At 68.3% G+C, this 57,671-nt stretch carries 47 protein-coding genes and 2 tRNA genes (2 of these 49 cut by a window edge); 18 read left to right on the top strand and 31 right to left on the bottom strand.

Annotated features, from left to right (window positions below):
• A protein-coding gene (locus ACIOEW_RS14905; protein WP_401964117.1) for a rhomboid family intramembrane serine protease crosses the window boundary here: on the bottom strand, positions 1-157 show its beginning. 743 nt of this gene lie to the left of the window's left edge; only the first 157 of its 900 coding nucleotides appear in the window; its start codon is at positions 155-157; its stop codon lies beyond the left edge, outside the window.
• Between the two features lie 155 nt (positions 158-312).
• On the bottom strand, positions 313-840 hold the full coding sequence (locus tag ACIOEW_RS14900; RefSeq protein ID WP_362539951.1) for a peptidylprolyl isomerase: 528 nt from the start codon (positions 838-840) through the stop codon (positions 313-315).
• A gap of 372 nt (positions 841-1,212) precedes the next feature.
• Here ACIOEW_RS14900 and ACIOEW_RS14895 point away from each other — a divergent pair, with 372 nt between their 5' ends.
• Positions 1,213-1,938: a DUF5324 family protein gene (locus ACIOEW_RS14895; RefSeq protein WP_362539954.1), complete on the top strand. Its 726-nt coding sequence runs from the start codon at positions 1,213-1,215 to the stop codon at positions 1,936-1,938.
• Between the two features lie 90 nt (positions 1,939-2,028).
• Here the strand turns inward: ACIOEW_RS14895 and ACIOEW_RS14890 are convergent, their stop codons facing one another.
• Together ACIOEW_RS14890 and ACIOEW_RS14885 are read right to left on the bottom strand one after the other, a co-directional pair.
• Entirely contained in the window at positions 2,029-2,391 is a 363-nt protein-coding gene (locus tag ACIOEW_RS14890) for a hypothetical protein (RefSeq protein WP_362539956.1), read from the bottom strand.
• A gap of 116 nt (positions 2,392-2,507) precedes the next feature.
• Positions 2,508-2,684, bottom strand: a complete 177-nt coding sequence (locus tag ACIOEW_RS14885; protein WP_401964116.1) for a hypothetical protein — start codon at positions 2,682-2,684, stop codon at positions 2,508-2,510.
• A gap of 212 nt (positions 2,685-2,896) precedes the next feature.
• Between ACIOEW_RS14885 and ACIOEW_RS14880 the strand changes: the two genes are divergently transcribed.
• Together ACIOEW_RS14880 and ACIOEW_RS14875 are read left to right on the top strand one after the other, a co-directional pair.
• A complete protein-coding gene (locus ACIOEW_RS14880) occupies positions 2,897-6,334 on the top strand; it encodes a hypothetical protein (RefSeq protein ID WP_401964115.1) in 3,438 nt (1,145 codons plus the stop codon).
• A gap of 107 nt (positions 6,335-6,441) precedes the next feature.
• On the top strand, positions 6,442-8,316 hold the full coding sequence (locus ACIOEW_RS14875) for an RNA-binding domain-containing protein (RefSeq protein WP_401964114.1): 1,875 nt from the start codon (positions 6,442-6,444) through the stop codon (positions 8,314-8,316).
• A gap of 128 nt (positions 8,317-8,444) precedes the next feature.
• Here the strand turns inward: ACIOEW_RS14875 and ACIOEW_RS14870 are convergent.
• Positions 8,445-8,517, bottom strand: a tRNA-Ala gene (locus ACIOEW_RS14870).
• Positions 8,518-8,686: 169 nt separating this feature from the next.
• Here ACIOEW_RS14870 and ACIOEW_RS14865 point away from each other — a divergent pair.
• Positions 8,687-9,235 (top strand): DNA-binding protein, encoded by a 549-nt coding sequence (locus ACIOEW_RS14865; RefSeq protein ID WP_362539967.1) that lies wholly within the window; start codon positions 8,687-8,689, stop codon positions 9,233-9,235.
• A 62-nt stretch (positions 9,236-9,297) separates the two neighbouring features.
• A complete protein-coding gene (locus ACIOEW_RS14860; protein ID WP_401964112.1) occupies positions 9,298-10,656 on the top strand; it encodes a serine/threonine-protein kinase in 1,359 nt (452 codons plus the stop codon).
• A 37-nt stretch (positions 10,657-10,693) separates the two neighbouring features.
• Here the strand turns inward: ACIOEW_RS14860 and ACIOEW_RS14855 are convergent, their stop codons facing one another.
• From ACIOEW_RS14855 to ACIOEW_RS14845, 3 genes are all read right to left on the bottom strand, one after another.
• Positions 10,694-12,025: a hypothetical protein gene (locus ACIOEW_RS14855; protein WP_401964110.1), complete on the bottom strand. Its 1,332-nt coding sequence runs from the start codon at positions 12,023-12,025 to the stop codon at positions 10,694-10,696.
• The gene (locus ACIOEW_RS14850; protein WP_401964449.1) at positions 12,025-13,893 is read right to left on the bottom strand and encodes a VWA domain-containing protein; all 1,869 of its coding nucleotides are present in this window, start codon (positions 13,891-13,893) and stop codon (positions 12,025-12,027) included. Before ACIOEW_RS14850 ends, ACIOEW_RS14855 begins: the two co-directional genes overlap by 1 nt.
• 231 nt (positions 13,894-14,124) lie before the next feature.
• Positions 14,125-14,259 carry a DLW-39 family protein gene (locus tag ACIOEW_RS14845; RefSeq protein ID WP_003958712.1) on the bottom strand — a complete coding sequence of 45 codons (135 nt, stop codon included), beginning with the start codon at positions 14,257-14,259 and terminating at the stop codon, positions 14,125-14,127.
• Between the two features lie 340 nt (positions 14,260-14,599).
• On the opposite strand from ACIOEW_RS14845, the gene ACIOEW_RS14840 reads away from it, so the two are divergent.
• Positions 14,600-14,971 (top strand): DUF6344 domain-containing protein, encoded by a 372-nt coding sequence (locus ACIOEW_RS14840; RefSeq protein WP_362539976.1) that lies wholly within the window; start codon positions 14,600-14,602, stop codon positions 14,969-14,971.
• Between the two features lie 130 nt (positions 14,972-15,101).
• Here the strand turns inward: ACIOEW_RS14840 and ACIOEW_RS14835 are convergent, their stop codons facing one another.
• The 10 genes from ACIOEW_RS14835 to dnaA all read right to left on the bottom strand — a co-directional run bounded on the left by ACIOEW_RS14835 (position 15,102) and on the right by dnaA (position 28,357).
• A complete protein-coding gene (locus ACIOEW_RS14835; RefSeq protein WP_401964108.1) occupies positions 15,102-15,314 on the bottom strand; it encodes a hypothetical protein in 213 nt (70 codons plus the stop codon).
• A gap of 78 nt (positions 15,315-15,392) precedes the next feature.
• Positions 15,393-15,466, bottom strand: a tRNA-Ile gene (locus tag ACIOEW_RS14830).
• Between the two features lie 77 nt (positions 15,467-15,543).
• Complete coding sequence (locus tag ACIOEW_RS14825; RefSeq protein WP_362539982.1) at positions 15,544-16,152, bottom strand: DUF3566 domain-containing protein; 609 nt, start codon at positions 16,150-16,152, stop codon at positions 15,544-15,546.
• Positions 16,153-16,245: 93 nt separating this feature from the next.
• The gene (gene gyrA / locus ACIOEW_RS14820; RefSeq protein ID WP_401964106.1) at positions 16,246-18,915 is read right to left on the bottom strand and encodes a DNA gyrase subunit A; all 2,670 of its coding nucleotides are present in this window, start codon (positions 18,913-18,915) and stop codon (positions 16,246-16,248) included.
• A 67-nt stretch (positions 18,916-18,982) separates the two neighbouring features.
• The gene (gyrB, locus tag ACIOEW_RS14815; RefSeq protein ID WP_362539987.1) at positions 18,983-21,088 is read right to left on the bottom strand and encodes a DNA topoisomerase (ATP-hydrolyzing) subunit B; all 2,106 of its coding nucleotides are present in this window, start codon (positions 21,086-21,088) and stop codon (positions 18,983-18,985) included.
• A gap of 404 nt (positions 21,089-21,492) precedes the next feature.
• Positions 21,493-22,062, bottom strand: a complete 570-nt coding sequence (locus ACIOEW_RS14810; RefSeq protein WP_401964103.1) for a DUF721 domain-containing protein — start codon at positions 22,060-22,062, stop codon at positions 21,493-21,495.
• Positions 22,059-23,189: a DNA replication/repair protein RecF gene (recF, locus tag ACIOEW_RS14805; protein ID WP_350988397.1), complete on the bottom strand. Its 1,131-nt coding sequence runs from the start codon at positions 23,187-23,189 to the stop codon at positions 22,059-22,061. Before recF ends, ACIOEW_RS14810 begins: the two co-directional genes overlap by 4 nt.
• Before the next feature lie 127 nt (positions 23,190-23,316).
• A complete protein-coding gene (gene gnd, locus ACIOEW_RS14800; protein ID WP_362539993.1) occupies positions 23,317-24,195 on the bottom strand; it encodes a phosphogluconate dehydrogenase (NAD(+)-dependent, decarboxylating) in 879 nt (292 codons plus the stop codon).
• Positions 24,196-24,341: 146 nt separating this feature from the next.
• Complete coding sequence (dnaN, locus tag ACIOEW_RS14795) at positions 24,342-25,472, bottom strand: DNA polymerase III subunit beta (protein ID WP_148022051.1); 1,131 nt, start codon at positions 25,470-25,472, stop codon at positions 24,342-24,344.
• Positions 25,473-26,557: 1,085 nt separating this feature from the next.
• Entirely contained in the window at positions 26,558-28,357 is a 1,800-nt protein-coding gene (gene dnaA, locus ACIOEW_RS14790) for a chromosomal replication initiator protein DnaA (protein ID WP_362539996.1), read from the bottom strand.
• A 380-nt stretch (positions 28,358-28,737) separates the two neighbouring features.
• Between dnaA and rpmH the strand changes: the two genes are divergently transcribed.
• The 9 genes from rpmH to ACIOEW_RS14745 all read left to right on the top strand — a co-directional run bounded on the left by rpmH (position 28,738) and on the right by ACIOEW_RS14745 (position 35,568).
• Positions 28,738-28,875, top strand: coding sequence for a 50S ribosomal protein L34 (gene rpmH / locus ACIOEW_RS14785; protein ID WP_362539999.1), 138 nt, complete (start codon positions 28,738-28,740; stop codon positions 28,873-28,875).
• Between the two features lie 21 nt (positions 28,876-28,896).
• Positions 28,897-29,268 carry a ribonuclease P protein component gene (gene rnpA / locus ACIOEW_RS14780; RefSeq protein WP_362540002.1) on the top strand — a complete coding sequence of 124 codons (372 nt, stop codon included), beginning with the start codon at positions 28,897-28,899 and terminating at the stop codon, positions 29,266-29,268.
• A complete protein-coding gene (yidD, locus tag ACIOEW_RS14775; protein ID WP_362540005.1) occupies positions 29,265-29,624 on the top strand; it encodes a membrane protein insertion efficiency factor YidD in 360 nt (119 codons plus the stop codon). Before rnpA ends, yidD begins: the two co-directional genes overlap by 4 nt.
• Positions 29,625-29,627: 3 nt before the next feature.
• Positions 29,628-30,896, top strand: coding sequence for a membrane protein insertase YidC (gene yidC, locus ACIOEW_RS14770; protein WP_362540008.1), 1,269 nt, complete (start codon positions 29,628-29,630; stop codon positions 30,894-30,896).
• 14 nt (positions 30,897-30,910) lie between these two features.
• Positions 30,911-31,420 carry a R3H domain-containing nucleic acid-binding protein gene (locus ACIOEW_RS14765; protein ID WP_362540011.1) on the top strand — a complete coding sequence of 170 codons (510 nt, stop codon included), beginning with the start codon at positions 30,911-30,913 and terminating at the stop codon, positions 31,418-31,420.
• Positions 31,421-31,502: 82 nt separating this feature from the next.
• Entirely contained in the window at positions 31,503-32,243 is a 741-nt protein-coding gene (gene rsmG / locus ACIOEW_RS14760; RefSeq protein ID WP_401964448.1) for a 16S rRNA (guanine(527)-N(7))-methyltransferase RsmG, read from the top strand.
• Positions 32,244-32,535: 292 nt separating this feature from the next.
• The gene (locus tag ACIOEW_RS14755; RefSeq protein ID WP_362540585.1) at positions 32,536-33,612 is read left to right on the top strand and encodes a ParA family protein; all 1,077 of its coding nucleotides are present in this window, start codon (positions 32,536-32,538) and stop codon (positions 33,610-33,612) included.
• Positions 33,609-34,721 carry a ParB/RepB/Spo0J family partition protein gene (locus ACIOEW_RS14750; RefSeq protein ID WP_362540014.1) on the top strand — a complete coding sequence of 371 codons (1,113 nt, stop codon included), beginning with the start codon at positions 33,609-33,611 and terminating at the stop codon, positions 34,719-34,721. Before ACIOEW_RS14755 ends, ACIOEW_RS14750 begins: the two co-directional genes overlap by 4 nt.
• Positions 34,722-34,950: 229 nt before the next feature.
• On the top strand, positions 34,951-35,568 hold the full coding sequence (locus ACIOEW_RS14745) for a GNAT family N-acetyltransferase (protein WP_401964100.1): 618 nt from the start codon (positions 34,951-34,953) through the stop codon (positions 35,566-35,568).
• 114 nt (positions 35,569-35,682) lie between these two features.
• On the opposite strand, the gene trxA is transcribed toward ACIOEW_RS14745, so the two are convergent.
• From trxA to ACIOEW_RS14710, 7 genes are all read right to left on the bottom strand, one after another.
• Positions 35,683-36,012, bottom strand: a complete 330-nt coding sequence (gene trxA, locus ACIOEW_RS14740) for a thioredoxin (RefSeq protein WP_219569130.1) — start codon at positions 36,010-36,012, stop codon at positions 35,683-35,685.
• Positions 36,013-36,054: 42 nt separating this feature from the next.
• Positions 36,055-37,017: a thioredoxin-disulfide reductase gene (trxB, locus tag ACIOEW_RS14735; protein WP_401964098.1), complete on the bottom strand. Its 963-nt coding sequence runs from the start codon at positions 37,015-37,017 to the stop codon at positions 36,055-36,057.
• A gap of 133 nt (positions 37,018-37,150) precedes the next feature.
• On the bottom strand, positions 37,151-38,101 hold the full coding sequence (locus ACIOEW_RS14730; RefSeq protein WP_401964096.1) for an anti-sigma factor family protein: 951 nt from the start codon (positions 38,099-38,101) through the stop codon (positions 37,151-37,153).
• Complete coding sequence (sigM, locus tag ACIOEW_RS14725) at positions 38,098-38,802, bottom strand: RNA polymerase sigma factor SigM (protein WP_401964094.1); 705 nt, start codon at positions 38,800-38,802, stop codon at positions 38,098-38,100. Before sigM ends, ACIOEW_RS14730 begins: the two co-directional genes overlap by 4 nt.
• Positions 38,803-38,827: 25 nt before the next feature.
• The gene (locus ACIOEW_RS14720; RefSeq protein WP_362540029.1) at positions 38,828-40,519 is read right to left on the bottom strand and encodes a serine/threonine protein kinase; all 1,692 of its coding nucleotides are present in this window, start codon (positions 40,517-40,519) and stop codon (positions 38,828-38,830) included.
• 128 nt (positions 40,520-40,647) lie between these two features.
• Positions 40,648-42,813 (bottom strand): murein biosynthesis integral membrane protein MurJ, encoded by a 2,166-nt coding sequence (gene murJ / locus ACIOEW_RS14715; protein ID WP_362540032.1) that lies wholly within the window; start codon positions 42,811-42,813, stop codon positions 40,648-40,650.
• 49 nt (positions 42,814-42,862) lie between these two features.
• On the bottom strand, positions 42,863-45,160 hold the full coding sequence (locus ACIOEW_RS14710) for a DUF6049 family protein (protein WP_401964447.1): 2,298 nt from the start codon (positions 45,158-45,160) through the stop codon (positions 42,863-42,865).
• A gap of 180 nt (positions 45,161-45,340) precedes the next feature.
• On the opposite strand from ACIOEW_RS14710, the gene ACIOEW_RS14705 reads away from it, so the two are divergent.
• Positions 45,341-46,783, top strand: coding sequence for a CCA tRNA nucleotidyltransferase (locus tag ACIOEW_RS14705; protein ID WP_401964091.1), 1,443 nt, complete (start codon positions 45,341-45,343; stop codon positions 46,781-46,783).
• 105 nt (positions 46,784-46,888) lie between these two features.
• Here the strand turns inward: ACIOEW_RS14705 and ACIOEW_RS14700 are convergent, their stop codons facing one another.
• The 3 genes from ACIOEW_RS14700 to ACIOEW_RS14690 form a co-directional block, all read right to left on the bottom strand.
• Positions 46,889-48,148, bottom strand: coding sequence for an MFS transporter (locus tag ACIOEW_RS14700; RefSeq protein ID WP_401964089.1), 1,260 nt, complete (start codon positions 48,146-48,148; stop codon positions 46,889-46,891).
• Positions 48,149-48,271: 123 nt separating this feature from the next.
• Complete coding sequence (locus ACIOEW_RS14695; protein WP_362540044.1) at positions 48,272-49,354, bottom strand: inositol-3-phosphate synthase; 1,083 nt, start codon at positions 49,352-49,354, stop codon at positions 48,272-48,274.
• Positions 49,355-49,416: 62 nt separating this feature from the next.
• Positions 49,417-50,121 carry a PadR family transcriptional regulator gene (locus ACIOEW_RS14690; RefSeq protein ID WP_362540047.1) on the bottom strand — a complete coding sequence of 235 codons (705 nt, stop codon included), beginning with the start codon at positions 50,119-50,121 and terminating at the stop codon, positions 49,417-49,419.
• A 401-nt stretch (positions 50,122-50,522) separates the two neighbouring features.
• Between ACIOEW_RS14690 and ACIOEW_RS14685 the strand changes: the two genes are divergently transcribed.
• Positions 50,523-53,258: a transglycosylase domain-containing protein gene (locus ACIOEW_RS14685; protein ID WP_401964087.1), complete on the top strand. Its 2,736-nt coding sequence runs from the start codon at positions 50,523-50,525 to the stop codon at positions 53,256-53,258.
• A gap of 131 nt (positions 53,259-53,389) precedes the next feature.
• Entirely contained in the window at positions 53,390-54,886 is a 1,497-nt protein-coding gene (locus tag ACIOEW_RS14680; protein ID WP_401964085.1) for a glycosyltransferase family 87 protein, read from the top strand.
• A gap of 19 nt (positions 54,887-54,905) precedes the next feature.
• Here ACIOEW_RS14680 and ACIOEW_RS14675 read toward each other — a convergent pair whose 3' ends face one another.
• The 3 genes from ACIOEW_RS14675 to ACIOEW_RS14665 all read right to left on the bottom strand — a co-directional run.
• Complete coding sequence (locus ACIOEW_RS14675) at positions 54,906-55,937, bottom strand: alanine racemase (RefSeq protein WP_136330867.1); 1,032 nt, start codon at positions 55,935-55,937, stop codon at positions 54,906-54,908.
• Between the two features lie 133 nt (positions 55,938-56,070).
• Entirely contained in the window at positions 56,071-57,189 is a 1,119-nt protein-coding gene (locus ACIOEW_RS14670) for a peptidoglycan bridge formation glycyltransferase FemA/FemB family protein (protein WP_350988355.1), read from the bottom strand.
• Positions 57,190-57,377: 188 nt separating this feature from the next.
• On the bottom strand, positions 57,378-57,671 hold the 3' portion of the coding sequence (locus tag ACIOEW_RS14665; protein ID WP_362540058.1) for a hypothetical protein. 27 nt of this gene lie beyond the right edge of the window; only the last 294 of its 321 coding nucleotides appear in the window; its start codon lies off the right edge, out of view; it ends in the stop codon at positions 57,378-57,380.

Genomic DNA, 57,671 nt, shown 5'->3' with positions numbered 1-57,671 from the left:
GGAAGCCGACCGAGGCGCTGACCATGCAGTCGGGGCAGATCGGGCGGTCGCAGCGAGTACAGCGGATCGCCGTCCCGCGGTCCGGGTGCCGGTAGCAGCTGACCGGACCGTCGACCGGCGGGGTCGGGTCCTGGCCGCCCGGCGGCTGCTGGTCCATCGGTCCCATCACTCCCGGTCCCCTCGGTCCTCGTGTCGTGGCAGAGCACGCACGGCACCGCCCTGCGCGTCCGCTCTCATATCAAGTACGGACGGACAGGGCGGTTGGTTCCCGACGGAAGGACCGGAGGGTGACCGGACGGTGACGTCAGGCGATCAGCGCTTCTCGACGACGACCGACTCGATGACCACGTCCTGCACCGGACGGTCGGTGCGGTCATTGGTCTGGGCGGCCGCGATGGCGTCCACCACCTTCTGGCTCGCCGGGTCCACCACCTCGCCGAAGATGGTGTGCTTGCCGGTCAGCCAGGCGGTCGGCGACACCGTCACGAAGAACTGCGAGCCATTGGTGCCCGGGCCCGCGTTGGCCATCGCCAGCAGGTACGGCTTGGTGAAGGCGAGGTCGGGGTGGAACTCGTCACCGAACTCGTACCCGGGGCCACCGGTTCCGTTGCCCAGGGGGTCGCCACCCTGGATCATGAAACCGCTGATGACCCGGTGGAAGACGGTGCCGTCGTAGAGCCGGTCCTTGGACTTGGCCCCGGTCGCGGGGTGGGTCCACTCGCGCTCACCGGTGGCGAGCTCGACGAAGTTCTTGACCGTCTTGGGCGCGTGGTTCGGCAGAAGCCGGATCTCGATGTCGCCCTGATTGGTCTTCAAGGTGGCGTAAAGCTGCTCGGCCACGATCTGCCTTCCGTAAGTCTGCTCTGACGTCACCCGATCCTTGCACGGACCACCCCGCCCGGCGCCCGGCCCGGCTGCGCCACACACACCCCTTGCACCATTGCGCCCCCTTCCGGGCCGGCCGCCTGCCGCTTCCCGGGCCGGCCGCCGGATGCGGAGCAGGAAGACATACGGCCAAGTGCGTGACGAACCGACGCGTGGCGGGCCGAACCGTGGCATTGTCGTCGGCAGGCTCCCCTTGCACCTGCTTGCCCCGGGGCATCCCTGATGACCCGGATGCCCGCTCCGCGTGCCGCACAGGTCCCCTGCAGGCATGATCTCGAACTGGGTGGATAGGCGGAGTACCTACCCGCCACCAAGGAGGAGGATCCCGTGACCCGCATCGACAGCGTGCGCGCCGCAACCGACTCGGCGAGGGACAGCGTGCAGCACGCCGCGGTAGTGGTGGCGCCCTACGCCGACTCGGCCAAGGAGCAGGCCGTTCACTATGCGCACGAGGCCCGCACACTGCTCGCGCCGAAGGTGTCGAAGGCAGCTCAGCAGGCCCGTGTCCAGTACGACGCACACCTCGCACCACGTCTCGAACTCGCCCTCGCACACGTGCCCCCCAAGGTCGACGAGGCCGCGCAGCGCGCCGCGCTGCGCACCCGCCAGGCCGCCCGGAGCGCCGCGGACTACACCGTCCCCCGCTTCGAGCACGCCCTCGCCACCGCGCAGCCCGTGGCCGAGGAGGCCACGGCCCGCAGCGCCGCCGCACTGGCTGCTCTGCGCGGGCAGGTCACCGCTAAGGAGATCAGGAAGCTGGCCCGGAAGCACGAACGGCGGGCCAAGTGCGGCCGTGCGTTCAAGGGGCTGGCCGTGGCCGGACTCCTTGCGGGCGGCGCCTATGCCGTCTGGCGGTGGTGGGACAAGCAGGCCAACCCCGACTGGCTGGTCGAGCCCCCCGCCCCCACCGAGGTCGACGACCGTGACCCGCTGACCTCGGTCGACGGCAGCGGCCAGACGATCCTGGACCCGGAGGTACGGGCCAAGCAGTCCGATGCGGAGGCGGAGGGACTGGACGCCCCGGACGGGCAGGACCCGGACGACCGCCTCTGACCAGCCGGTGATTTCCCTTTCCACAGCCGGACAGCACGCGGGACGGGCGCCGGAAGACCTCAGGGTCTTCCGGCGCCCGTCCCGCGTGGACTAAGCGCGGCGGCTGTCCCGGGACCCTCGCAGCTGGACAGCGCCGACGACGGCGTACAGCACGACCACCACTCCGAGTACCAGGTAGAGCCAGTCAAAGGCCTCGCCCTTGAAGAGTGCGGCCCATGCCCCGTAGCCCCCGACGGATCCGGCAACCACCAGCAACACCGATGCGACGGTGCGCAACACCCGCGCAGCCCCGGGCCGCCGGTCCTTGAGCAGCTCGGCTCCCGCACCGAGCGCGACCACTGCGGCGAAGACGTGGTGCGGCTCCGGACGCCCCGACACGACCACGTCCACCAGGTTGATCAGGGCTCCGACCGAGCCGACGACCAGGGCGCCCTGCGACATGCGACGGCTCATCGATCTCCCCGTTGACAGTCGGACCTCCTTGGCGATGACCTTCATTGTCGCAGGTCAGCCACGGGTGAGTGGGTCCGGCCGGGCGGGGCCGTGAGCGACGGGAACCGGCCCGGGCCCTAGCGCCGAGCCCACCGTTCCAGCAGTGCCAGGAGCGCCGGTGCGGCCGCTCCCGCCACCCCGAGCAGGACCCGGCGGCGGGCCTCCTGCCACAGCGACCGAGGCCGGCCCTCTTCTCCGTCCTCCGCCGGGCCCGGCACGCAGTCGGGTTCGGGCTTCTCGTGGCTACGGAACATGGGGAACCTCTCGGGTCTGACGGGCGGATGGCCGCCGTGCCGGAGCATCGGCCCGGTACGGCACCCACACCCTGGTTCCGCGTACCGCCGCATCCGGCGGAACCCGGGTGTACCGGGCAGCCGGCGAACTACTCTGCTGGTCGACGCCACCACGGGACATCGCCCGAAGCGCCCGTTACGGGTGGCCCGGGCAAGGGGGAAGGCGCGCACGCATGGGTTCGGCCGAAGGACGCGTGTGGGAGTTGCTGAGCAGACTGCGTCAGCGTGCGGAGGCCCACCGGAAGGCTCAGGGGCTGTCGTCCAGTCAGAGCACGGTGGAGACGGCGCTCAAGGCGTCATCTGCTCCTCCCGGCGCTCGGGGCTTCTCCAGGAAGCGGATCAGCGACTGGGCGCCGCGGGACGCGGCCGCGTTCAAGCTGCCCCAGTCGGGCAGCGACGACAAGGTCTTGGCCCTGGCAGCCCTGTGGGCCGACTGGGCACAGGAGCCTCCGCCGGGACGCGAGCTGCGGAACCTGCTGGAGAAGGCCCGCGACGAGCAGGCGCGAGAGCGCCGCATGCCCTCGGGGGAACAGCCGGAGGAAGAGGAATCCGTATCGGACCTGACAGCTGAGCAACTGGAAGTGCACGCGGCTCCCTTGCCCACGGCGCGGCACCGGATACTGCCCGCCCTGTCTCCGTACCTGAGCCGTGCCCTGGACAGAGAGGTACGCACCCGGATCAGGGAGGCCCTCTCCGGCGGGTCTTCAGCCCTCCTGGTACTGACCGGGGAGTCTTCGACCGGAAAGACGCGCGCCCTCTACGAGGCGGTGCGTGAAGTAGCCCCCAGGCAGCCGCTGCTACGGCCCGCAACCGCGCAGGACCTGCTGTCACTGCTCGCCGATGGGGCGGTACGTCCCGGAACCGTGCTGTGGTTGAACGAGTTCCAGCGGATCCTTCACGACAGCGAGGGCGAGCGGGCCGCCGCCCAACTGCGGCTGTTCCTGGACCGGCACCGGGGAGTGGCGGCCGTCGCCACCCTGTGGCAGAACCCGTACTGGCAGGAGCTGACTGCGCAAGGAAGGCCCCGGGACCCTCATCCCCATGCACGGGCCCTGCTCATCGGCGCCCATGCGCACCGGATCCGGGTGCCGGGCGAGCTGTCTCCCGAGGAGCGGGACCAGTGGCGCAAGCTTGCCGAACACCACGAGGACGATCGCCTGAAATACGCCGAGCGGGCCGGCGCGCAGGACGGGCGCATCGTGCAGCATCTCAGCGGCGGCCCGGAACTGCTCGACGCCTATCTGAGCGGTCCGGACGACCACTTCACGCGCCACGAGCACGCGTTGATCACCGCGGCACTCGACGCCCATCGGTTCGGCCATACCGCCCCGCTGCCCGCGGCTCTCCTGGCGCAGGCCGCCGACGGCACGCTCGCCCCGCACCACCGGGCGGCGCGCGAGGAGTGGGCGGCGCCCCTCCTTGACGCGCTGACCCGTGGTGAACGAGGCGATGGGACCCGTACCGACATCCGCTGCACTCTGACGCCGCTGAGGGCCCGACGGGACGCCGCCGGAAGCTCACCCGTGTACGAACCCACTGACTACTTGTGCCAGCACATCCCCGGCGTCCGCGTCGACCAGGCCGGTTCGGCTGCGCTGTGGGAAGCCCTCTGCTGTCACACCACGGACATCGCGGCCCTCGAAGGGCTTCAGAAATCCGCCTGGGAGCGCGGGCTCTTCCGGTACGCCCTCGACCTGGACCGCAAGGCGGCCCTCGCGGGCAGCGACCATGCCCTGATCCGGATCGTCGAACGCACCGCGACGCACCCGGCCGCCGGCACGTTCGCCCGCTGGGCAGTGGAACAGGTCGACCTGTCCGATCAGCATAAAGTGAACCGGCTCTTCGCAGCGTTGGGTGCGGCAGGAGCCCAAGGATCCATCGACGCGCTCGCCCACCGGCTGGTCGATCAGACCGACCCGATGGATGCGTGGGATGCCGGGTCCTTGGCCGCACGCCTGTCGGACCGGGGAGCCTCTTCCGAGATCGTCCACGCACTGGTGGACGCGCTGGTGCTCCAAGCCGATCAGCTCGCCCCTCGTGCGCTCGCCTTCGCCCTGCCCCAGATCGGGAGGGTCGCGACGGACGGTGCCTTCCGGTCGCTGGCGCAGCGCGCTGCCGACGGTCTCTGCCTCGCACCGGATGACATGGGGGCGGTCGCCTCCCTGATCCGGGCTCTGAGCGCGGCCGGTGCCTCCGAGCTCCTGGAGTCCTTCGCGAGCCGAGCAGTCACCGCGGCCGCGAACCTGGACCCCGACGAGCTGCCCTTCCTGATGGAGGAGTTGTGGCAGGCAGGGGCCGAGACGGCCGTACGGTCGCTGGTGTCCCTCACACCCGAGTCCCGGATCGGGCTGACTGATGTCTCCCTCACGCTGAGCCTGCTGCACGTCCTGCGCGCGGCCGGGGCCGACGACGCCGTCCAGAAGCTGTTGAACCGCGGCCCGGCCCGGCAGGTCGGGCTCGTGGACCCGGATGATGTCTTCAGCGAGAGTGGCGTCTGCGATTTGCTCGGCTTCCTCCAGGAGGTGGGCGCCATGAGCGAATTCGCCGTTCTGGCCGATCGCGCCTCGGCCGAGATCAGCCTGGATGACCCGGGAGTCATCACCACGATCCTGGAACTACTGCACTCGGCCGGCCATGAGCAAGCCCTGTCGAAGCTGCTTCAGCGGGACCTGCCCGCTCATGTCTGGTACGAGGATCCGCAGGAGGTCCAACCCCTGCTCACGGCTCTGCGGAGCATCGGAGCCACCGACGTGTTCGAGGCCATGGCGGAGAAGCTCGTCGACGACGTCGACTGGCACGTATCCGAGTTTCTGCAAGGGGTCGTCGAAGTCCTGGTGGCAGTCGGCGCCGAGCGCGCCATCGACGTGTTCGTGGCACGCGCCAAGGCGGAAGCGGGCACGGGACACGGACTGCTCTCGGTGCTCGCCCTGTCCGAGGGAGGCGCCCCGGAGGCCGCGCAGGAGCTGGCCGAGCACAGCGTCGCTCAGTCCACCGGCACGGACTTGGGCGATGTCAGTCTCCTCGCGTGGTACTGCCACACCGCTGATGCGCCGGCCGCCGTAGCGAAGCTGCTCGACCGAGGCCTCGTGGATCAAGCCGATATCGCCTTCGCCATGGAACCCGACGCACATGCGACGCTCCTGGAGATCATGAGTGCCGTGGGGGCGGACGATACTGCTCGCTCCTTCGCCGAGCGTGCCGCCGACGGCATCGGCCTCGACCACACCATGGGTGTCGCTTCCCTGCTGACGGCCCTGAACGCCGCAGGGCTGTCCGGCCCGCGCGACATCCTCGTCGAGCGCGCTACGGGTGCGAGTCTCAGCCACCCGAACAGTGTGACCCGGCTCCTCGAAGCGCTCATGGAAGCCGGAGCGGACGAGGCGGTACAGGAGCTTCTGGACCGGGACCCCGCCTCGCAGGTCGACCTCAACTGGGGCACCGCCGCCTGCGGTGAACCCCTCCTGGCGGCCCTTCGGAAGGCCGGTTCCCGCAAGACCGAGGACCTCGCCCGCCGGGCCCGGGCAGCAGCCTGTCTCCCCGTGGAATCACTCCTGCCGTACGGCCTGGACACCCACGGCCGCCCCGCCGTCCCATGGTCCTGGAGTCGGTAGGGCTCCGCCCGCGGTGATCCACCGCACCGCCTCGGCGTGCGGTGGATCACCGCGGGCGGACTCCGGAAAACCATTGCCTCGTGGCGGCGCGCCAGGATACTGATCCGATGGCGGCAACTGATCTTCACGAAGCCCGCTCAGCTCTGCGCGCCGGTCACCCTGCCGCTCTCCTGGGCCTGCGCGAGTCCTCCTGGCTGGACGCCAAGCGCGAGCCCTACAAGCTCAGGGATCCCAAGCACGTCGAAGAGCTGGCCAAGGACGTCGCGGCGTTCGCGAACACGTCCGTCGGCGGGCTGATCGTGCTCGGGATCAGTACACGCGTGGAAGACGGAGCGGAGATCCTCGAACGGCTGGTCCCCTTCGACCGTTCCTCGGTGAACACGAAGCAGTACAGCGACCTCATACGCGAACGCATCACGCCCGCTCCGCGAGGGGTCACCGTCGCGTGGAGCGACTGCGATGACGGCTCGTCCGTCCTCTTCATCGACGTACCGGAGCAGCCACCGGCCAACTTTCCCTACGTCGTAGCAGCCCCGGTGGGCAAGCCGGGCAAGGTCAACCCCTCCACGATCGCGGTGCCGATCCGCGAGTCCGACAGCACCCACTGGCTGCCGAGGGAGGAGATTCACCGTCTCCTGCACACCGGTTGGACAGCGGCGGGGATGCCCGGCCTCGATAGCCTGACGCAACTGGTGCAGGAGGCGGTCTCCAGCACGCACGAAAGGCCCTCCGCACCGCTTCCCCGGATCGGTCAGGGGATGGGCGGCGGCACAGCGGACTTCCAGGCCGCGTACGCCGCCTTGAGGCGCACGAACCCCGTGGGCGCGGCCATGTCCGAGGTGTTCTGGGACAACGAGGGACGCGGCGCCTTCCAGCACTTGGCCCCCGCGTCGCCTTCCCATCCTGCCTGGGTGCTGTGCAGTGTCCCCTCCCGACGGGCGATGGCCATCCCGCAGCCGGTCTGGGACGCGCTCATGGCCGCCGGAGGAGGCACAACCGCCACCATCGGGTACCCCGACACCGGGACCGATCGGGATCTCGGACCAGTTGTCATCGACAAGGACGTCAAATCGGTCGACGTGGCGGCAGGAAAGTGGGGGCCCGGACGTCTGGTGCGACGTGGCACACGCACGTGGGTATGGGAGCCGAAACCGGGCATCGGCTTCGGGATCACCCGTGGAGCCAGGAATTGGACGGGGGAGGTTCGGCCTCCGCAGCTCCGGATCCGGGCGCTCGTCACGCTCCCGCTCGCGAACGCTTCCGAGCTGGAGATCACGGCAAAGGCGCGCCGTGGTCTCGTGAACTCCAACTCGCTCGACGTCTTCACGAACACGGTGGCCCAACTGAACGAGCACCGAGGACGGTCGGGCACCACCTCGTGGTCACGCAGTGCTTCGAGGTGGGAAGCGGGACCGCACCGGAACGCGTTGGACTCGGCGAGCTACTCCAGCACCGTTCCGTTCGTCCGCGGCTCCGACGCGACCGCAGAGGCCATGGTGGCCCTGCCGCACTCGCTCGATTCAGCGGTGGTGACGTGTGTCGATCTGCGGGTGGACGGCGTGGACGGGTGGCATCGGACGAGGACTCCTCCGCCCTTCGGCCGGTACTCCGAGGAGGAACTTTCGGGCACCCGTCTCGCTCTGGAAGAGGTCGTCGCGATCCTCTTCGTCGCCTGGACGATCGCGGCGGAGGCGCTGCCGGCCCTGGCCGGGGTGAACCTGGACAGACCACAGTGGACGGGTCCCCCCACGGTCGAGTTGAGGCTCAGTGCGGAACGCCCTTGCAACGAAGCGGAACCGGATCTCAAAGAGCTGATCGACTTCTCCCGGTTCGGACCGACCGACCGGAAGGCCCTGCCCGGGATGGCGGTGACGGTGACCGCGCCACCGCGCATGGATGAAGAGGCGCGTCTGCTCCTCGTCAGGCAGGCACTGGTGCGTATGGGACAGGCCTTCGGCTTCGTCGAGGCCGAGGACCTGTGAGTGGCCGGCTGCTGTGGATCTGGGCTGCTCTCCCTGCCGCAGGAAAAGCGGGCATCGGGCATGGGGAATCGGGGCAAAAAAAGCAACCCCCTAACCACGTTTCCGCAGGTCAGGGGGTTCTGTACGTGTGGAGCCTAGGAGATTCGAACTCCTGACATCTGCCTTGCAAAGGCAGCGCTCTACCAACTGAGCTAAGGCCCCGAACAGCAAACAGCACCCGACATCACGCGTCGTGGCCACCGCCGGAGACCAGAGTACCGGGTGACCCCCTGAAACCTCCAAAAGGATAGGGACTCCCGGTTGGCAACCACGCTCCGTAAGATGCTCGGCGAGGTTCGCAGCAGCGAAGCCGCAGCGAAGGGGAGACGCCATGGATGCAGCGCAGCAAGAGGCAACGGCCAGAGCCAGGGATCTTCAGCGCAGCTGGTACGGAGAGCCGCTCGGCGCGCTCTTCCGGCGGCTGATAGATGATCTCGGCCTGAACCAGGCCCGGCTCGCCGCGGTCCTCGGGCTGTCCGCCCCCATGCTCTCCCAGCTCATGAGCGGCCAGCGGGCGAAGATCGGCAATCCCGCAGTCGTCCAGCGCGTCCAGGCGCTCCAGGAACTGTCCAGTCAGGTGGCGGACGGCAGCGTCAGCGCGGGAGAGGCGACCGACCGCATGGAAGAGATCAAGAAGTCCCAGGGAGGTTCCGTGCTCACCGCCACCGGCCAGACCACGACGACTGGCGGCGCCCCCACCGTGCGACGCGTCGTCCGCGAGATCCAGTCGCTGCTGCGCTCCGTCGCAGCCGCCGGTGACATCATCGATGCCGCCGACTCCCTCGCCCCGACCCACCCCGAACTGGCAGAGTTCCTCAGGGTGTACGGCGCAGGGCGCACCGCGGACGCGGTGGCGCACTACGAGGGACACCAGAACTAGACCGGGCGCAGGCACAGAGACACGCACGGGCCGAGACAGGAACGGGGAGCGGGCGCAGCGCAATGGGTGAGGTCTTCGCTGGTCGGTACGAACTGATCGATCCGATCGGACGTGGTGGGGTCGGTGCTGTCTGGCGTGCCTGGGACCACCGGCGCCGCCGGTATGTGGCCGCCAAGGTCCTCCAGCAGAGCGACGCGCACACGCTGTTGCGCTTCGTGCGCGAGCAGGCGCTGCGGATCGAGCATCCGCACGTGCTCGCCCCGGCGAGCTGGGCGGCGGACGACGACAAGGTCCTGTTCACCATGGACCTGGTCAGCGGCGGTTCGCTGGCCCATGTCATCGGCGACTACGGCCCGTTGCCCCCGAGGTTCGTCTGCACGCTGCTCGACCAGCTGCTGTCCGGGCTGTCGACGGTGCACGCCGAGGGGGTCGTGCACCGGGACATCAAGCCCGCCAACATCCTGATGGAGGCCACCGGCACAGGCCGGCCGCATCTGCGGCTGTCCGACTTCGGTATCTCCATGCGCAAGGGCGAGCCCCGCCTCACGGAGACGAACTACGTGGTGGGGACGCCGGGTTACTTCGCACCCGAGCAGATGCTGGGCGCGGAGCCGGACTTCTCCGCGGACCTCTTCGCGGTCGGCCTCGTCGCCCTGTATCTGCTCCAGGGCAAGAAGCCCGACTCCCAGGCGCTCGTCGAGCACTTCGCCTCGTACGGGACGCCCAGCGCCCCGCAGGGCATCCCCGAGCCGCTCTGGCAGGTCCTCGCGGGGCTGCTGCAGCCGGACCCGCAGGCCCGGTTCCGTACCGCCACGGGTGCGCGCAAGGCCCTGACGGCCGCCGTCGAGATGCTGCCGGAGCCCGGGATCGGCGAGGAGCCGGTGGAGGTCTTCGACCAGATCGGCCCACTGCCCGCGGGATTCGGCCCCACCGGTCCCGTACAGGCCGAGCAGCCGCAGGCTCCCCAGGCCCCGCAGGCCCAGGCCCAGGCCCAGGCCCAGCCGATCGGACAGCCGGCAACAGGACAGCAGGCCACCGGACAGCAGGCCTACGCACAGCCCCCGGCCGCGATGTCGGAGACGGGCAGCTTCCACCTGCCTCCGCCCCCGCAGCACCCCGCCCCCGCGCCCCAGGCCGCTCATCCCCTGACTCCGCACCCAGCGGCTCCCTTCCCCGCCGCCATCCCGGATCCCTCGCAGGCCCCCACCTCCGCGGTGCAGCACGAACAGGCGCTCACCCGCGCCTACACCGCCCAGCACCCGCAGCCCCCGGTGGCGGCCCACGCGCCCTCGCCCACGCCGCACGCGGCTGCGCACGCCCCGCAAACGCGTCCGGGACCGTCCCCGAAGGTGGCGGTCCCGGTGCTGCTGGTGGCGCTGATCTGCTTCGCCGTGGGCATCTGGGCGCTGACCCAGGCCTGAGCGGGAGGGGCGGGCCCGGTCAGGGCCCGTCGGCCGGCTACCAGGCCTGCGGCGGCCCTCCGTACGGGGGCTGACCGCCGGCGGCGGCCGCGCGGCGCCGCGCGATCAGCATCCACGCGCCCAGCGCGAGGACCAGCACGGCGCCCGCGCCGATACCGGCCGCTCCGACCAGCCTCATGGTGTTGCTCTTGCTCTCGGCGGCCTGCGGGCCGCTCTGGCCGCTCTTGGCCAGGTCCTTGTCGTTCTCCGTGACCGCGAAGATCCCGGCGTCGCCCGCGTACGGCGTCTCTACGGCCTTTCCGTCGACCTTGACGGACAGCGTCAGCGGGAACGGCTTGGTGCCGTAGTCCTTGGCGACCGCGGGGCTCAGCGAGACGGACAGGTAGTACCAGCCCGCGAAGCGCATGGCGCTGACGCTGCTGCTCGAATCGAACCTGTTGCGGTACGCGACCGGCGGCACCGGATCGAGGGAGACGGAGGCCGGCTTGCCCGAGTACGACATGGGCGAGGCATCGTCGACATGGCCGTGGGCCGGGTTGTCCAGGGACATCGCGAGTGCGTTGCCGATGAACTCGTCGGAAGCGGGGTTGTTGCCGAGGCCGGCCGTCGCGAAGATCTGCTGCCCCCAGTCCACCGGAACCCGGTAGAAGAGGGTCTGCCCCGGCTTGATCTCGTCCTTCCACTCGCCGGTCTCCAGGCTCGTGGCGTCGTAGTAACTGCTGCCGCCGTGCCTGCGGTTGTCGGCGGCGGGCGTGGGTGGTGCGGGCGACGCGGACGGCCAGTTCTCCGGCGCCTCGGTCGGCATCGCAGCGCCCTCACCGAGTTGCGGCTCCGCCGCGTACCGCAGTTCCAGCTCCCAGTCCTCCGGCCCCGAGGTGGCCTTGCTCTCCCGCTCGACCAGGACGTTGTACGTACCGGGGCCCTGACAACTGCTGCTGTCCTTCTCCACGACCCGGTAGGCGTACGCGGTGATCGGACGGGGGAACTCCGCGGACTCGAAGAGGGCGTCCTCGGAGCTGCACTGCAGATCCGAGCTGTCCCTGATGCTGACCGTGATGCCGTCCCCGTAGGCCACCTTGCCGCCGCCCTCGGGCACGACGACGGCCGAGACGTACGCGTTCGTCGTCGCGTCCAGGTTCAGTCGGTAGTAGAGCTTCTGGCCGACCTTGATCGAACTCTTGTAGACCGAACCGGCCTTGAGCTCCGTCGCATCGGTGTTCACCTCCGCGCCGCTCACCGCCTTCGCCTCCGGGTCGAAGGTGTACGAGGCGGCCTCACCGTCCGCGTACGCCTGTCCCGGCAGCGCCGCCACCGCGCACATCGCCGCGGCCGCGGCCAGCGTCACCCGGCCTCTGCTGCGCTGCCTCATCACGCGCTTCCCCTCGTCGTCCGTGCGGCTGCCCCGCGGCGGCTGCGTACATATACGAACACGGCGACCAGCGCGGCCATGACGGCCGCCCCGGCAGCAGCCGCGATGCCGGTCCATCCTGCCCCTCCCGCACCACTGCTGTCTGCGGACGCGATCGAATCGCCCTTCTTGTCCGCATCCTGTGCGGCCTCACCGCCGGACTTCTTCGCCGCCACGGGGGCGCCGTGTTCCGGACCGGTCCGCTCGTCGCCGAGCACCGACACCCTCAGCACCAGACCGATCTGCGGATTCTCCGCGATCTCGGCGGCCTGCGCGCCCAGCGTCACCGAGATGTAGAAGCCGCCCCCTGCGTGCACCGGCTGGACGTCGGTCCGGTTCTCGTAGCGGTTGGTCCAGGCGACCGGGACCCCACCCATCGCCACTGCCGAAGGACGGCCGCTGTACATCGCGCTCGGGTTGAACTCGCCTCCCCCGGTGAGCGGGTGACGCGCCGGAGTGTAGAGCTGGGTCGCGCCGTAGGAGAGCGTTCCGGTGGTGCCGTCCACCGTGGGCTCGTTCGCGAACTCCACGTCGTAGCGCACCTGCTGGCACCAGCCCGCCGGAACCTTGTACCAGAGCGTCTGGGACGGCAGGATCCGGTCGCGCCACACTCCCTGTCCGATCGTCTCGGCGTCGTTGAACCCGGTGCCGCCGCGCACGTCACGGGGGTCACCCGTCGGCAGCGTGGCCTCCTTGCCGCCCGGGCCGTACTCCGTCTGCGACTGGGCGGGCGTCACACCCTTCGCCAGCGGCGCCTCGACCCCGTACACCAGCTCAAGGGGCCAACGCGCGTCGTCGGAAGCCTTCTTGCTCTCCCGCTCCACCACCAGCCGGTACGAGCCCGCCCTGTCGCAGGTGCGGGTGCCCTCCTTCGAGCGGATGCGCGCGACCGCCGAAGTCAACGGAACCGCACCCTCCTTCTGCAGGAAGCGCGCGGTGTCCGTCCCGCAGGAGCTGTGCTCGTCGTACTCGATCCTGGTGCTCAGCGCGTCGAACGTGTCCACGGCCGCCCCGGGTTGCGGCACCGCCGTCGCCGCGAGGTCCACCGTGGACACGGCGTCCAGATCCACCGCGTAGTACCGCTTCTCACCCGGCCCGATGGTGTCCAGATACTGCCCGGGTACGAGCGCGGGTGCCCTGTCGGCGGTGGCCGCGCCCGCCACCCGCTTGCCGCGCAGGCGGTAGCCGTCGGCGGAGAGCTGGGCGGCGCGCTGGAGCTGACGGGCCAGCGCCTTGGCGTCCGGTGCGTCGTAGTAGCGGCCGTTGCCCGCGTCCGCGATGCACTCCAGCTGCTTGCGGGCCGCGCCCTTGACCTGGAAGCCGACCGTGTCGATCCGCAGCCCGACACCCTCCTTGCCGAGCTGCTCGGCGACCTCGCAGGGCTGCGGCGTACCGCAGTTGTCCTCGCCGTCGGAGATCAGCAGGATCGTGCGCGTACCGATGGCACCGCCCGCGGGTTCCGGCAGGTCCTGCGCCGCCTTCCGGAGCGACAGGCCGATGGGGGTGTCGCCCCTGGGGCGCACGGCCTCGACGGCCTGTTTCATCGCGGCCCGGTCGAGCTTCTGCACCGGGCGTACGAGCCGGGTGTCCGTGCAGCCCTGCGGCTGGTCGGCGCCGTACACACGCAGACCGGTGGGATAGCCGTCGGGAAGGCCGTCCACGACCGTGCCCACGGCCGTGCGGGCACTCTCCATCCTGGTCCGCCCCGTGCCGTCGTCGTCCCCCATGGAGCCGGACGAGTCGAGCACCATGACCAGGCTGCCGCTCCCGTCGGACCGGACCTCGGCAGGTGCGTCAACCGCGCCGGGCGGGTCCGCCAGGGCCGGCATCGCGCCTGCCACCAGGGCGAACAGCGCCCCGCCGATCAATGTGCCCGCCCTTACGGTGCGGTGCTGGTTGCGTGCCTTCACCCGTGCCCCCTCGACCGAAACCCCGGCTTCTTTGCTCAAGCAACCTATTGATTTGCTTGAGGGAACTCAAGGGCACAGGCGTCACGGTCCCGCAACAGCACGAAGCCCCGGCCGCATCTGCGACCGGGGCCCGCGACAGGCTGTTCTGTCTCACACACCCGAACCTGCGGGCACGGAGTCAGTCGCCTCCGTCCACAGATCCTGCTCGGCGCGATCCGCCTGGATCTGGCGGTACACGAGGAGCCCGCCGATGGCGGCCAGTGCGACCAGGAGAAGCTTCTTCACCGCGCGACCTCGTCTTTCCTTGGCATTGGGGAGTTCTGCTGCCCGACTATACACATCGGCCGATATCGACCGGTGACCTCCCCGCAACCCAACTGGCGCCTGCGGAAGAGCGATCGTCGGAAGATTGTGCATCGCCGGCCGCCGGGTACGGACGGCCACCGGAAGACCGCCCGGACCCGAGCCGAACCCGGCCCGGACACCGCCCTCCGGAGCCGGTTGCACCATACGAGTGGTGTTCATCTGAAGAACCGCATATCGGTGGCGTCGATCCACGAAATCGCGAGCCGGATCCACATCATCGGAAAGGTAAGCAAACCGGACCACCTGAAAGTGAGGGGCCATGAGCACCTTCAAGGCCAAGAGCATCTGGACCGCCTTCATCACCGCGTTCTTCGCACTCCTCGCGTCGCTGGGCCTCGCAAGCTCCACCGCCGCGGCCACGGAAGCCACGGTCACGGAGCCGGCGAGCACGAGCCACGAGCACAGGGCCGCGACCACGGCAACTCCGACCGCCCCGTCGGTGCGATGGACCCTTCCGCGTGACCGGGCGCTGCCCCCCACGATGAAGCAGCGCATCCGCGCCGAGGCGCACGGCTCCTCACCCGCCACCCGGCAGCTGTCCGCAGACACGAAGGACACCACGAACACCACCGGCACCGCCCGCGCCTCGCACGGTGCCCCGGCGGGGGACGCTTCCCTCCTCCCGCCCTGAGAGCGGCGCACCTGACACTGCGAGGCCCCTGGCCCGGGATTCCCCGGCAGGGGCCTTCTTCATGCCCCCACACCTGCGTGCCGAGCCCCGGTGAGCCCGTACATCAGCAGCACCTCGTCGACGAGCCGGTTCATGCAGAGACTGCCGGTGTCCGCTCACCGAGGGTCTCCAGGGCGACGCGCACCGGGCCCGGGTCCGTCGCGGCGGACGAGCGCGACGGGACGCCCTCCCCGCGCGTCAGCCCGTCGATTCCGTACGACTCGATTCCGTACGACGGGCTGACAGTCCCCACCGTCGCCACACTCCCGGCAGACCTGCCCGGCAGACGGCTCGTCACGGTCATGCCGGCTCCTGCCGGAGGGCGCAACGCACGGCATACGACGAAGGCCCCCACCGTGAACGGTGAGGGCCTTCGTACAAGTGGGGCTAACAGGATTTGAACCTGTGGCCTCATCCTTATCAGGGATGCGCTCTAACCAACTGAGCTATAGCCCCGCCGCGCTTTTGTGTCGCGCTGACGTGAAGAAGATTAGCGCACGTCGGGGCCAGTCCCAAAATCGATACCCGCGTCGCTACTCGTCCTCGGCCAGCGTGAGCTCGACGCCGCCCACGAAGCCGGCCGACAGGTTGTAGATGAAGGCACCCAGCGTCGCCAGGGCCGTCGCCAGAACCACGTCGATCACCGCGATGACCGAGGTGAAGATCAGCACCCGCGGCAGGGACAGGAACGACTGCAGATCGAAGCCGTTGCCCTCGTTGGAGCCGGTCGCCTCGCTGATGGTGCCGCCGACGGTCTCGAAGACGCCCATCGCGTCCATGACCATCCACAGCACCGCCGAAGCGACCACCGTGCAGATGCCGAGCGCGATGGACAGCAGGAAGCTGACCTTCATCACCGACCACGGATCGGCCTTGGCCACGCGCAGACGCGCCTTACGGGTACGCGGAGTGGTCCGCGCCCCCGTCCGCGGCCTGCGGGTCGCCTGAGCCGTGCCTGCGCCCGGCACGGCCCCCTGCCGCCCCCCGTGGGACCGGCCACCCTGGGTCCCGCCCGGGGGCGAGGGGTAGGCCTGCGGAGGGTGGTACGGGCCGGCCTGGCCCGGTGCGGGTTCCCGCTCACCGGGCAACGGCCCGGTCGCGTAACCCTCGTACTGGGGCTGAGGGCCCCGGGTATCCGTCACAGTGCCCCCTTGGGAGTCCGTGGCAGGGCCACGGGCGCCGTTTCCGCCGGCTTCGGAAGCGGCCGAACCGGCGCCCGTGGCTCCACTCACGCTTTACTCCTCGTGCTCCCCGGTCGAGGACGTGTTGCCCTCGACTGTGCCGTCGACCGTGCTCTCGGCAGCTGCGTCGGCCGTGGTGGCCTCAGCTGTCACTGCCTCGGCCGTCTCGCCTTCGGCGTCAGCGTCGACGGGACCGTCGACTTCTTCGGCCTCGCGACCTGCCTCGGCGTTGCGCGCGATACCGACGACGGCGTCTCGCTTGCCCAGATTGATCAGTTGGACGCCCATGGTGTCACGGCCCGTCTCCCTGACTTCATTGACTCGCGTACGAATCACACCACCGCCGAGCGTGATGGCGAGAATCTCGTCCGTCTCCTCGACCACCAGCGCGCCGACCAGCGAGCCCCGGTCCTCCACGATCTTGGCGGCCTTGATGCCCAGGCCACCGCGACCCTGGACGCGGTACTCGTCGACGGGGGTCCGCTTCGCGTACCCGCCGTCAGTGGCAGTGAACACGAAAGTACCGGGCCTGACGACATTCATCGAGAGCAGTTCGTCTCCCTCGCGGAAACTCATGCCCTTCACACCCGAAGTGGCGCGGCCCATCGGGCGCAGCGCGTCGTCCGTCGCAGTGAACCTGATCGACTGGGCCTTCCTGCTGATGAGCAGCAGATCGTCCTCGGAGGACACCAGCTCCGCACCGATCAGCTCGTCGTCGGATCCGTCGGCCGTCTCGCGCAGGTTGATGGCGATGACGCCGCCCGATCGCGGCGAGTCGTAGTCCTTCAGCGCGGTCTTCTTCACCAGACCGCCCTTCGTGGCCAGGATCAGATACGGCGCGGCGTCGTAGTCGCGGATCGCCAGGATCTGCGCGATCTGCTCGTCCGGCTGGAAGGCCAGCAGGTTCGCCACGTGCTGACCGCGGGCGTCACGGCCGGCGTCCGGGAGCTCGTACGCCTTCGCCCGGTAGACCCGGCCCTTGTTGGTGAAGAACAGCAGCCAGTGGTGCGTCGTCGACACGAAGAAGTGGTCGACGATGTCGTCTTCCCTGAGCTTCGTGCCGCGCACACCCTTGCCGCCGCGCTTCTGCGAGCGGTAGTCGTCCGTCTTCGTGCGCTTCACATAACCGCTGCGGGAGATCGTGACGACGATGTCCTCCTCGGCGATCAGGTCCTCGATGGACATGTCACCGTCGAAGGGCACGAGCTTGGAGCGCCGGTCGTCGCCGAACTTGTCGACGATCGCCGCCAGCTCCTCGCTGACGATCTGCCGCTGCCGCTCGGGCGAGGCGAGAATCGCGTTGTACTCGTTGATCTTCGCCTGGAGCTCGTCGTGCTCGGCGGTGATCTTCTGGTGCTCCAGCGCGGCCAGCCGGCGCAGCTGCATCTCCAGGATCGCGTTCGCCTGGATCTCGTCGATCTCCAGCAGGCCCATCAGGCCCTCACGCGCGATCTCCACGGTGTTGCTGCGCCGGATGAGGGCGATGACCTCGTCGATGGCGTCCAGGGCCTTGAGCAGGCCGCGCAGGATGTGCGCGCGCTCCTCGGCCTTGCGCAGCCGGAACTTCGTGCGCCGGACGATGACCTCGATCTGGTGCGTCACCCAGTGGCGGATGAACGCGTCGATCGACAGGGTGCGCGGCACCCCGTCCACCAGCGCCAGCATGTTGGCGCCGAAGTTGGTCTGCAGATCGGTGTGCTTGTACAGGTTGTTCAGTACGACCTTGGCGACCGCGTCCCGCTTCAGCACGACGACCAGGCGCTGGCCCGTCCGCGACGAGGTCTCGTCGCGGACGTCCGCGATGCCGCCGACCTTGCCGTCCTTCACCAGGTCGGCGATCTTCTGCGCGAGGTTGTCGGGGTTGGTCTGGTACGGAAGCTCCGTCACGACCAGGCACTGGCGGTTCTGGATCTCCTCGACCGCCACGACCGCGCGCATCGTGATCGAGCCACGGCCCGTGCGGTACGCCTCCTCGATGCCCTTGCGGCCCACGACGAGCGCACCCGTCGGGAAGTCCGGACCCTTGATCCGCTCGAGGAGAGCGTCGAGCAGCTCCTCCGGCGAGGCCTCCGGGTGCTCCAGGTACCACTGGGCGCCGGACGCCACCTCGCGCAGGTTGTGCGGCGGGATGTTGGTGGCCATGCCGACCGCGATGCCCGCCGAACCGTTGATCAGCAGGTTCGGGAAGCGCGCCGGCAGAACCACCGGCTCCTGGTTGCGGCCGTCGTAGTTGTCCTTGAAGTCGACGGTCTCCTCGTCGATGTCCCGGACCATCTCCATGGACAGCGGCATCATCTTGCACTCGGTGTACCGCATGGCGGCGGCCGGGTCGTTGCCCGGGGAACCGAAGTTGCCGTTGGAGTCCACGAGCGGCATGCGCATCGACCAGTGCTGCGCCAGGCGCACCAGGGCGTCGTAGATCGAGGAGTCGCCGTGCGGGTGGTACGTACCCATGACGTCACCGACGACGCGGGCGCACTTGTAGAAGCCCTTCTCGGGCCGGTAGCCGCCGTCGTACATCGCGTACAGCACCCGGCGGTGGACGGGCTTGAGGCCGTCCCGCACGTCGGGCAGGGCACGCGACACGATGACGGACATCGCGTAGTCGAGGTAGGAGCGCTGCATCTCCGTCTCGAGCCCGACGGGCTCGACACGCATGCCCACACCCTCGACGGGCGGGACCTCTTCGGGCGTCACGGGGGCAGGGGTGTTCTCGTCGGCCATTGCTGGTCAAAGTCCTTTCGCGCTGCGGCTTGGAGGGTCGCCGGACCCTCCTCCTTGTACGGCCGACTCAGATGTCGAGGAAGCGGACGTCCTTGGCGTTGCGCTGGATGAACGAGCGCCGTGCCTCGACGTCCTCACCCATCAGCACCGAGAACAGGTCGTCGGCCTGCGCCGCGTCGTCGAGCGTGACCTGGCCGAGCACACGGTGGTCGACGTCCATCGTGGTGACACGCAGCTCCTCGGCGTTCATCTCGCCGAGGCCCTTGAAGCGCTGGATCGAGTCTTCCTTGATCCGCTTGCCGTTCTCCTTGCCGAGCGCCACCAGGGCGTCGCGCTCGCGGTCCGAGTACGCGTACTCGAAGTCGTCCCGGCCCCACTTGATCTTGTAGAGCGGCGGGCGCGACAGGTAGATATGCCCGTGCTCGACCAGCGGTCGCATGAAGCGGAAGAGGAAGGTGAGCAGCAGGGTGTTGATGTGCTGACCGTCGACGTCGGCGTCCGCCATCAGAATGATCTTGTGATAGCGGAGTTTCTCGATGTCGAAGTCCTCGTGGACCCCGGTACCGAAGGCCGAGATCAGTGCCTGGACCTCGGTGTTCTGCAGGATCTTGTCGATCCGGGCCTTCTCGACGTTCAGGATCTTGCCGCGGATCGGCAGGATGGCCTGGTACATCGGGTTACGGCCGGACTTCGCCGAACCACCGGCGGAGTCACCCTCGACGATGAAGATCTCGCACTTCGTCGGGTCGTTGGACTGGCAGTCGCTCAGCTTGCCCGGCAGCGAGGCGCTCTCCAGGAGGCCCTTGCGACGGGTCAGGTCACGCGCCTTGCGGGCCGCCACACGGGCGGTCGAGGCGGCGATGCCCTTGCGGATGATGTCGGCGGCCTCGTTGGGGTTCCGGTCGAACCAGTCCGTCAGCTGCTCGTGAACGACCTTCTGCACGAAGGTCTTGGCCTCCGTGTTGCCCAGCTTGGTCTTCGTCTGGCCCTCGAACTGCGGCTCGCCGAGCTTCACCGAGATGATCGCCGTCAGACCCTCGCGGACGTCCTCACCGGTGAGGTTGTCGTCCTTCTCGCGCAGCAGCTTCTTGTCGCGCGCGTACCGGTTGACCAGCGAGGTCAGCGCCGCACGGAAGCCCTCCTCGTGCGTACCGCCCTCGTGCGTGTGGATCGCGTTGGCGAAGGAGTAGACCCCCTCGCTGTACTGCGTGTTCCACTGCATGGCGATCTCGGCCGAGAGGAGACGGTCCTTGTCCTCGGCCTCGATGTCGATCACCGACTGGTGGATGACGTCGCCCTTGCGGGAGTTCAGGTACTTCACGAAGTCGACGATGCCGTTTTCGTAGTGGTACGTGACCGTCCGGGCCGGCTCGTCCTCGGGAACGTCGACCGCCTCGGCGCTGTCCGCGCCGGCCGTCGCCTTCGCCGACTCCCGCTCGTCGGTGAGCGTGAGGGTGAGGCCCTTGTTGAGGAAGGCCATCTCCTGGAAGCGCCGCGAGAGCGTCTCGAAGGAGTACTCGGTCGTCTCGAAGATGTCCCCGTCGGCCCAGAAGGTGACCGACGTGCCCGTCTCGTCAGTGGCCTCGTTCTGGGCCAGCGGGGCGGTCGGGACGCCGAACTTGTAGTCCTGGGTCCAGCGGTAGCCGTCCGTCTTGACCTCGACAGCCACCCGGGTGGACAGGGCGTTGACGACGGACACGCCGACGCCGTGCAGACCGCCGGAGACGGCGTAGCCGCCGCCGCCGAACTTTCCGCCCGCGTGCAGGACGGTGAGCACGACCTCGACGGCCGGCTTGCCTTCGGACGGCACGATGCCGACCGGGATACCGCGGCCGTTGTCGATCACACGCACCCCGCCGTCGGCGAGGATCGTGACGTCGATGGTGTCCGCGTGCCCGGCCATGGCCTCGTCGACCGAGTTGTCGACAACCTCTTGCACGAGGTGGTGGAGACCGCGCTCACCGGTCGAGCCGATGTACATGCCAGGCCGCTTGCGGACCGCGTCCAGACCCTCGAGCACGGTGATCGCGCTGGCGTCGTACGAGGCTTTCACCTCACCCGAAGCCTTCACCTCGGCCGTGGCGGGAGCAGCGCTGCTCTCACCGGGGGTGGACGGAATGTTCTCGTTGGGGTTGCCGGAATCGGCCACGAAGCGCCCTTTCTGGCACAGCACAGGCCGTTCTCCGGGCAGGCGGGAGCGGCTGCGTCGTTCGGCTTGTATCAGACGAATCCCGCAAGGACGCGGGATTGTCCACCAGTCTACCGGTAGCGCCGACCCGAATGGGGGTTTGCCGGTACCTGAGTCCGCATGTGCCGCCCTGAATGAGCGCCTGACGACTCCCCATATTCGGGAAGGGGCCTCAAGAGGCTCACACGGGCATTGAGCGCTTCGGCCTGTCAGCCTCCCGCTACGGTGAGGGACGCCTGCTCCCCGCCGCACGGTTTCAACCACCGCGCACCCCCTCAACAGGGGTATCGAGGTCATCGGCGACAAAGAGGGCACATCACGCCTCGGGCCTCTCGCGGCCGGCACCGTGATCGCGGTCGTTCAGGAGAAAAAGACCAGGTCAGGAAGGGTTATCCGTAGGTGTCGCCCGGGCCTGTGCTGCCCGGCGCGCGCAGCGGACCGTATCGGCGCGCGGGCCCTCCCGGCCCCAGGACCTTGATCAGCCTCACGGTGCCGTGCCCCAGATCCGCGTTGAGCCGGGCCACGAGCTGTGGTGCCAGCAGCCTCAGCTGGGTCGCCCACGCCGTGGAGTCGCACTGCACCGTCAGCACCCGCTCATCGGGGTCCTCGTCGTAACGCAACGGCACACAGTGATTGGCGAGATCGTCACCCACGATCTGCGGCCAACGGCCCATCACGCCGCCCACCGCGGCCGGCGTCTCCCAGCCGCGCTCGGTGATCAGTCGATTGATCGCGGCCCCCAGCGGCAGCGGATCCCGGCCGTCCGCCCGCGCGCCGGAACGCAGCCCGCCGCCCCGCCGGGCCTGCTTCTTCTGCTGCGCGGCCGCACCGCGCGCCCGCGCCTGCTCCTTCGCCGCGCGCAGGGCCACCCGCGCCAGGTCCACGCCCGAGGGCTCCGGCTGCTTCACCGGGTCCCCGGCCGCCCCGGCCGGGTCCTTGCCGCCCCCGTCGCCGCTCACAGCCGCTCCACCTCGCCGGCGGACACCGCGTACCGCGTCCCCGCGAGCACCCCGGGGACGTCGTCGTCCACCGCGGCCGTCACCAGCACCTGCTCACCGGGGGCCACCAGCTCGGCCAGCCGCTCCCGGCGACGGGCGTCCAGCTCGGCGAAGACGTCGTCCAGCACCAGCACCGGTTCGTTGCCCTCGGAGCGCAGCAGGTCGTACGAGGCCAGCCGCAGGGCCAGCGCGTACGACCAGGACTCCCCGTGGCTCGCGTACCCCTTGGCCGGCATCCCGCGTAGACCCAGGACCAGGTCGTCGCGGTGCGGGCCGACCAGCGTCACGCCCCGCTCGATCTCCTGCTTGCGCACCTCGGCGAGGGCCGCGATCAACTGCGCGTACAGCTCGTCGCGCGTGCGCGCGGGCTCCACCTCGGCGCCCACCGAGCTCCGGTACTCCAGCGTCACCGGACCGCCGCCCGGCGCCACGTCCGCGTAGGCCTTGTCGGCCAGGGGCTGAAGCGTCGCGATCAGGTCCAGCCGCTGCGCCAGCAGTTCGGCACCCACCCGGCCCAGATGCTGGTCCCACACGTCGAGCGTCGACAGGTCCATGGAGCGCCCGCCGTGCCTGCGTGCCATCGCCGCGGACTTCAGCAGCGTGTTGCGCTGTTTCAGCACCCGTTCGTAGTCGGAGCGCACCCCGGCCATCCGCGGTGAACGTGCCGTGACCAGCTCGTCGAGGAACCGCCGGCGCTCGCCGGGGTCGCCCTTGACCAGCGCCAGATCCTCCGGCGCGAACAGCACTGTGCGCACTATCCCCAGCACGTCACGGGGCCTGACCTGCGAGGACCTATTGATCCGGGCGCGGTTGGCCTTGCCCGGATTCAGCTCCAGCTCGACCAGCTGGGACCGCTCGCCCTGGGTGACGGCCGCCCTGATGACGGCCCTGTCGGCGCCCATGCGCACCAGGGGCGCGTCGGAGGAGACGCGGTGGCTGCCGAGCGTCGCGAGATAGCCGACGGCCTCGACGAGGTTGGTCTTGCCCTGGCCGTTGGCCCCCACGAACGCGGTGACGCCCGGGTCGAGAGGCACCTCGACCCGGGCGTACGAGCGGAAGTCGGCCAGCGACAGATGCGTGACATGCATGGTGTACGCCGACCTTCCCGGCTTCCTGCTCCGTGCTCCGTAGTGCGGGACGGACCGCCCGGTCCGGCCCGCACCTCGTTGCGGCTGCTGCTTGAGCTCGGCCGCTACTTCTTGTCGTTCTCGACCGCTACTTCTTGTTCTCGACCGCGTGGCCGCCGAACTGGTTGCGCAGCGCGGCGATCATCTTCATCTGCGGGGAGTCGTCCTGGCGCGAGGCGAAGCGCGCGAAGAGCGACGCGGTGATCGCGGGCAGCGGCACGGCGTTGTCGATCGCGGCCTCCACCGTCCAGCGGCCCTCGCCGGAGTCGGCGGCGAAGCCACGGAGCTGGTCCAGGTGCTCGTCGTCGTCCAGCGCGTTGACCGCCAGGTCGAGCAGCCAGGAACGGATGACCGTGCCCTCCTGCCAGGAGCGGAAGACCTCGCGCACGTCGGTGACGGAGTCGACCTTCTCCAGGAGCTCCCAGCCCTCGGCGTAGGCCTGCATCATGGCGTACTCGATGCCGTTGTGAACCATCTTCGCGAAGTGGCCGGCGCCGACCTTGCCCGCGTGGACGGAACCGAACTCACCCTCGGGCTTCAGGGCGTCGAAGACCGGCTGGACCTTCGCGACGTGCCCGGCGTCGCCGCCGTACATCAGCGCGTAGCCGTTCTCCAGGCCCCAGACGCCGCCGGAGACTCCGCAGTCGACGAAGCCGATGCCCTTGATGCCCAGCTCGACCGCGTGCTTCTCGTCGTCGGTCCAGCGGGAGTTCCCGCCGTCCACGACGATGTCGCCGGGCGAGAGCAGCTCGGCCAGCTCGTCGATCGTGGACTGGGTCGCGGCACCGGCCGGGACCATCACCCACACGACGCGGGGGCCCTTGAGCTTGCCCACAAGCTCTTCGAGGCTGTGGACATCGGCGACGTCCGGGTTGCGGTCGTAACCGATGACGGTGTGGCCGGCGCGGCGGATGCGCTCGCGCATGTTGCCGCCCATCTTGCCGAGACCGACGAGACCGAGCTCCATCAGAGATTCCTTAAGCGTTGTGCCGATTCGTACCCAGGACCGAGCCTACGCCCGGCAGGGGACAGGACGCCGGGCATGCTCGGCGCTGAACGTGCCCGTCGGGTCCTGCCGCGATTCCTTGAGCGTCGGCAGGACCGGTGACCGGATCAGCCGGAGAGGCGGACCGGCATGATCAGGTACTTGTACGCATCGTCCGCCTCGGCGTCCACGGCGGGCCGGCCGCTGAGCAGCGCGGGCTTGGTGGACGTCGTGAAGGAGAGCTGGGCGACCGGGGAGTCGATGGCGCTCAGGCCGTCGAGCAGGAAGGTCGGGTTGAAGGCGATCGAGATGTCGTCGCCCTCCAGCACGGAGTCGACGCGCTCCACAGCCTGTGCGTCGTCGCTGGAACCCGCTTCCAGGATCAGGACGCCCTGCTCGAAGCTGAGCCGCACCGGGGTGTTCCGCTCGGCCACCAGGGCCACTCGCTTGACGGCCTCGACGAAGGGGGCCGTCTCGATGACCGCGACCGAGTTGAACTCGGTGGGGAAGAGCGTGCGGTACTTCGGCAGATCGCCTTCGAGCAGTCGGGTGGTCGTACGCCGCCCCGCGCCCTCGAAACCGATGAGGCCCTCACCGGCACCGGAGCCCGACAGCGCGAGCGTCACCGTGTCGCCACTGGTCAGCGCCTTGGCGGTGTCCAGCAGCGTCTTGGCGGGCACCAGCGCGACAGCGGAGGCGTCGGCGTTCTCCGGCTTCCAGAGGAACTCGCGGACCGCGAAGCGGTAACGGTCGGTGGAGGCGAGGGTGACGGTGTCGCCCTCGATCTCGATGCGCACACCGGTGAGCACGGGCAGCGTGTCGTCGCGGCCCGCCGCGATGGCTACCTGGGCGGCCGCCGAGGCGAAGACCTCGCCGGGCACGGTGCCGGTCGCGGTCGGCATCTGCGGGAGTGCCGGGTACTCCTCCACAGGAAGGGTGTGGAGTGTGAATCGCGAGGAGCCGCAGGCCACGGTCGCCCGTACACCGTCTGTGGAAATCTCCACCGGCCGGTTGGGCAGGGCACGGCAGATGTCGGCGAGCAGCCGGCCGGAGACGAGCACCGTGCCGTCCTCCTCGATCTCGGCGTCCACCGAGACCCGGGCCGAGACCTCGTAGTCGAAGCTCGAGAAGCTGAGGGCTCCGTCCTCAGCCTTCAGCAGAAGGCCCGCAAGAACGGGCGCCGGCGGACGGGCCGGGAGGCTACGGGCCACCCAGGCCACAGCCTCCGCGAGTACATCGCGCTCCACCCGGATCTTCACCGGAACCGCCTCCTGCTGTTGCTCGCTCGCCCTGCTGGCCTTCGTCGTCTGGTCGGGTCGCTCCACCGATGCCGGGGGGAGGACGCCGGGGACCAGTCTGACGTACGGCACCGACACTCGGTGCTGCTCGGGGTCAAGTCGCGACGAGAGGTTCGGGGAGCTCCGGCGCCGAGTTGTGCACAGGCCCCACTTCGAAGCGGATTCCGGGCTAACTATAGGTGGCAGTAGTAGTAGGGCCTGTGGAAACGGTGGATAACGTCGTTTTCGCAGGTCAGACCCACTTTTTTGTCCACCGACCCTGTGGGTGGCACCGGTGGACAACCTGGTGTTTCTGTGGACACCGGAAAGTTCTGCACAACCCGTGCACAGGGCAGGGGGGTTTCTCCCCAGGGCTGTCCCCAGCTTTACCCGCGTTCCCCACAGCCCAACCGACCCTCTTGGTGTGACGCCTTTCACTCGGGGCGGTGAAAGCGGGTGTTGCGTTGCCGAACAGTGGACAGCGGTGTGGAGAAGTCTGCCCTTCCTGGGGAAAACAGCCGCCGGCCTGTGGGCCACCGGTGGACAACTCCGGAGGGGTCCTGTGGACGAAAAACTTGTCCACAGGCTGTGGATCATTGTTGACCACAAATCCCCAGGCCCCTGAGCTGGCCTGATGGAGTATCGGCTGTCGTGCCTGTGGAAGCAGTATGGACAACTTTTGAATCCCCAGGCTGTGGAGGGAAAATTCTCCCCAGATCTGTGGAGAACGGCCGTTACTCGGCAGGTATTCGAACAGCGCGGACGGGCGGAAGGCCGCTCGCGAGCCCTCTCGAGCCCGCCGAGGCCCCCTGAGGGACGGTCACGGACCGCCGATCGGGCCACTCGTGGAGCGTTCTGCGTGCCGCTCACGGCAGTTCTCGGCGACGCACGGCCGGCCCTGAGCACCTCCTGAACCGCATCTTGAACCGGTTCCTGAGCTGCCTCCTGAGCCGCCTTCCAGCCGCCTCGCGGAACGCGGAAGGGCGCTCCGCAGACTCTTCGGGAGTCCGTGGAGCGCCCTCTCGGTGGTGCCCTGCCGTGTGCCGGCGACGGTGCGGGAGGGTCCGTCAGCCGTTCTTGATGCGGTTGGTGAGCTCGGTGACCTGGTTGTAGATGGAGCGCCGCTCCGCCATCAGAGCGCGGATCTTGCGGTCGGCGTGCATCACCGTCGTATGGTCCCGGCCGCCGAACTGCGCACCGATCTTGGGCAGCGACAGGTCCGTCAGCTCGCGGCACAGATACATGGCGATCTGGCGCGCAGTCACCAGCACCCGGCTGCGCGAGGATCCGCAGAGATCCTCCACCGTGAGACCGAAGTAGTCGGCGGTCGCCGCCATGATGGCCGTCGCCGTGATCTCCGGAGCGGAGTCCTCGCCGCCCGGGATCAGATCCTTCAGCACGATCTCGGTCAGCCCGAGGTCCACCGGCTGACGGTTGAGGCTGGCGAAGGCCGTCACCCGGATGAGAGCGCCCTCCAGCTCACGGATGTTGCGGGAGATACGGGAGGCGATGAACTCCAGGACCTCCGGCGGAGCGTTGAGCTGCTCCTGCACTGCCTTCTTGCGCAGGATCGCGATGCGCGTCTCCAGCTCCGGAGGCTGCACATCGGTGGTCAGGCCCCACTCGAAACGATTCCGCAGCCGGTCCTCCAGGGTCACCAGCTGCTTGGGCGGGCGGTCCGAGGACAGCACGATCTGCTTGTTGGCGTTGTGGAGCGTATTGAAGGTGTGGAAGAACTCCTCCTGCGTCGACTCCTTGCTCGCCAGGAACTGGATGTCGTCGACCAGGAGGATGTCGACATCGCGGTAGCGCTTGCGGAAGGTGTCGCCCTTGCCGTCGCGGATCGAGTTGATGAACTCGTTGGTGAACTCCTCGGAGCTCACGTACCGCACCCGGGTACCCGGGTAGAGGCTCCGGGCGTAATGCCCGATGGCATGCAGCAGGTGGGTCTTGCCGAGCCCTGACTCCCCGTAGATGAAGAGGGGGTTGTACGCCTTCGCGGGCGCTTCGGCGACGGCGACGGCCGCGGCGTGCGCGAACCGGTTCGACGCCCCGATGACGAAGGTGTCGAAGAGGTACTTCGGGTTCAGCCGGGCGTGGGGTTCACCGGGGCCGGGCGCCGGAGAGGGCTGGGCGCCCATCGGGCCGGTGCCACCGCCGGGCCGGCCGGTCCCGCCGCCCTGCCGGTGCTGAGGCTCCTGCATGTCGTGGCGCTCGGAGCGCTGGGACTCGTACCCCTGGCGCTCGGGCGGCTGCGGACGGTAGTCGTGCTGCGGCTGCTGGGGGCGTCCGCCCCCGTACGGCTCGCGCCACTGATCGGCCGACGGATCGCGGTCCTGGAATCCGCCGAGCCGCGGCTGCTGCCAGGAGAGGTCCTCCTGGGTGCGCGGCCAGGCGCCGGGCTCGGGGCGCTGCTGCTGGTAGTCGGGGTACGCGGGCCGGGCCGTCGGCATGCCGTCGTCCGAGGGCCGGTGGCCGTAACCGTCGTAGGCGTCGTTGTGCTGGCGCTCGTCGTGCTGAGGCCCCTGGTACCGGTGCTGCTGCGGCTGCTGGGACTGGTGCATCGGGGGCGCCGGCGAGTTCGGCGGCTCGCCGACGGAGTCGTCGACCGTGATCGCGATCCGGATCGGCCGGCCGCACTCCCGGCTCAGCGTCTCGCTGATGAGCGGGGCGAGCCTGCCCTCCAGGACGCGCTTGCCCCATTCATTGGGGACGGCGAGCAGTGCCGTGTCGGCGACCAGGGCGAGCGGCTGGCAGCGCTCGATCCACTGCTTGTCCTTCGGCTCGATGCCCTGCTGGCCCTCCCCGAGGAGTTGCTCCAGCACGCGTGGCCACACTGCGGCAAGATCGGCAGGTACATCAGCCACAAGGCACGCTCTCTCGCTGGTCCCACGAATGTGTGTTTCTCGGGACGTATGGGTCGGGATGGGTGAGGACCGGCAGGCGGGAAGAAAAAGAACCGGGGTTCAGCCACGGTAGGCGGGCCGACCCGTGCGGTTCAAGTCGTTGTCCACAGGCTGTGCACAATGGGGGGCCCGACAGGGTCGGTTTGACCGGATGGCGTAGCCGCGCGTACCGTGACCAGGTCGAGTTGTCGATGGCTGCTGCCGCCTGCCTCCGATGGGCAAAGATCACGATCTGTGATTGTGAAGCGGTGCAACTAGGGCGTTTACGCGAGTCTCTCGTGGGCGCACGGTGACAGCCAGGCGATGTCCCGCCAACACACGATCATTACTGGAGCCCCCGAGTGAGCAAGCGCACCTTCCAGCCGAACAACCGCCGCCGCGCGAAGACCCACGGCTTCCGTCTGCGTATGCGGACCCGTGCCGGCCGCGCGATTCTCGCGACCCGCCGTGGCAAGGGCCGCGCCAGCCTGTCCGCCTGATCGCGTACAGGTCGTCATGACGTGCTGCCTACCGAGAATCGGCTGAGGCGGCGCGAGGACTTCGCGACCGCGGTACGACGAGGACGCAGGGCCGGTCGCCCTCTACTCGTCGTCCATCTACGCAGCGGTTCAACGGACCCGCACGTGACTGGGGAGACTGCTCCCCCGCCGCGTGCGGGTTTCGTTGTCAGCAAAGCAGTGGGTGGCGCGGTCGTCCGCACAGCGGTGAAGCGAAGGCTTCGCCATCTGGTCCGCGAACGGCTTGCCCTGCTGCCCCCCGGTAGCCTGGTTGTCGTACGTGCGTTGCCCGGTTCGGGTGACGCCGACCATGAACAGCTGGCCCGAGACCTGGATGCCGCCTTGCAGCGGCTGCTGGGAGGGGGCGCGCGATGAAGTACCCGCTGCTGGCTCTCATCAAGCTGTACCAGTGGACGATCAGCCCACTTCTCGGGCCTGTCTGCCGTTACTACCCGTCGTGTTCCCACTATGGATATACGGCGATCGACCGGCACGGAGCGATCAAGGGAACGGCGCTGACAGCCTGGCGCATCCTGCGATGCAATCCGTGGTCACCCGGCGGCGTGGATCACGTTCCACCACGCAAACGTCCGCGTTGGCACGAACTGCTGCGTAGTGCCGTGCGCGGCAGCAAGGGCGGGGACTCCGCCGCTGACGTGCCTCCCGGGAGGTCGGCCACCGATCTCCCGAGCTCGGCCGCAGAGACTTCGCCCAATGCTCAAGGAGCCTGATTAGTGGACACGATTGCCAGTCTGTTCAGCTTCATCACGTGGCCTGTTTCCTGGGTCATCGTCCAGTTCCACAAGCTGTACGGGGCCATCTTCGGCCCTGACACGGGATGGGCCTGGGGTCTGTCCATCGTGTCCCTCGTGGTGCTCATCCGTATCTGTCTGATCCCGCTGTTCGTCAAGCAGATCAAGTCGACGCGGAACATGCAGGTGCTCCAGCCGAAGATGAAGGCGATCCAGGAGCGCTACAAGAGCGACAAGCAGCGTCAGTCCGAAGAGATGATGAAGCTGTACAAGGAGACGGGTACCAACCCGCTCTCCTCGTGCCTTCCCATCCTGGCGCAGTCTCCGTTCTTCTTCGCCCTGTACCACGTGCTCTCGGCCATCGCGTCGAACAAGAAGATCGGGGTCATCGACCAGTCGCTGCTGGACAGCGCTCGTCAGGCACACATCTTCGGTGCTCCGCTGGCTGCCAAGTTCATGGACAGCGCCGAGAAGGTCCAGGCGCTCGGTGCCTCGCTCGTGGATGTCCGGGTCGTCACCGCGGTCATGATCGTGATGATGTCGGCCTCGCAGTTCTTCACGCAGCGCCAGCTGATGACGAAGAACGTCGACCTCACGGTCAAGACGCCGTACATGCAGCAGCAGAAGATGCTCATGTACATCTTCCCGCTGATCTTCGCCGTCATGGGTATCAACTTCCCCGTCGGTGTCCTCGTCTACTGGCTGACCACGAACGTCTGGACCATGGGTCAGCAGATGTACGTGATCAACCAGAACCCGACCCCGGGCAGCAAGGCGCAGGAGCAGTACCTCGGCCGTCTCCTGAAGAGCGTCACCGCACACGGTGAGGTGCGGGGCCGGACCCGGCGCAACACGGTCAAGCGGATCTTCGCCAAGGGGCCGGACCGCAACGACATCGAGCGGAAGTTCGTCACGGGACTGGCCAAGCTCGGCCTGGCCCCGCAGGAGGACGGCACGGTGGCCAAGAGCGATACTGCCGTGGCCGAGGCCGAGGGCGGAGCCGCACAGCGGCGCCAGCAGCCCAAGCGCCAGACGAAGGCGAAGCGCCAGACCACAGCCGGCCACCCGACCGGGACCAAGGACACCGACTCCAGCGAGTCCGAGTCCGAGCCCAAGACCTCCCTGCAGAAGAGCGCACCGCAGGACGACAAGTCCAAGCCGGCGGGCAAGCCCGCGTCCGGCTCCTCACGCCAAGCCAAGTCCGGACAGCGCAAGGGCCCGCAGCGGCCCAAGCACCCGTCCAAGAAGTAAGAAGGAGTCCATCCGTGACGGAAGGCACCACCTCCACGGCCGCTGAGGGCAGCGACACCTTGACCCGTCTCGAGCAGGAAGGGGAGATCGCAGCGGACTACCTCGAGGGCCTGCTCGACATCGCCGACCTGGACGGCGACATCGACATGGACGTCGAGGCGGACCGGGCCGCGGTCTCGATCATCAGCGATTCGGCACGTGAACTGCAGAAGCTCGTGGGTCGCGACGGCGAGGTGCTGGAGGCACTTCAGGAGCTGACGCGGCTGGCCGTGCACCGGGAGACCGGCGACCGGAGCCGTCTGATGCTGGACATCGGCGGTTTCCGGGCCAAGAAGCGCACGGAGCTTGCCGAGCTGGGTGCCAAGGCCGCGGACGAGGTCAAGAGCACTGGTGAGCCGGTGAAGCTGGACCCGATGACGCCGTTCGAGCGCAAGGTTGTGCACGATGCGGTCGCGGCCGCGGGTCTGCGCAGCGAATCGGAGGGCGAGGAGCCGCAGCGCTTCGTCGTCGTCCTTCCGGCCTGACCGGACCCTCTCCTGTCGGCCCCGTCTGTTCGCAGACGGGGCCGATCTTTGTCAGCCTGATAGTCAGCCACCCATGGTGCGGATGCGGTATGGAAGGACGGTTCCCGTGACGGAGGAAGTAGCGCTTCCCCAGGCGCCCGACGAGGCCCGGGAGGTGTTCGGAGAGTGCTATCCCGAGGCCGTCCGGTACGCAGAACTGCTGGCCGATGCGGGGGTCAAGCGAGGGCTGATCGGTCCGCGTGAGGTCCCGCGTCTGTGGGAGAGGCATCTGCTGAACTGTGCGGTGCTCTCCGAGGTCGTTCCCGAGGGCGTCACGGTCTGCGACGTGGGTTCGGGTGCCGGCCTTCCGGGCATTCCGCTGGCACTGGTGCGCCCGGATCTGAAGATCACCCTGCTTGAGCCGTTGCTGCGGCGGACGAACTTTCTCCAGGAGGTTGTCGAGCTTCTGGGACTGGAACACGTGACGGTCGTCCGTGGCCGGGCCGAGGAGGTCTTGGGCACGCTCCAGCCGGTGCATGTGGTCACGGCTCGGGCGGTGGCTCCGCTCGATCGCCTGGCGGGCTGGGGAGTGCCCCTGCTCCGCCCGTACGGGGAGATGCTGGCTCTGAAGGGCGATACCGCCGAGGAGGAGATCAACGGCGCGCGAGCGGCCCTCAGTAAGCTCGGGGTCGTGGAGACCGAGGTGCTCCACGTGGGCGAAGGCGTCGTCGATCCGATGTCCACCGTGGTGCGCGTGGTGGTGGGCGAGAGTCCGGGTGGTGTGAGGTTCGCCGCAAAGCGAGCCAAGGCCGCGAGGGTAAGTCGCACACGTCGTCGTCGCTGAGTAGCGTGATTACGCTGAGCATCTGACTGTTACCTACCGTTTGATCCCGATCTCGGTCATGTGTCAGTCAAAGAGCTGTGCGTACCCCGCGCGGAGTGTCGTGCCCCTGTAGCTACGCTGCAGGGGCATCGTGTTTCACGTGAAACGTCGCTCTCTGCTGCATGGAATCATCGGCCGCGGTCGTGCGGCTGCCGCCCCTCGCCATCGCAGGCCCGTTAGGGCTACGGAGTTGTCCACAGAAGTGGATTCATCCACAGAAGAGCGGGCCTCGCTGGTTCACGACCCCGAAACCATGGCAGGCTCTGCTCATTGCGAGCCTGAAGTCGAGGAGAGTGAATCCTTGCGGTCCGACGCCAACATCGCGGGACCGATGACCGATCCGGTCCCCGGTCCCCGAACCGAATCGGCGGGGGACGGTGTTTCACGTGAAACACCGCCGCCGATGGATGACACACCCATCGGTCGTGCGGCCCAGCTGGCGGTGGAGGCCCTTGGCCGTGCCGGCGAGGGTCTGCCGCGGCCTGACCAGACGCGGGTCATGGTGGTGGCCAACCAGAAGGGCGGGGTGGGTAAGACCACCTCGACGGTCAACCTTGCCGCGTCACTTGCACTGCATGGTGCACGTGTTCTGGTGGTCGACCTTGACCCGCAGGGGAACGCCTCTACGGCCCTGGGTATCGACCACCATGCCGAAGTCCCCTCGATCTATGACGTCCTGGTGGAGAGCAAACCGCTCTCCGACGTGGTTCAGCCCGTTCCGGATGTCGAAGGTCTCTTCTGCGCCCCGGCCACCATCGATCTCGCCGGTGCGGAGATCGAGCTGGTGTCGCTGGTGGCGCGGGAGAGTCGACTGCAGCGGGCGATCCAGGCGTACGAGCAGCCGCTCGATTACATCCTGATCGACTGCCCGCCCTCGCTCGGCCTGCTGACGGTCAACGCCTTGGTGGCCGGCGCGGAGGTGCTGATCCCCATTCAGTGCGAGTACTACGCGCTGGAAGGACTGGGACAGTTGCTGCGCAACGTCGACCTGGTGCGGGGGCATCTCAACCCCGATCTCCATGTGTCGACGATCCTCCTCACCATGTACGACGGCAGGACCAGGCTCGCGTCGCAGGTGGCGGAGGAGGTGCGCAGTCACTTCGGCAAGGAGGTGCTGCGGACCAGCATTCCTCGTTCGGTGCGCATCTCCGAGGCGCCGAGCTACGGGCAGACCGTACTGACCTACGACCCCGGTTCGAGCGGGTCCCTGTCCTACCTCGAAGCAGCCCGTGAGATCGCGCTGCGCGGGGCCGGGATCCAGTACGAGGCCCAGCACGCCCACACGGGCAGTCGGAACAGCCAGCAGAATTCTTCGGAGGGGATCCAGTGAGCGAGCGTCGTAGAGGTTTGGGGCGAGGGCTCGGTGCCCTGATCCCCGCCGCTCCGCAGGAAAAGCAGATGCCGCCCGCCGGGATGGGTACGTCCTCGCCCGGGACCAGGCCGGTACTGACGTCCGAGCGGGGCGTGGCCGTCGCGAAGGTGACCTCGGGTGGCCCTGTGGTGCCGGAGCCGAGCGCACCTGTCTCGGTGTCGGACGGGACCGGCGGTCCGGCAGAGGTGGCCGGGGCTTACTTCGCCGAGCTGCCCATCGATTCGATCACGCCGAACCCTCGTCAGCCTCGTGAGGAGTTCGACGAGGACGCACTTGCCGAGCTGGTCACCTCCATCAAGGAGGTCGGTCTTCTCCAGCCCGTCGTTGCGCGGAAGACGGGGCCCGGGCGCTTTGAGCTCATCATGGGTGAGCGGCGTTGGAGGGCCTGTCGTAAGGCCGGTCTGACGCAGATCCCAGCGATCGTCCGGGCGACGGACGACGAGAAACTGCTCCTGGACGCGCTCCTGGAAAACCTTCACCGGGCTCAGCTGAACCCCTTGGAGGAGGCGGCTGCGTACGACCAGCTGCTCAAGGACTTCAAGTGCACCCATGACCAGCTGGCCGACCGGATCGGGCGTTCGCGGCCGCAGGTGTCCAACACCTTGCGCCTGCTGCGGCTGTCGCCGAAGGTTCAGCGCAGGGTCGCGGCCGGGGTCCTGTCGGCGGGACATGCGCGGGCACTGCTCTCGGTGAACGATTCCGATGAGCAGGACAAGCTGGCCCATCGCATTGTGGCCGAGGGGCTTTCGGTGCGTGCGGTCGAGGAGATCGTGACGCTCATGAGCTCCCGGCCCACGAGCGCCGCAAAGTCCAAGGGGCCCCGGGCCGGCGGCCGGCTGTCGCCGGCGCTTACCGACCTGGCGTCCAGGCTGTCCGACCGGTTCGAGACCAGGGTGAAGGTCGACCTTGGGCAGAAGAAGGGAAAGATCGTCGTCGAGTTCGCGTCGATGGAGGATCTGGACCGCATTCTCGGCAGTCTCGCGCCGGGTGAGGGCCGCGTTCTGGACCGTGCTCCTTCGGAGGAAGCGGCTCCCTCTGAGGAGACGACTGAGGGCGACAAGGGCTGACATTCGGAGTGGTGAGTGGCGGGCTGTCTTCCGGTGGGTGACGGGGGACAGCCCGCCTTTTGCTTTCCACGGATGGCGTCCCGCCCTTTGCCTTCTCACGGTGTCGACTTGATCCCCTGGTCGATACGATGCGTTCTGGTAGAGCACATCCAAATTGATCCACCTCCGTGATCGGAGTGCACCGGCCGTCGCGTGATGCGGCGGGTGAGGGAAATGAGGAACGACCTTCATGGGGCGTCGGCTCGTACCGCTCACGCTGGACAACCTGTCTGATCTCCCCCAGCGCTGCCGCTCGTGTGTGTTCTGGGAACTCGATGCGGTGCGTGGTGATGCCGCGGTCAAGGACGGTAGGGCCGAGCAGGAGAAGGAAGCCTGGATCTCCGCTGTTCTGCTGGAGTGGGGATCCTGTGGCCGTGTGGTCTATGTAGACGACGTGCCGGTCGGCTTCGTGCTCTACGCCCCGCCCGCCTACGTCCCGAGAGCGACGGCGTTTCCGACGAGTCCTGTCTCCCCCGATGCGGTTCAGCTGATGACTGCTCTGATCCTTCCGGGTTACCAGGGGCAAGGACTGGGCCGGGCGATGGTGCAGACGGTTGCCAAGGACCTGCTTCGTCGAGGATTCAAGGCGATCGAAGCCTTTGGGGACGCCTGGTGGAAGGAACCCGCTTGCCTGCTGCCGGCGGATCACTTGCTGGCGGTGGGATTCAAGACTGTCCGGCCCCATCCCGTGCACCCGAGGCTGAGGCTGGAGCTGCGCACGACGCTTTCGTGGAAGGAAGACGTCGAGATGGCACTGGACCGATTGCTGGGGGCCGTACAGAAGGAACCAGCGCTGCGGCCGCTGTGAGCGGTGCGTGGCCAGAAACGCGAAACGGGCCCATCCCTCAAGGGATGGGCCCGTTTCGCATTTCACTTCTCACGTTTCATGTTTCACGTGAAACAGCGGGACTGCCGTCCTGCCTTATTCGGTGATGAAGCCTTCGAGGTCACGGAGGATCGCGGCCTTCGGCTTGGCCCCGACGATGGTCTTGGCGACCTCGCCACCCTGATAGACGTTCAGCGTCGGGATGGACATGACGCCGTACTTCGCAGCGGTGGCCGGGTTCTCGTCGATGTTGAGCTTGACGATCTCGATCTCGCCGTGCTCGGCCGCGATGGCCTCCAGAGAGGGGGCGATCTGACGGCACGGGCCGCACCAGGCAGCCCAGAAGTCCACCAGCACGGGCTTGTCGCTCTTCAGGACGACCTCGTCGAACGAGTCGTCGGTTACGTTCTTCAGGGCGCCGGCCACGGCGGCCTCCTTAACTTCGCGGGGTGTGGGTTGAGGCGTGGATCAGACGGTGGCTGCAGCGGCCTTCTCGTCGTCGGCGAGCGCGGCCAGGAAGCGCTCGGCGTCGAGGGCGGCGGAGCATCCGGTGCCGGCAGCGGTGATGGCCTGCCGGTAGGTGTGGTCGACGACGTCGCCGGCACCGAAGACACCGGTGAGGTTGGTGCGCGTCGAAGGGGCGGCGACCTTGAGGTAGCCCTCGTCGTCGAGGTCGAGCTGGCCCTTGAAGAGCTCGGTGCGCGGGTCGTGGCCCACGGCGATGAACAGGCCGGTCACGGGGAGCTCGGACGTCTCACCGGTCTTGGTGTTCCGCAGGGTCAGACCGGAGAGCTTCTGCTCGCCGTGCACACCGGCGACCTCGCTGTCCCATGCGAACTTGATCTTCGGGTCGGCGAACGCGCGGTCCTGCATGGCCTTGGAGGCGCGCAGGGAGTCGCGGCGATGGACGATGGTGACCGACTTGGCGAAACGGGAGAGGAACGTGGCCTCTTCCATCGCGGTGTCGCCGCCGCCGATCACGGCGATGTCCTGGTCCTTGAAGAAGAACCCGTCGCAGGTCGCACACCAGGAGACGCCACGTCCGGAGAGGGCGTCCTCGTTGGGCAGGCCGAGCTTGCGGTGCTGCGAGCCGGTGGTGACGATGACCGCCTTGGCGCGGTGAACCGTGCCGGCGGTGTCGGTGACGGTCTTGATGTCACCGGTGAGGTCCACGGAGACCACGTCGTCCGGAACGAGCTCGGCACCGAAGCGCTCGGCCTGGGCGCGCATGTTGTCCATGAGCTCGGGGCCCATGATCCCGTCCTGGAAACCGGGGAAGTTCTCCACGTCAGTGGTGTTCATCAACGCGCCACCGGCGGTGACGGCGCCCTCGAACACCAGCGGCTTCAGCGAGGCGCGCGCGGTGTACAGGGCGGCTGTGTAGCCCGCCGGGCCGGAGCCGATGATGATCACATTACGCACGTCGCTCACGGGTTTCTTCCTCGTCTCTGCAGACTGCCTACTGTCCACGCCTACTGGGGTCGGTTCAACGACTCTCACCCCACCCAACGGATCCTACGGGGGATGCATTCCCGACGTGCCGGGGCGGCATCGGGCGGGATTCTCAGGGGCGCGCGTAGGCGTGCGTCAGTAGGAGCTTCCCCTTGGCCGCGGGCTCGGCACCGACACAGGCCGCGTCGACGACGTAGGCCTGGACCTTGCTGGTGTCCGACGGATGGGGCAGGACGACGAGGTAGGCGGCGGTGCCTTCGTAGGTGCCTCGCTGCAGGGCAAGGGCGGGGGTGTTCCGCCCGATGCCCCGCTCGATACAGGACGGGACGGCCACGGTGGGGGCGCGGAGCGGGTTCTCGGGTGACGCGGATTGAGGAGACGCGGAATCCGCAGAGGACTGCGATTCGGGCGAGGACTTCGTGTCCGCGGAAGGGTCCTGTTCCTTGCCGCTGGAATCGTGGGGGCTGGCAGTGTCCGTACGGGAGCCCAGGAGGCTCTGCACCCGCCCTTCCAGTGTGGACGGCGAGAAGGTCCCCGAGGCGGACTTGGACAGAGCAGCTCCGCGGTCCATGGCGCTGCTGTCGGAGCTGTTCCCGGTGAGCTGGACGTTCTGCAGCAGGAAGATGCTCGCACCGACCACGGCAGCTCCGAGAGCGGCGCCGAGCACGGCTGCGCGCCGGCGTCGCCGCGCAGGGCGACGGCCGGGTCCTGTCGCCGCACGTGAGTGTCCGGCGGGGCGGTCCGCCGGCTCCGGGGACGTTGACGCAGACGCGGTTTCACGTGAAACATCGGCAGCCTCCGGCACCTCGCGGGCGGAGCGGGCCTCCTCGGCGAGCGCGGCGCCGATGCGATCCGCGATGTCGGACGGCATGGGCTCCGGGGCGGGCAGGGCGCCGAGCAGACTGCGGATCTCCTCCAGCGAGGCATGGACATCGGCGCAGAGCTCACAGTCGGCCAGATGGCGCTGGACGTCAGCCGCGTCGGAGGCAGAGAGCAGCCCCTCGGTGAGGTCGGAGATCTCCGAGACGTCCGGGTGCCGGGTTGTATCGGTCGTCGGTGTCATGCGCGTCCACCTCCGCCCTTCGCTGCTGCTGGATCGCTCGTGCCTACGTCTCTTGGTCCCGCCGCCGGTGGGACGGATGCTCTCGGCGTCCGGTTCCCTTCCGCCCGCGGCCCCTCATTGCCATGGTTCCCGTTGCGGAGGTGAGCGAGCTGAGGGGCCAGCCTGGCGCGTCCCCGCGCGCAGCGGCTCTTTACGGTGCCGACCGGCACATCAAGGATGCGGGCTGCCTCCGCCACCGGGTATCCCTGCATATCGACGAGGACAAGGGCGGCGCGCTGTTCGGCGGGAAGGGTGCCCAGGGCCGCGAGGAGCTCGCGGTGGAGATCCTGACGTTCGGCCGGCGCCTCCGCGGACTCGTGTGGCTCCAGGAGCTGGTCGAACCGCTCGGGGTCGTCGACCGGTGCGGTCTTCCTGGAAGAGGCTTTACGGATGCGGTCGAGGCAGGCGTTGACCGTGATGCGGTGCAGCCAGGTGGTGACGGCGGACTGGCCACGGAAGGTATGGGCGGCGCGGAAGGCGGAGACCAGGGCATCCTGCACGGCATCGGCCGCTTCCTCGCGGTCCCCCAGGGTCCGCAGCGCCACGGCCCACAGCCGGTCGCGATGACGTCGTACGAGCTCACCGAAGGCGTCCGGTTCACCGGCTACGTGGCTGGCCAGAAGATCCTGGTCGGACGTGTCGGCGAAACTGGTGTCGTCCAACGGTGAGCCCCCTCCCTTGGTGCCGTCAGCTTGTGACCTTGATGTCTGAGATCTTGCCCCGGAAGTTCCCTGTGTCGCTCTGTGGCAGTTCGGTGAGCCAGACCAGAAGGTACCGCGCCTGGACGGGTTCGCCAGGCTTGAGTGCCACCTTCGTTCCAGAACCGTGAGCGACCTTAGTGAAGTCGGTGGGCCTGCTCGGCACCTCGGAACTGGTGGTGGTCCGCAACTCGGCCGACGTGGTGCCCCCCAGGAAGGTCACGTCCACCGCGCTGACCTGCTGCACCTTGCCCAGGTCGAGCACGACCCCGACGCCCTCCTTCAGTTTGCCGAAGTCGGCGGTGAAGTAGCCGTCGGTGTTCCAGTAGGTTGCCGCGTCCCCGTCGTAGAGATTCTTTATGCTCTGAGGCTTCTCGGACCCGTCGCCGAGCGGGTCGTAGTCCCGAGCCTCGAGGATGGGGACCGGCTTGCTCTCCACGACCGGCTTGTGGTCGCCGTTCTCCGGATTGGTCTGGGTGGTCCCTGGGTCGTCCGAGCTCTTGTCGCGGTCGAGGAGTGTCTCCGCGAGCTGCCAGCTGCCGAGACCCAGCGCGGCGATGAGCAGCGCGGACACCGCCCATTTGAGAGCCTTCCCGGTGCGGCTCTGAAGTGGGGCGGGAGGTGCGGCGACAGGCTGGGTGACCCCGGCCCCCGGCCCGGCCGGGCGCCCGTAGGTGCCCTGCTGGTACGTGGTCCGCTGGTACTCGGGCGGTGCGGTGAAGGTGGGCTCGGGCGGGCGGATGCGAGGCATCGCCGCGACGGCCTTGGCGAGCTCGTCCGGGGTGGTGCACGGCTGTTCCTGGCGGGAAGCCGTGGCTCCGTCGTTGGCGAGGGCGCGCATGGCGATCTCGGAGAGACCGCGGTGGACTCCGGCCCGGACCTGGTCGGGTGCGATCAGCCCCACGCCCTTGGGCAGCCCGGTGAGGCCGTAGGCATCGCTCTCGTACGGCCAGCGCTGGGTCAGCGCGGCGTACAGAAGGGCACCGATCGCCTCGGTGTCGGCGCGCTGGGGTCCCTCGGAAGTGATCCCGCGCAGTGCGGCGTTCACGGCGAGACCGCGGATTCGGTACTGGCCCGAGGAACTGCGCAGCACCGCTCCGGGCGTGAGCCTCAGATGGGCCAGGCCCTCACGATGTGCGGCCGCCATGGCCTGGGAGATCTGAGTGACGAGCTGGTACGCGTCGTGGGCATCCATCGGCCCCGCGCCCAGAAGGGCGGTTAGCTCGGTGGCGTCGGGAAGCCACTCGTGGACGACGTAGACGAGATCGTTCTCCTCCACGGCGTCGAGGACCTGCACGAAGCGGGGGTCGCCGAGCAGTGCGGAGGAACGGGCCGCGGCCAGCACGGAGCGGGCCCGCGGATGGTCTGCGGGCAGGAGGTGTACGCCCACCGCGCGGCGCAGTTTCTCGTCGACGGCACGCCAACTGCTGAACCCGTCCAGACGGGTGACGCACTCCTCGAGCCGGTAGCGCCCGGCAAGCTTGTGACCGCTGTGCAGATCAGGGGTCGGCACAGCGGCTTCGGAGCCGCCCTGCTCACCCTCCGCGTCCTGAGGGCCTGTGCCCGTTGAATCCTGAGCTTCTGCCGCACCGTCGCTCGTGGCCTCGTCCGCCTTCGCGGCCAGCGGCTTGTCGCCACTGTTGTCGGCCACGTCGACAGCAGCCGTGCTACGTTCCGCCACCGTCGTTCCTGCCTCCCCATCCGTTGGGCGATGCCAGCCAGCCCCGCACAGTCACGCCAATTGTGCCCACACTCCAGCGCTATGCACGACACGCGGAGACCGGCGATGGTTGTGCGCGCCGATGATCCTCAGCGGCCGAGCCGTCCCCGGATCATGCCGACCATGCCGTTGATCTCTTCGATCCGCATGCGCTTCGCCGCGACGAAGAAGACTCCCAGCAGCACGACCCCACCGCAGACCAACGCGATGAGAGAGCCTCCGGCGCCGTCGCCCAGCCCCTGGAGAACAGCGAATCCCACACCGCCTCCGACCACTGCTGCAGGGATTGCAGCGAGGCACAGGCGGGCGTAGGTGCGCAGCACGTGGGCGCCGTCCAGATCGCCGCCCAGCCGGTTGCGCAGCCGCCTCCAGGCGATACCGACTCCTACTGCGTAGGCGAGTCCGTACGAGGCGGCCATGCCGACCACGGCCCACTGGGCAGGCAGCACCACGTAGCAGATGGCCGAGGCAGCCGCGTTGACGAGGGCGACGATGACGGTGTTGTAGAAGGGCGTGCGGGTGTCCTCGTATGCGTAGAACCCTCGCAGTACCACGTACTGGACGGAGTAGGGGATCAGGCCGAGGCCGAAGGCCATCAGGATGAAGCCCATGGAGCGGGCGGCCTCGGGGCCGCTGGAGGCGTAGAGCAGGGTGCACATCGGTACGCCCAGGGCGAGGAACGCGAAGGCGACCGGCACGATGGCCACTGCCGAGTTACGCAGGCCCTGCGAGATGTCGTCGCGAACCGCGCCCGGGTCGTTGTCATGGGCGGCACGGGAGATGCGGGGTAGCAGGGCAGCCATGACCGAGACGGTGATGATCGCCTGCGGCATGCCCCAGATCAGCTGCGCGTTGGAGTAGGCGAGGAAGCCCGCCCCGTTCTGGCCGGAAGCCTTGCCGGCGGAGGTCGCGAGCTGGGTGACGACCAGCACACCGGCCTGGTTGGCGAAGACGAACAACACTGTCCACTTGGCCAGCTTGACTGTCTTGCCGAGACCGTGGCCCTTCCAGTCGAAGCGCGGACGGAACCGGAATCCGGCCTCGCGCAGATACGGGATCATGGCCAGGGCCTGGACGACAAGGCCCAGCAGAGTGCCGATGCCCAGCAGCCGGACGCCTTCCGGCGGGATCGTCGCGACGCCCATGTGGGACTCGTGCGACGTGCCGTAGACCCAGATGAACAGGCCGAACGTGAAGATCATGACGATGTTGTTGAGGACCGGGGTCCACATCATCGCGCCGAACTTTCCGCGGGCGTTGAGGATCTGGCCCATGACGACGTGCACACCCATGAAGAAGATGGTGGGCAGGCAGTACCGGGCGAAGGTGGTGGCCACGTTGTTGGCGTCGGCGTCGTTGGCGATCGTCGACGACATCAGCCGGATGAGGAAGGGCGCGGCGAAGACCGCGAGGGCGACGATCAGCCCGAGGGCGACCATCACGAGGGTCAGCAGCCGGTTCGCGTAGGCCTCGCCGCCGTCCTCGTCGTCCTTCATCGAACGGACGAGCTGGGGGACGAAGACCGAGTTGAGGCCGCCGCCCACGGTGAGGATGTAGATCATCGTCGGCAGCGTGTACGCGATGGTGAAGCTGTCGCCGAGAAGAGCGGCACCGAGCGCGGCGGTGATCACCAGGCTGCGCACGAAACCGGTGAGCCGTGAGACGAGGGTGCCGGCGGCCATGACGGCGCTGGACTTCAGCAGACCGGACGCCCGGCCGCCGCCGGACTTCGGCGGCTGGGGGGCGGGAACGGGGGCCGGCTCGGGCCGGTCCGGGGCGGGGGACCCGGCCGGACCCTCCTGATCCCGGAAGAGATGGGCGAACGCGTCCGGCTCCTCGCGGTTCGTCGACGCCTGGGTGACGAGATCGTCCACGCCCACGAACTGAGTGGTCGCGGCGTCGTCCCCGTACGGCAGGTGGCGCGACGGGCCGTCCGGCTCGGGGGGCGGGGTCTGCGCCCAGATCCGGGGGTCGGGTGCGTACTGGGCGGCCGGCGGCTGCTGGTAGAGCGGCTGCGGCTGCTGGTAGTAGCCGGGGGGCGGCGGCGGGTGCGCGGCGCGGTCGTACAGCGCCTCGCTCACGGGGTCCTGGGCGGAGAGATCCTGGGACCGGTACGGGTCGTAGTCGTAGGCCGCCTGCAGGTAGGGGTCGGGAGGCGGGGGCATCTGCTCCGGCCCGGGCGGCACAGGCGGCCCGCCGGAAGACCCAGCTCCGCCCGTACCCTGACCGCGGTCACCGTCGTACGGCGCGTTCATCGAAACCCCACCTCATCGTCCCCGGCCGACCGGCCACGACAGACATCGCTCAACGGTCCACTTTCTCACCCGTGCCCGGCGGCTTCGTGCTTTCGGGACCGGTGTCCGGTGTCGGGTCACTCGGCTGCTCGGGTTCACTGCCGTCGCCGCCCGCCGCGCCGCCCGCGTTGGCACGCTTGCGATGTGCATACATCCGGATGCCGGCGAGAACCAGGAGCAGAAGCCCGCCGGCGATCACGAGCAGCACGGTCGGGGTGAGCTCGGACACCTTCACGGTGAACGCCATCTCCGCGCCGTACGGCCTGCCGTCCTCCGTGTAGAGCTGCGCGGTCATCTGTACCTGACCGTTGATGTTGGCCGCGGCGTCGAACTTCACGGACTGGCTGTGGCCGGCGCCGATCTGGATCGGCTGCTCCGCGACGGCGCCGCCGTCGTTCAGCTCAAGGCGTGTCGCGTTCTCCGACTTCAGCCTGAGCACCAGGTGATCGACGTCCTGGAGCAGCCTGTTCTGCACTGTCACGGGAATCGTGGCGCTGCGGCCGGACAGGGTGACATCCGACTTCGAGATGAGCTGGACCTCGTTGATGAGGCCCTGGAGGTAGGTGCGCACCGAGTCCCGGTACTGCTGGGCCTCCAGGGGCTTGCCTCGCCACGACGTCGACATGGACCGGTTGATCGCGTTGCCGAAGGGGGTCACCACCCGCTCGGGCTGGGTGAGGATGACCTGGAAGTCGTCGAGGGAGGCCTGGGTGGACTTGATGTCCTGGAAGGCCTGGGTGGGCAGCTCCTGGCTGCGCAGCTTCTTCGGGTACTGGGACGTCGGGGGGACCGTGGTGGTCGCCTCCGCGTCGGGCTTCGCCGCTGCTGCCTGGATCAGGGTCTGGGACTGCGTCCACCGGTCGTCGTCGAGGGCGTGAACGGCACGGGCCATCGTCTGGGCCTGGGCGATCGTGGGCATGCGCTGGGGCGCCACGACGATGCTTCGGTCCTTGTCCGTGTCCTGTTCGGACAGGGCGAGGGTGAGGGCGAGGAATTTCTGCACGGCGAGTGTGGAGTTCCCGGCCTTCGACATATCGCCCTTGAAGGCGGTGGAGAGCCGGGCGTCGGAGACCACCGCGGTCGTGCCGCCACCGATGGGACGGGCAGCGGTCGGCGTGTACGACAGGCCGGCGGTCTCCTGGAGGCTGTCGCTGCGGGCGATCACGTTGTGGGCACCGGCCGAGGTGGCGACATCCACGATGGACGGGTCGATCGCCCCGTCGACGGGCCAGGCGAAGTCGGTCGACGGCTTCAGGTGAAGGATGGTCTCCACGGTCATCCCCGCGACCTCGCTGGCCGTCTGGAGGTGGCTGAGCGTGCCTGACACGGTCTTGCCGCGGTGCGCGATGGAAGCCAGATCAGGGTCTCCGAAGGGCAGAGCGACTACCTTGCCGTCGGACACTGCCGCTTCCAGTGAACTGAGCCACTTCTTGGCCACGGACTGGTTCGTACCGGCGACCGTCGTGTCACCCGACTTGACGCGATAGCTCTTGGTCATGGCGTCGACACTGGAAAGCAGATCCGGATCGATGACCCAGGTCACGGGGAGCTGGCTGCCGAGCGACACCATCCGTTCGAGCCGGCCGCCCGGTGCGATCTCGGCGGCCAGGTCGTCATCGGCGAACACCGGGGTCTGTTGCTCGTCGGAGCCGGTCTCCGCGGTGAGATGCGCCGACGCGATCAGCGGCCAGAGGTAGCTGATCGAGGTCTTGGAGTCACTGTCCTTGTCCTGCCAGGGCAGGAACGTCCGCTTGATGCCGAGCACGTGGTCGTACTGAGCGCTAGCCGTCCGGCCGGACAACGAGACGCCCAGTTGGTAGACCCCCTCGTCGCCGAGCTCCAGCTTGCTGACGGGCACGGACAGGGTGAAGTCCTGGCTGATACCCGAAGCGAGCTTGGCGATCTTGACCGTGTACTTGCCCCCGAGCGGATAAGGATCCGTCCCCGGGACGTAGCCGGTGCGCTGAGCGGCCGCGTCGATCGAGGTCCTGCCGTAGAGCTGCGGACCGACACGCAGATCGACCTGCGCATCGGTGACGGGTTCCTTGCCCTTGTTGACCAGGGTGCCTGAGACGGTGAGCGTGTCCCCCTTCACAGGGGCGCTCGGCGTCAGCGTGTCCAGGGAAACCGAGACGGTGCTGGATCCCGTTGGCGCCTTGCTCGTCCCGCCGGCTTGTGCCTGCGGGGCGGCCACCCCGGCCAGCAGAGCGGCGACGAACGGGGCCCCGGCGAGCACGGCGGCTGTGCGCCGCAGCCACCGGCGGGCAGGAGAGGGACTCATCCCCTGGTTGTCTGCCGCCTCGGCCACGCGTACCCGTCCCTCGTCGTCGTCAGCTGCTGTCATCGTTGTCCGTTGCTGCGTCCCCGCATGGTAACGATCTGCGCCGCGGCCACGTGCCAGGGAGTGCATCACACGGACGGGAGAGTCTCGCAGGGCGAACGGAAACCATGACGCCCGGACCGGTCCGGGCACGTACCCTTTTCTGTTGTGCCGAACGCCAATGAAGACAACTCCAGCGCCCTGACCCAGGTGCAGCTCCGCGCAGTCAGCGAACTGTTGCGGGTGTCCCCGGTCGCCGACGATCTCGCCCGCCGATTCCAGGATGCCGGATTCAGTCTCGCCCTGGTCGGCGGCTCGGTCCGGGACGCGCTCCTCGGCCGGCTGGGGAACGACCTGGACTTCACGACCGACGCACGTCCCGAGGACGTCCTGAAGATCGTCAGGCCCTGGGCGGACTCGGTGTGGGAGGTCGGGATCGCCTTCGGCACGGTGGGTGCCCAGAAGGACGGTTACCAGATCGAAGTCACCACATACCGGTCCGAGGCGTACGACAGGACCTCGCGGAAGCCCGAAGTTTCCTACGGCGACTCCATCGAGGAAGACCTTGTCCGCCGTGATTTCACGGTGAACGCGATGGCGGTCGCGCTGCCGCAGAAGGAGTTCGTCGACCCGCACGGCGGCCTCGCGGACCTGGCGGATCGGGTGTTGCGTACCCCTGGAACGCCTGAGGATTCCTTCTCCGACGACCCTCTGCGCATGTTGCGTGCGGCGCGTTTTGCCGCACAGCTGGACTTCGAGGTTGCTCCCGACGTCGTCGCCGCGATGACAGAGATGGCGGGCCGGATCGAGATCGTCTCCGCCGAGAGGGTGAGGGAGGAGCTCAACAAACTCCTGCTCTCGTCGCATCCACGTAAGGGGCTGGCGCTCCTCGTCGACACGGGACTGGCCGATCAGGTCCTGCCCGAGCTCCCCGCGCTCCGGCTGGAAAGTGACGAGCATCACCGTCACAAGGATGTGTACGAGCACTCCCTGACCGTCCTGGAGCAGGCGATCGGCCTGGAGGAGGACGGACCGGACCTCGTTCTGCGCCTCGCTGCCCTTCTCCATGACATCGGCAAGCCGAGGACCCGCCGCTTCGAGAACGACGGACGGGTCTCGTTCCATCACCACGAGGTGGTGGGCGCCAAGATGGTCAAGAAGCGAATGACCGAGCTCAAGTACTCCAACGACATGGTCAAGGACGTCGCGAAACTGGTGGAACTGCATCTGCGCTTCCACGGATACGGCGACGGGGAGTGGACCGACTCAGCGGTGCGTCGCTATGTGCGTGATGCGGGGCCCCTGCTGGAGCGGCTCCACAAGCTGACCCGCTCGGACTGCACCACGCGGAACAAGCGCAAGGCCAGCGCCCTCTCGCGGACCTACGACGGGCTGGAGGAGCGCATTGCCCAGTTGCAGGACCAGGAGGAGCTGGACTCGATCCGGCCGGACCTGGACGGGAACGAGATCATGGAGATTCTGAGCGTTGGACCGGGGCCGGTCATCGGCAAGGCGTATGCGTTCCTGCTTGAACTGCGTCTGGAGAACGGGCCGATGGAGCATGACGCGGCCGTGGCCGAGCTCAAGAAGTGGTGGGAAGCGCAGAGCTGAGGTCGCGAAGGCCTGCTCCGCCCGGAGGGCTGCAGGGCATGTTTCACGTGAAACATGCCCCGCAGCAGATACGCCGACGGCGCTGTTTCACGTGAAACAGCGCCGTCAGTCGTCCCTGCTCCACCGGAACAACATCGCGGCCGTCAGGGCGTACAACGCCGCCACTCCGATCACCACTGTTGCCGATCTTCCATCAGCAGGCAGGAGTAGCGCGGAGGCCCCGGCAGCGCCCACGAAGGCCACGTTGAACAACACGTCGTAGAGCGAAAAGATCCTGCCGCGGAACGAGTCGTCCACGGCCGTCTGCACCACCGTGTCCGTCGCGATCTTCGCCCCCTGAGTGGCAAGGCCGAGGATGAACGCCGCGACGAGCATTGGCACGGGCCTGAACCAGAGGCCAAGCGCCGGCTCCAGGACGGCGGCGGCCACAGCGCACACCGCCATCCAGCGAAACCTGCCCAGTCGTCCCGCAGCCCAAGGGGTCAGTACGGCAGCCGTGAAGAAGCCTGCGCCGGACACCCCGACCGCCAGGCCCAGCAGGGCAAGCCCGTCGGAGTCGTTGTCGGCCCACGCGTACCGGCACAGCATCAGGACCATGACCGTCAGTGCCCCGTAGCAGAAGCGGAGCACCGTCATGGCGGCCAGCGCCCGGGCGGCGTTCCGGCGCTCTGCGAGATGGCGCAGTCCGTGGGCGAGTCCGCGTGCGGTGGTGGCGAGAGCCGTCCGCAGGCGAAGGTGGCTCCCGCTTCTGTCTGGTCCCAGCAGGCCCGAAGCAAGGCTCAGGGACGCCAGCGCCGAGGCGAGGTAGAGCCCTGCGCCCAGGAGTACTACCGCGGCATCCGAGTCGGCGAGCAGTAGCCGCACAGCGAAGGCGAGACCGCCGCCCGCGGTGGCGGCGAGGGTACCCGCAGTCGGCGACAACGAGTTGGCCATCACCAGCAGATCCCGGTCCACAACGCGCGGCAGCGCGGCGGAGAGGCCGGCCAGGACGAATCGGTTGACCGCCGTGACGCAGAGCGCCGAGGCGTAGAAGAGCCAGTCGGGGGCGGAGCCGAGGATCAGAAGCGCGGTGCAGCAGGCGAGCGCGGCGCGCAGCAGGTTGCCGTAGAGGAAGACTTGCCTGCGCGGCCAGCGGTCCAGCAGCACGCCGGCGAATGGGCCGATGAGCGAGTAGGGCAGCAGGAGTACCGCCATGGCGGAGGCGATCGCACCGGCGGACGCCTGGTTCTCCGGGGAGAAGACGACATGCGCCGCGAGGGCCACCTGATAGACGCCGTCGGCTGCCTGGGACAGGATCCGCACGGCCAGCAGACGGCGGAAGTTCCGAAGGCGCAGGAGTATGCGCAGGTCACGCACGACGGGCATGGAAGCAAGGGTCACATACGTTGAGGGTCCCCGGGCGGATTGCCCGGGGACCCTCAACGGTGCGGGAGTCAGGAAGCGTTGCCGCTCCTCACCACGCCGCGCCGACACACCGTTTCCGGTGGGTCAGTTGGAGACCTCGCCGCGGATGAACTTCTCGACGTTCTCGCGGGCCTCGTCGTCGAAGTACTGGACCGGCGGGGACTTCATGAAGTACGAGGACGCGGAGAGGATCGGGCCGCCGATGCCGCGGTCCTTGGCGATCTTCGCAGCGCGGACGGCGTCGATGATGACACCGGCCGAGTTCGGGGAGTCCCAGACCTCGAGCTTGTACTCCAGGTTCAGCGGAACGTCACCGAAGGCGCGGCCCTCGAGGCGCACGTACGCCCACTTGCGGTCGTCCAGCCAGGCCACGTAGTCCGACGGGCCGATGTGGACGTTGTCCGCACCAAGCTCGCGGTCACGGATCTGCGAGGTGACGGCCTGCGTCTTCGAGATCTTCTTGGACTCCAGGCGCTCACGCTCGAGCATGTTCTTGAAGTCCATGTTGCCGCCGACGTTCAGCTGCATCGTGCGGTCCAGGACGACGCCCCGGTCCTCGAACAGCTTCGCCATCACGCGGTGCGTGATGGTGGCGCCGACCTGCGACTTGATGTCGTCGCCGACGATCGGGACACCGGCCTCGGTGAACTTGTCCGCCCACTCCTTGGTGCCGGCGATGAAGACCGGGAGAGCGTTGACGAACGCGACCTTGGCATCGATTGCGCACTGCGCGTAGAACTTCGCAGCGACCTCGGAACCGACGGGCAGGTAGCAGACCAGCACGTCGACCTTGCGGTCCTTGAGGATCTGGACGATGTCGACCGGGGCCTCGGTCGACTCCTCGATGGTCTCGCGGTAGTACTTGCCCAGGCCGTCGTGGGTGTGGCCGCGCTGGACGGTGAGGCCGGTGTTCGGCACGTCGCAGAGCTTGATGGTGTTGTTCTCGCTGGCGCCGATGGCGTCCGAGAGGTCGAGGCCGACCTTCTTCGCGTCGACGTCGAAGGCGGCGACGAACTCGACGTCCCGCACGTGGTACTCGCCGAACTGGACGTGCATCAGACCGGGCACCTTGCCGGCCGGATCGGCGTCCTTGTAGAACTCGACGCCCTGGACCAGCGAGGCGGCGCAGTTGCCCACGCCGACGATGGCTACGCGAACCGAACCCATTCCGGTTGCTCCCTGTGTGTAATGGATGTTCCTGATGAGGGCCCCGCGGATCTGCGGGGAACTCACTTGGCGGTGTCGCCGGACGGATCCGGCGGGTTGTTACCCCGCCGGGGCAGGCCGTCCGGCTCTCCTGCGGTGTCCTGCTGAGCTGAGCCCTCGGGCGAGGATCGTCGATGATCCCGTCCCGACCGCTCGCTCTCGATGAGCTCGTTCAGCCAGCGCACTTCGCGCTCCACGGACTCCATGCCGTGTCGCTGCAGCTCAAGTGTGTAGTCGTCGAGGCGCTCGCGGGTGCGGGCCAGAGAGGCGCTCATCTTCTCGAGGCGCTCCTCCAGCCGGCTGCGACGGCCTTCCAGCACCCGCATTCGCACGCCGTGCTCCGTCTGCCCGAAGAAGGCGAAACGAGCAGCGAAGTGCTCGTCCTCCCAGGAGTCGGGGCCGGTGTGCGAGAGCAGTTCCTCGAAGTGCTCCTTACCTTCTGCCGTCAGCCGGTAGACGATCTTGGCGCGCCGCCCTGCCAGTGAAGAGGCGGGTGCGACCGCGCGGCCGGCGCCGGGCGGAAGGTCTGCCGGAACATTTCCCGGCTCCTCGATCAACCAGCCGGTGGCGACCAGAGTCTTGAGGCAGGGGTAGAGGGTTCCGTAGCTGAAGGCACGGAAGATCCCCAACGAGGTGTTGAGGCGCTTGCGCAGCTCGTAGCCGTGCATCGGGGACTCGCGGAGCAGTCCGAGGACGGCGAATTCGAGGATGCCTGAGCGTCTGCTCAACCTCGCCTCCTCCTTCTCCGAGTGCTCTCGCGTGGCCCTGTGCAGAGCCGATGTGCCGAGTCGATGTACCGAGCTGATGTATCGACTCGATACATCAGCACGATAGATCGGACTTCGGGCTGCGACAAGGGGTGCCTTAGTGAGCGGCGTCACATCACCAATTCGTAGCAACCGACTTGCGTAATTTGGGGTGAAGTTCGGCCTCAGGAGGGTTTTGACCGTGCGTAGTCTGTGCGGCATGCAGACCACCGGGAACCGTGTGACGTCCGAGCGCGTCAGTCTTCGCGGACTAGCCGGATGCACTGCGGATGAGCCTCTCGCAGGGCTGGTCCGTAATTCGGGGGACCGGATCTCAACTGCCGCTTCCAGGCGCTCTCGCCTGCCCGAGGAGTAGTCGTTCGATGAGCGAGCACCGTCGCAAGATGCCGCAACCGCAAGGTGGCGGGCGTGCCGCGGCCAGACGAGCCGCCCAGCAGTCCCCCGGACGACGCGCAGCGCCGTCACGCGGAGTAACTTCCGAATCACCTTCTGACGCCAACGTCGAGGAGAGTCCGTACGGCGGGCGTGCCGCGGCCAGACGGGCCGCCCAGCGGGGCGGCGGTGGCCGCGGTGGTTCCGACGGCGGCGGTGGCCGGCGTCGCGGAGGCGGGGACGGCGGCCAGGAGGGCCCCGGCCGCGGCCGTGGGCGCGGCAGCCAGCGCCCGGCCAAGAAGCGCTTCATCGACTACCCACGCGCCGGCAGGCAGGGCCTGCGGCGCTGGATGCCGTCGTGGAAGCTCGTCTCCAGCCTCTGCATCGGCTTCCTCGGCCTTCTGATGGGACTCGCAGGCCTCGCGTACGCGATGGTCGCCAAGCCCCAGGTCCAGGCGGCCGCGAAGGCGGAGAACAACGTCTACTTCTGGAAAGACGGCTCGCAGATGGTGGCCACCGGCGGTGAGATCAACCGTCAGATCATCGACTACGCCCAGATTCCGGAAGCGATGCGCAACGCCGTCATCTCCGCCGAGAACAAGACCTTCGACACCGATCACGGCATCGACCCGATGGGTATCGCCCGGGCAGTGTTCAACATGGCCAAGGGCGGCCAGACCCAGGGCGGCTCGACGATCACCCAGCAGTACGTGAAGAACGCGCAGCTGTCGCAGGAACAGAGCCTGAGCCGTAAGTTCCAGGAACTCTTCATCACGCTGAAGGTCGGCAGCGAGATGGACAAGAAGGAAATCATGGCCGGGTACCTCAACGTCTCGTACTACGGACGAGGTGCTTCGGGGATCCAGGCGGCGGCGCGTACGTACTACGGCAAGGACGCCAAGGACCTGAACCCGAGCCAGTGCGCCTTCCTGGCCACTCTGCTCAAGGGGGCCAGCTACTACGACCCCGCGGGTGCCCCGGAGATCGACTCCGTCGAGGCGACCGCGGAGAAGAACAGGGACCGGGCCGAGAAGCGCTGGACCTGGATCCTCGACGAGGAGGTGAAGGACGGCCGGATGGAGCAGTCGGAGCGGGACAAGTACAGGAAGTTCCCGATGCCCGACAAGCCGAAGAAGAACGCCCAGCTGGGCGGCCAGATCGGCTATCTCGTCAACACGGCCAATGCCTACATCGTCGAGAACGACAAGGACATCACCCGCGAGAAGCTGAACCAGGGCGGCTACGAGATCCACACGACCTTCGACGAGAAGAAGGTCGCCCAGCTCAGCAAGGCGGTCAAGAGGGTCTACGACGAGAAGATCGACCCGAAGAAGCGCCCGAAGACGGACACCCACGTCCAGTTCGGCGGCTCCTCGGTCGATCCGAAGACCGGCGCCATCGAGGCCATCTACGGCGGCGAGGACGCGACGAAGCACTACACCAGCAACGCCGATCCCACCGGTGCCGCGGTCGGCTCCACCTTCAAGCCGTTCGTGCTGGCTGCCGCGATGGAGTACGGCAAGCGGGATCCTTCCGGGGGCATGGAACAGGGCGAGTCGGAGCGTACGAAGGTCTCGCCGAAGAGCATCTACAACGGCGACAACAAGCTGAAGATCAAGAAGTACAACGGCGAGATCTGGACCAACGAGAAGGGCGAGGAGTGGCTCCAGACCAACGACGGCAATGAGTCGAAGGGCAACATCACCCTTCGCGAGGCTATGCGGGTGTCGGCCAACTCGCCCTACGTGCAGCTGGGCATGGACGTCGGTACCGACAAGGTGAAGGCAGCGGCCATGGCGGCCGGGCTGAAGGACGACAGGTACATGGCGGACGCGCACGTCCCGTCGTTCTCCATCGGCACCTCCTCGCCCAGTACGACCAGCATGGCGGGCGCGTACGCCACGTTCGCGGCCAGTGGCCAGCAGCGAGAGCCCTTCTCGGTGACCGAGGTGAAGAAGCGCGGCGAGGTGGCCTACCGGCACAAGACGGTCGCCAAGAGCGCCTTCGACAACGTCATCGCCGACAATGTGACGGACGTCCTCAAGAACGTCGTCGAGAAGGGAACCGGTACGCCGGCCAGGCTTCCCGGACGGGACGTCGCGGGCAAGACGGGTACGACGGACGGAAACAAGTCCGCCTGGTTCGTGGGCTACACCCCGCAGTTGTCGACCGCGATCAGCATGTACCGGATGGACGACGACGACAGCCACAAGGATCGTGGCTTCGAGAAGATGTACGGCACCGGTGGCGAGAAGAAGATCCACGGTGCCTCGTTCCCCGCCCAGATCTGGCACGACTACATGGCCGAGGCGATGGAGGGCCAGGACAAGGTCTCCTTCCCGGAGCCGGAGCCGATCGGTGACACGGTCTACGGCGGCGGCGCGAAGAGCCCCACCCCGACCCCGACGCCGACGCCGACGCCGACGCCCACCGAGTCGGAGACCGTCTCACCGTCGCCGACCACGCCTGAGGTTCCGACGCCCGAACCGAGCGAGACCTGCAGCACGTGGGACGTGAACTGCCAGAACGACAACGGCGGCAATTCCACCGGCTGGACCGACGGAGGCGCCGACACGGGGACGACCGACGGCACCACGAGCGGCACGGACGCCGGGACCACTACCGGAACCACGGATGGTGCGACGGACGGAGGCGTCAGCCCCTCACCCGACACCGGTGGCAACGGGAACGGGAACGGCAACGCCTTCGGTGGACTGGGCGGGTAGCGCCCGGCAGACAGCTCATCCCGCTCCCCGGAGCGGACAGAGGTGAGCCGAGCAGTATGGCGAGGGCCGCGGCACCACAGGGTGCGGCGGCCCTCATCGTTTCCACACGCCGGTACGGCAGGATGTGCGGCATGCCAAGCGCAGAGGACACGAACGTGCACCAGGAACGGTCCGTCGTACGGCCCACGCACCAGGACGAGGTCGCCGTGGCCGGCAGCGAGCTGATCGGCGGGAGGTCGGGCCGCTGGGCGCGGCTGGGCAGCACCGCGCTCACGCCCGTGGGTGCCGTAGCGCTGGTGGCGATCGGGATGTTCGCGCTCGGCATGGTGCAGAAACTGCCCTGCTACAACTGGGCATGGTTCAGAGGCGCCGGCTCCCAGTACACCCACGCCTGCTACTCCGACATCCCGCATCTGTACGCGGGACGCGGCTTCGCCGAGGGCCTGGTGCCGTACTTCGACCGGCTGCCCGGCGACATGCAGTTCCTGGAGTACCCGGTTCTCACCGGTGTGTTCATGCAGATCGCCGCATGGCTGACCCCGGGCGGCTCCATCCAGGAGCAGGAACAGGCCTACTGGCTCGTCAACGCGGGCATGCTGATGATCTGCACGGCCGTCATCGCCGTGTGTGTCGCACGCACGCACCGGCGCCGGCCCTGGGACGGCCTGCTGGTGGCGCTGGCGCCCGCGTTCGCCCTCACGGCCACGATCAACTGGGACCTGCTGGCGGTCGCCCTGACGGCCGCGGCGATGCTCATGTGGTCCCGGAGCCGCCCCCTGGCCTTCGGCATCCTGATCGGGCTGGCCACGGCCGCCAAGCTCTATCCCGTGTTCCTGCTGGGCCCGGTCTTCGTGCTGTGCTGGCGGGCGGGAAAGTGGCGGGAGTTCGCGGTGGCGACGCTCGGCGCCGCTGGCTCCTGGCTGTTGGTCAACCTGCCGGTGATGGTGTTCGCGCCCGAGGGCTGGAAGAAGTTCTACACCTTCAGCCAGGAGCGCTCGATCGACTTCGGTTCCTTCTGGCTGGTCATCACGCAACGCACCGGCGAATCCATCGAGGTCTCCACGGTCAACACCGTCTCCACGCTGGCGACGGTCGCCCTGTGCGCAGCGATCGGGGCGCTGACGCTGACCGCACCGCGCAGGCCGAGGTTCGCCCAGCTGGCCTTCCTCGTCGTCGCGGTGTTCATCCTCGTCAACAAGGTCTATTCACCGCAGTACGTGTTGTGGCTGATCCCCCTCGCCGTGCTGGCCAGGCCGCGCTGGCGGGACTTCCTGATCTGGCAGGCATGCGAGGTCATGTACTTCCTGGGGATCTGGATGTACCTCGCCTACACGACGAGCGGCGACAAGCACCAGGGACTGCCCACGGAGGGCTATCAACTGGCGATCGTCCTGCACCTGCTGGGCACGCTCTACCTCTGCGCCGTGGTCGTACGGGACATCCTGATGCCGGAGCGCGACGTGGTGCGGCGTGACGGTTCGGACGACCCGTCGGGCGGAGTGCTCGACGGGGCCGAGGACGTTTTCGTACTGGGTCAGGCGGCCGCCCACCGGCCGCGCCATGCCGCGCTGGCCGAGGCGGGACCGCGGGTGGAGTGGGGCGCTGCGGGCACGCCGGCCGCCGACTGAGCGACCGGCGCCCGGGGCCTCAGCGGTCGACGAGCCGGTCGAACTGCGTGGTCGTGTGACGCAGATGGGCCACCAGTTCGTCGCCCACCCGCGGCTCCTCGGCGTCCGAGGGCACGAACAGGATCGACACCTGCATGTGCGGGGGCTCGGCGAACCAGCGCTGCTTGCCGGCCCAGACGAACGGCGACAGATTGCGGTTGACGGTGGCCAGCCCGGCCCGGGCGACGCCCTTGGCGCGCGGCATCACACCGTGCAGGGCCTTCGGGGCCTCCAGACCCACGCCGTGCGACGTGCCGCCCGCGACGACGACCAGCCAGCCGTCGGAGGCGGCCTTCTGCTGCCGGTAGCCGAACCGGTCGCCCTTGACGACGCGCGTGACGTCGAGCACCGCGCCCCGGTACTCCGTCGCCTCGTGGTCGCCGAGCCACAGCCGGGTACCGATACGGGCGCGGAAACGGGTCTGCGGGAACTGCTGCTGCAGCCGGCCCAGTTCCTCGGCACGCAGATGGCTCACGAACATCGTGTGCAGCGGCAGCCGGGCCGCCCGGAGGCGGTCCATCCAGGCGATGACCTCTTCGACCGCGTCCGAGCCGTCGGTGCGGTCCAGCGGCAGGTGCAGGGCGAATCCCTCGAGGCGTACGTCCTCGATGGCGGCGTGCAGCTGCCCGAGCTCCTCCTCCTTGACGCCGTGGCGCTTCATCGAGCTCATGCACTCGATGACGACACGGGCGCCCACCAGGGCGTGCACGCCGTCCACGGACGAGACGGAGCGGATGACCCGGTCGGGCAGCGGCACCGGCTCCTCGCCCCGCCGGAACGGTGTGAGCACCAGCAGATCACCGCTGAACCAGTCCTTGATGCGGGCCGCTTCGTAGGTGGTGCCGACCGCGAGGATGTCGGAGCCGAAGCGGATCGCCTCGTCGGCCAGCCGCTCGTGGCCGAAGCCGTACCCGTTGCCCTTGCAGACCGGTACGAGGCCGGGGAACTGGTCGAGCACGGATTTCTGGTGCGCCCGCCAGCGCGCGGTGTCGACGTACAGGGAGAGCGCCATGGCCGGTCCGGAACCTTTCTGGTGGCTGCGGTGGTGTCAGAGGAGTGCGGAGCTTCCGGAACAGCTTCCGGAAGAGCCCATTGAAACGAATGAAGCCGGTTTCGTCAGCCTTGCACGGCGGATAAGCGGCGGATCAGCGGCGTGACATGTAGATGTCGAGCGCCTTGTGCAGCAGCTTGTTGAGCGGGAAGTCCCACTCACCGAGGTACTCCGCGGCCTGGCCGCCGGTGCCCACCTTGAACTGGATCAGACCGAAGAGGTGATCGGTCTCGTCCAGCGAGTCGGAGATACCGCGCAGGTCGTAGACGGTGGCGCCCATCGCGTACGCGTCGCGCAGCATCCGCCACTGCATCGCGTTCGAGGGGCGGACCTCGCGCTTGTGGTTGGCCGAGGCGCCGTAGGAGTACCAGACGTGCCCGCCCACGATCAGCATGGTCGCGGCCGCGACGTTCTCGCCCTCGTGACGGGCGAAATACAGCCGCATCCGGTTGGGGTCCTCGTTGTTGAGGGCCGTCCACATGCGCTGGAAGTAGCCGAGCGGACGCGGTCGGAAGTGGTCGCGCTCCGCCGTGATCTCGTACAGCCGCTGCCACTCGGCGAGCTCCGCGTAGCTGCCCTGGACGACCTCGACACCGGCCTTCTCGGCCTTCTTGATGTTGCGCCGCCAGAGCTGGTTGAAGCCCTTGTGGACGTCCTCGAGGGAGCGGTTGGCCAGCGGCACCTGGAAGATGTAGCGGGGCTGTACGTCACCGAATCCGGCGCCGCCGTCCTCGCCCTGCTGCCAGCCCATCTTCCGCAGCCGGTCCGCGACCTCGAAGGCGCGAGGCTCGATGTGGGTGGCCTCGACATCGCGCAGACGCTTCACGTCCGGGTCCTGGATGCCGGCCTTGATGGCGGTGGCGTCCCAGCGTCGGATCACGACGGGCGGGCCCATCTTCACTGAGAACGCACCCTGCTGCTTGAGATGCGCCAGCATCGGCTGCAGCCAGTCGTTCAGGTTGGGGGCGTACCAGTTGATGACCGGGCCCTCGGGCAGATACGCGAGGTATCGCTTGATCTTGGGCAGCTGCCGGTAGAGCACCAGACCGGCGCCGACGAGCTGCCCGCCCTTGTCGAACCAGCCCAGGCTCTCCGAGCGCCACTCGGCCTTCACATCCGCCCATGCCGGGACCTGCATGTGACTGGCCGCGGGCAGACTCTGGATGTACGCCAGATGCTGCTCTCGGCTGATGGTCCTCAGGGTCAGGCTCATGCGGGGCGCTCCTCGGCAGGTGTGTCCCCATCGGTCAGGGGCTCCGGCTCTCGCGCCGAAGCCTACTGTGACCGGGAAGCGCGCGGTCTGGCCCCGTCCTGCCCGTGCGGTCCCGGTACGGCGGACGGGGCGGCCCCGTCCGTGGACGGGGCCGCCCCGCAGGCTGCCGGGACGTTGCTGCGCCGCGGTCAGCTGATCACGCCGCCGAAGAGTCCGCCGTGGGCCATACCGAGGAAGAACCCGAGGCCGGCAGCGCCCATGCCGATGAACAGCGGGAACCTCTCCCGCGTGGTCGCGGAGATGTACAGCCCGTACCCGCCTGTGAGGATTCCGACGAGCCCGGCCCACGAGCTGACCAGATGCAGACTGTGGAACATCGCCGTCACGAACGCGAGGGCGCCGAGCACCACCGTCACGGCCACCAGAGTGTCCTGGAGGGGGTGGGGCCTGCCGTCCGTCGCGAAGAGGGAGACGGCAGAGCG

This window comes from Streptomyces sp. NPDC087901, assembly GCF_044742205.1.
Classification (GTDB): domain Bacteria; phylum Actinomycetota; class Actinomycetes; order Streptomycetales; family Streptomycetaceae; genus Streptomyces.
The sequence above is the reverse complement of the archived record's forward strand: the minus strand, read 5'-3'. Positions and strand labels throughout refer to the sequence as shown.

Bases quoted from the DNA above. Each gene is read 5' to 3' on its own strand.
- ACIOEW_RS14890 (WP_362539956.1), bottom strand. From the start codon at position 2,391: ATGAGCCGTCGCATGTCGCAGGGCGCCCTGGTCGTCGGCTCGGTCGGA.
- ACIOEW_RS14885 (WP_401964116.1), bottom strand. From the start codon at position 2,684: ATGTTCCGTAGCCACGAGAAGCCCGAACCCGACTGCGTGCCGGGCCCG.
- ACIOEW_RS14880 (WP_401964115.1), top strand. From the start codon at position 2,897: ATGGGTTCGGCCGAAGGACGCGTGTGGGAGTTGCTGAGCAGACTGCGT.
- ACIOEW_RS14875 (WP_401964114.1), top strand. From the start codon at position 6,442: ATGGCGGCAACTGATCTTCACGAAGCCCGCTCAGCTCTGCGCGCCGGT.
- ACIOEW_RS14865 (WP_362539967.1), top strand. From the start codon at position 8,687: ATGGATGCAGCGCAGCAAGAGGCAACGGCCAGAGCCAGGGATCTTCAG.
- ACIOEW_RS14860 (WP_401964112.1), top strand. From the start codon at position 9,298: ATGGGTGAGGTCTTCGCTGGTCGGTACGAACTGATCGATCCGATCGGA.
- ACIOEW_RS14855 (WP_401964110.1), bottom strand. From the start codon at position 12,025: ATGAGGCAGCGCAGCAGAGGCCGGGTGACGCTGGCCGCGGCCGCGGCG.
- ACIOEW_RS14850 (WP_401964449.1), bottom strand. From the start codon at position 13,893: ATGCCGGCCCTGGCGGACCCGCCCGGCGCGGTTGACGCACCTGCCGAG.
- ACIOEW_RS14840 (WP_362539976.1), top strand. From the start codon at position 14,600: ATGAGCACCTTCAAGGCCAAGAGCATCTGGACCGCCTTCATCACCGCG.
- ACIOEW_RS14835 (WP_401964108.1), bottom strand. From the start codon at position 15,314: ATGACCGTGACGAGCCGTCTGCCGGGCAGGTCTGCCGGGAGTGTGGCG.
- gyrA (WP_401964106.1), bottom strand. From the start codon at position 18,915: ATGGCCGACGAGAACACCCCTGCCCCCGTGACGCCCGAAGAGGTCCCG.
- recF (WP_350988397.1), bottom strand. From the start codon at position 23,189: ATGCATGTCACGCATCTGTCGCTGGCCGACTTCCGCTCGTACGCCCGG.
- gnd (WP_362539993.1), bottom strand. From the start codon at position 24,195: ATGGAGCTCGGTCTCGTCGGTCTCGGCAAGATGGGCGGCAACATGCGC.
- yidD (WP_362540005.1), top strand. From the start codon at position 29,265: ATGAAGTACCCGCTGCTGGCTCTCATCAAGCTGTACCAGTGGACGATC.
- rsmG (WP_401964448.1), top strand. From the start codon at position 31,503: ATGCGGTATGGAAGGACGGTTCCCGTGACGGAGGAAGTAGCGCTTCCC.
- ACIOEW_RS14755 (WP_362540585.1), top strand. From the start codon at position 32,536: ATGGCAGGCTCTGCTCATTGCGAGCCTGAAGTCGAGGAGAGTGAATCC.
- ACIOEW_RS14745 (WP_401964100.1), top strand. From the start codon at position 34,951: ATGGGGCGTCGGCTCGTACCGCTCACGCTGGACAACCTGTCTGATCTC.
- ACIOEW_RS14730 (WP_401964096.1), bottom strand. From the start codon at position 38,101: ATGACACCGACGACCGATACAACCCGGCACCCGGACGTCTCGGAGATC.
- murJ (WP_362540032.1), bottom strand. From the start codon at position 42,813: ATGAACGCGCCGTACGACGGTGACCGCGGTCAGGGTACGGGCGGAGCT.
- ACIOEW_RS14700 (WP_401964089.1), bottom strand. From the start codon at position 48,148: ATGCCCGTCGTGCGTGACCTGCGCATACTCCTGCGCCTTCGGAACTTC.
- ACIOEW_RS14695 (WP_362540044.1), bottom strand. From the start codon at position 49,354: ATGGGTTCGGTTCGCGTAGCCATCGTCGGCGTGGGCAACTGCGCCGCC.
- ACIOEW_RS14685 (WP_401964087.1), top strand. From the start codon at position 50,523: ATGAGCGAGCACCGTCGCAAGATGCCGCAACCGCAAGGTGGCGGGCGT.
- ACIOEW_RS14680 (WP_401964085.1), top strand. From the start codon at position 53,390: ATGCCAAGCGCAGAGGACACGAACGTGCACCAGGAACGGTCCGTCGTA.
- ACIOEW_RS14675 (WP_136330867.1), bottom strand. From the start codon at position 55,937: ATGGCGCTCTCCCTGTACGTCGACACCGCGCGCTGGCGGGCGCACCAG.
- ACIOEW_RS14670 (WP_350988355.1), bottom strand. From the start codon at position 57,189: ATGAGCCTGACCCTGAGGACCATCAGCCGAGAGCAGCATCTGGCGTAC.